This is a genomic window from Bacillus cereus group sp. MYBK220-1 (assembly GCF_051916445.1).
GTDB classification, from domain to species: domain Bacteria; phylum Bacillota; class Bacilli; order Bacillales; family Bacillaceae_G; genus Bacillus_A; species Bacillus_A cereus.
The window spans coordinates 632,969-690,639 of record NZ_JBQAGQ010000003.1 but is presented as its reverse complement, the minus strand read 5'-3'; the positions used below and the strand labels follow the sequence as shown (position 1 = coordinate 690,639).

The following is a 57,671-nucleotide window of genomic DNA, read 5'->3' as shown; positions in this document are numbered from 1 at the left end:
TGTGCTGGTTGCTCCTCTTTCTTTGGTTCTTCTTTCTTTGGTTCCTCTTTTTTTGGTTCCTCTTTTTTTGGCTCTTCCGCTTTCACTTCATCTTTCTTCGTATCTAACGGAGAATCTTTCGCTTTTTGAACTTCAATTTTCTCACTTTGAGCGCTCGGAACTTTTTCATCATCTTTTCCAGTTAACGCTTGAAACACAAACCAGATTACCACTCCAACTGCGATTACTAACAGCGCAACTAAGATTTTCGGCATGTGATCTGCAATTGGCCATGATGAAGATTTTTGCATTGTTTCTTGTGTTTTTTGTCCCGTTGATACTTGTGGAACTTCACGCTTTTCAGATTGTGGTATCGTACTCTGATGTTCTACGAGCAGTTCCTCTCCATTTAATCCAACCGCATCTGCGTATTGTTTAATGAATGCACGCGCATAAAAAGCTCCTGGCAATACATCATAATTGCCTTCTTCAATTGCCACTAAATGGCGTTTTTGAATTTTTGTAATCTCATGCAGCTGATCAATAGACAAGCCTTTCGCTTCTCTTGCTTCTTTCAGCTTTTGTCCCAATTCCGTCACTACTAACACCTCAATATTTCTTTAAAAGTCAAACATAGAGAAATTATTTTGCGTACCTTGCTCAATTTCATCTACTAAATTATATTGAATTTCTTCATCATAATCGTTACGCAACTCGATAATATAATCAAAATCATCCAATGTGTATTCTGACTGACTCACAAATACATCAGGATGTTCCACAACTTTCGTTGCAGGCAATCTCATAATTTCACGAACGAGCTGCCAATGTCTTTCGTTAGCACGCTTCGTTGACACAATTCCATCTAGGATGAAAATATTGTCATCGCTATACTCATCTTCAATTAATTGACTACGAACAGTTTGCTTAATAAGAGTAGATGATACAAATAACCACCTTTTATTTGCACAAACACTTGCAGCAACAATGGATTCTGTTTTTCCGACACGAGGCATTCCGCGTATCCCAATTAGTTTATGGCCTTCTTTTTTCATAATTTCTGCCATAAAGTCTACAAGTAAGCCTAATTCATCACGCACAAATCGAAATGTTTTCTTATCATCTGCATCTCGTTGTATGTACCTACCATGCCTAACCGCTAGCTTATCTCTTAGCTTGGGCGGACGATATTTCGTTACCGTTATGTTATCCATCGTATTTAAAATTGATTCAAGTCTAGAGATTTGCTCTTGATTATCACACATAAGAAGTAACCCACGTCGTGCATTATCTACACCATTAATTGTGACAATATTAATGCCGAGCATACCGATTAACGAAGAAACGTCACCAAGCAAGCCAGGTCGGTTTTTATGTATTTCATATTCAAAATACCATTCAATCATCCAAGATCACTCCCCTTGCTTACTTTACACCTACGTACTATATTATATGATTTCACCTTAATAGGGAAGCTAAATGTATAATCTACCCTGTGTAATTATTATACAAAAAAAGTAGAGAGGAGAATCTCCTCTCTACTTTTACTTATGTTGTACGAACTTAACCATTAAATTTGCAATTGTATGTTGCTCCTGTTCATCAGCAACTTTCCAAAGCTCAGCTAATAATTTCTCTTGGTCATTGCGTCCTTCTACTTCATTAGCAAGATAGTCGCCAACACGAAACGCCATATCTGATACCGCACCGCCATCTAAACCTTTGTCTTGCGCTTGCTCTAAACGTTCTCCTAAAAAGCTCTTCCACTGATCAAAATTATCTAATACTGACATAATTAAGCACCTCACTATTGAGTAATAAAATCATCCTTAATTTGTGCAACTATTCATTTTTTATGTAAGAATTTTTTAGCAGTGCCAACCGCCATTCACTCCGATAATTTGTCCAGTTATGTAAGACGCTCCTGGTGATACGAGGAATGAAACTGTTTTCGCTACTTCTTCTGGTAATCCTATTCTACCTAATGGTATATCTTCAGCAATTCCCATTTTATCTTCTTCAGAAAAAACACTTAACATTTCCGTTTCAATTGCTCCTGGTGCTACTGCATTCACACGTAATCCACTTAAAGAAACTTCTTTCGCTAAAGCTTTCACATATGAATTTTGTGCCCCTTTTACCATTGAATAAAGCACTTCACAAGAAGCCCCTATTTGTCCCCATATAGATGAAACAATTACAATATTACCACTTCTTCTCCCGATCATAGGCGGAAGTGCCATAGAAAGTAATTTATATACGTTCTTCACTTGAAGTTCTACCATATAATCCAATTCATCGTTTGTTACATCTGTTACTAGTCCAAAAATACTCTTCCCAGCTGCGTATACAATAACATCAATAGGATGTTCAATTTGTCCCCACAATTGCTCTGCTCCATCACTAGAAGCTAAATTCGCTTGAACAGGGATAACTTCTCCCCATGCCTTCTGCAATTCCAATACCTTTTCTTCATTGTTATTGTAATGAACATAAACTGTATATCCATCTTGAATTAATTGTTTCGAAATAGTAGAGCCAATTCCTCCGCTCCCTCCAGTTACTAACGCATACTTTTTCATAAAGTCCCTCTCTTATCTCTACAAGTTCAATTTTCACATAACTAAATAATACCCTCATCTTACAATTTTTCAATGATAAGATGAGGGTATCTTTTTAATTTTATTTTTTCGGTAACACCTGACAAATACTCATTTTGTCTTCTGATAACAATAATTTCGCTACTTCTTGTAAGTCTTGAACGGTTAGTCCTTCTAATACAGTCAATGCGTCAAACAGGCTAGATTCATTAAACGCGTATCGTGTAAATTGATTTGCAATATATTCTGGTGAATTCAACGAGCGTAAAAAACCACCAATTTTCTTTTTCTTCACTCGTTCTAATGCCGCCGCATCTAATTGATCATAATCTGTTTTTAATAAAATATCTTTTAAACGATTTGCCAATTCATCAGGTTGTTTCGTATCACCGCCAACCATTGCAAAACCGAAGTTATTTTCTTCTGTATAGTCATACGAGAATGAATCATCAATAAGCCCTTCATTATATAAAGTTTCGTAATGAACAGAACTTTTTCCAAATAAATAATCTAAGAGTAACGTAAGCGCAATTTCTTGTTTTAAAAGCGCTTGCCCCTTTTCCTTTAAATTAGTCGCTTTAATACCAACTAAACATTTCGGTGTTTGCACAGGCATTGAAATAATTTTTTTCTTTTCATTTACCTCATTTGGTTCTTTTTCAAATGAACGCACAATTTCTGGCTGGTTTTTATAATCTTTTTTCGCTTGATTTTCACGTACTAAATCCATTGTTTTCTCTGGATCAATTGCACCCACAACAAATAATAACATATTGCTCGGATGATAAAATGTTTCATAACATTCATACAATAAATCTTTCGTAATTTTACTAATAGATTCGATTGTCCCTGCAATATCAATTTTAATTGGGTGTTTTACAAACAAGCTATCAATTAACCCGAAGTACAAACGCCAATCTGGGTTATCTTGATACATTTGAATTTCTTGCCCAATTATCCCCTTCTCTTTTTCAACCGTTTTTTCAGAGAAATAAGGCTCTTGCACGAAGTTTAGCAATGTATTTAAATTTTGTTCTACGTTTGAAGTACATGAAAAAAGGTAAGCTGTTCGTGTAAAGGATGTAAAAGCATTTGCCGATGCTCCTTGTTTACTAAACAATTGGAAAGCATCGTGATCTTCTTTTTCAAATAATTTATGCTCAAGAAAATGTGCAATTCCATCAGGCACACGAATCATTTCTTCTTTCCCTAATGGTACAAATGTATTATCTACAGAACCATATTTCGTCGTAAACGTCGCAAATGTTTTATTAAATCCTTGTTTCGGTAAAACATATACATCTAATCCATTAGGAAGTTTTTCATAATAGAGTGTTTCTTTTAATTGCTCATAAACAATTTTCTCCATTTACTCTCCCTCCGTTCCTTGTAAAAAGTAAATTGTATCTAGTTCAATATTTTTAGCAACTTTTACAATTTCTTCTTTCGTCACACTTTCTATACCTGTAAGCCATTCTTCAACTGGACGTGTACGATCTGAAATAATACCATGATATAGCATTTCTACAAAGCCACGTGGTGTATCAATTGCCTCTAATATTTGATTTTGGATGACACTTTTTGTTTGATGTATTTCTTCTTCAGAAAACTCTCCGTTTTGCATCGCAAGCATTTGTTCTTTAATAATCTCAACTGCTTTTTCATAATTTTTCGCTTCGATTCCTGACATAACAAATAATAAACCTTTATGACTTTCAAAGCGCGATGCTGCATAGTACGCTAAACTATTTTTTTCACGCACATTTACGAATAACTTCGAATGAGAAAAGCCACCAAACAATCCATTGAACAATTGCAATGCAAAATAATCTTCATCTTTATATGTGACAAATGTACGATAACCGATGTGTAATTTACTTTGTTTTAATTCTTGTTTTTCAACAACTTCTTTTTCTTCATTGTTTCGTCTATGAAGGAGTACATTTCTTTCTCTCACTGGACGAGTTGAAATAGAAAAATACTTACTTACAAGATCAACGGCGTTTTCTGAAATATCACCAATAATATATAGATCCATTTCATCTTCCGCTAACACCTTTTGATAATACTGATACAAACTTTCATTTGTAATAGACATAACACTCTCTTTTTTTCCATTTGCACTTAAACGATACGGTTCTACTTTGCACATTTCTTCAATTAAACGCTCGTTTGCATAACGCATTTTATCATCATAAGTAGCTTCAATTCTCTGTAACAGTGCTCTTTTTTCACTTTCTACGATAGAAGATAGGAAACCGTTCCCCTCCGTTGCTGGATGTAACACAATATCTGACAACATAGAAAGCGCTTTTTCAAATAACGGTGGTGCATCATGTAAATAAACTTCATTTGCAATGTCTACATAAATGGAGATAATATGGTCTTCCCCTTTTTTACTTACATCTACCGCTAAAGAAGATCCGTATAATTCTTCTAAATATTGACGAAGACGAATTACAGAAGGTAATTTTTCTGTCGCACTTTGCAATACGTATGGCAATAGGGCACGCTCTGTCACCGTCTCCTCATTTAAAGGCGCTTTAAAACGAAATACAAAGGTATTCGTTTTATATTTATCAGTCGGAATAATATGTACGCGCAAACCACCTAACTCATGTAGTTGTTGTTCCATTAGTTTCATTTATAGCCCTCCTTTACGTATATAGGAATATTCCTCTTCAATATACAGTTTTTAGAAATAAAAAATCAACTTTTCTCCCTTATTATGCTTACATATGATTCTTTCTAAAAACTTTAATATGTAAGGAACATAGTAAAATTCCGTATTAAATATATTCTATGTAAAAAAGCCCACACTAATGTGCGAGCTTTTTTATACTTATAAAATACTTATCGTTTTCCTTTTTCATAAGGAGTTCCTAATGCTTTAGGAGCTTCAGAACGACCTACAAAACCGACAAGCGCTAATATTGTGAATACATATGGTAATATCGTTAATAAAACACTTGGAATTTGGTCTAATACAGGGATTGTTCCGCCCGTTACACTTAAAGATTGCGCAAAACCAAAGAATAGAGCTGCACCTAGTGCGCCTAGTGGATTCCACTTTCCAAAAATCATAGCAGCTAAAGCTAAGAAACCTTGTCCTGTAATAGTTGCCCCTGAGAAGTTATTAGAAATTGACATTGCAAAAATCGCTCCACCAATTCCAGCAAACACTCCTGAAATACAGACTCCAATATAGCGCATTTTATATACGTTAATCCCCATCGTATCCGCTGCCATTGGGTGTTCACCAACAGCACGTAGACGAAGACCGAACGGTGTTTTATAAATAACATACCAAACAACGAATGCTAAAATAATGGCAATATATGACGTTATTGGTACGTTCGAGAAAAATATTTTCCCTAAAACCGGAATATCCGAAAGGCCTGGAATATCAATCTTTTCAATACGATACTGAATAAAGTCAGTCTGCCCTTTATCAAAAATCTTCTTAATTGCAAATACTGTTAAACCAAGAGATAAGAAGTTAATGGCTACACCACTTACAACTTGATCTGCTCGGAATGTAATAGAAGCTACCGCATGAAGTAATGCAAATAATCCACTACCAATTGCCGCAAATAGTAACGCAATCCACGGAGTCATCGTTCCCCAAGTATCACCCATTAATAAGTTTGTAACGACTCCAATAAATGCACCAAATAGCATTAGTCCTTCTAATCCGATATTTACAACACCCGATCGTTCACTAAATACACCACCTAGTGCCGTGAAAATGATAGGTGCCGATGTATATAACGTACCCGTCACAAGAATGGCTAATATATCTAAAAAGCTCATTTATTTCCCCTCCTTGCTCATGCGTGTAAGCGCCCATCTTAACACATAACTACATGCAACAAAGAAGATGATACATGCAATAATTACATTAATAAGCTCTGACGGTACATCTGCCTCAAAGTTCATTTGAGGGGAAGCACTTTTCAAACCACCAAATAATAAAGCTGAAAGGATTATACCAAACGGATTATTCCCTCCAAGTAATGCTACGGCAATCCCATCAAATCCTACTCCTGTAAACGAAGACATCGCTGTCATACTCTGGAATGTCCCTAATCCTTCCATCGCTCCACCAATCCCCGCAAATGCACCAGCAATTGTCATGGAGAATACTACATTACGAGAAACTTTCATACCTGCATATTGAGAAGCATGCTGATTAAATCCTACTGACTTTAATTCGTAACCTAAAGTTGTTCGATCTAATAAGAACCACATTAAAATAGCGATTAAAATTGCTACAATAATTCCCCAGTGTAGACGTGAACCATCAGTAATAGAAGCAAGCCAGTCTGAAGATAGTGACGCACTCTCTTTAATATCATACGTTTTGTCATTACCCGCATGTAAGAAACGCTTAATGATGTCATACGTTACATACAACGCGATATAGTTCATCATAATAGTTACAATAACTTCATTCACTTGAAACTTCCCTTTTAAATATCCCGGAATGAAACCCCAAATTCCGCCCACCAATGCTGCAAATAAAATAGATAATGGAATATGAAGGAAAGCTGGTAGTGAGACTGCATAACCGAACCAAACCGCTGCAAGCCAACCAACTAACAATTGACCCTCTACCCCGATATTAAATAAACCTGTACGAAATGCAAACGCCACCGATAAGCCAGCAAGAATAAGCGGTATCATTGTACGAAGCGTTTCACCAATCGCACTTGCGCTGCCGAACATTCCTGTCCAAAGTGCACTATAACCAACAATTGGATCATAGCCACTAACTAGCATTACAATCGCTCCTACAAGTAAGCCGAAAATAACGGATAGTACTGGGACTAAAATATTTATCGTTCGTTCTGTTAAAAGCTTTTTAGCCATTTGTACCCACCTGCTCCTTCTTTGTTCCTCCAGCCATTAACAATCCAAGCTGTTGTTCATTCGTTTCTTTCGCATCAACTATTGCTACAATTTCCCCTTCATAAATAACAGCAATTCGATCGCTAACATTTAAGATTTCATCTAACTCTAATGATAAAAGTAATACACCTTTTCCTTTATCCCTTTGCTCTATTAATCTCTTATGAATAAATTCAATTGCTCCTACATCTAAACCACGTGTTGGCTGTGCCGCAATTAATAAATCTGGATTTCGGTCTACTTCACGTGCAATAATTGCTTTTTGTTGATTCCCCCCAGATAGAGCGCGTGCTAACGTTTGCTCACTAGGTGTACGCACATCAAACTGTTCAATAAGAGCCTTTGCTTTTTCTGTAATTTTGCTGAAATTTAAAATCCCTTTCTTTGAAAATGGATTTTTATAATACGTTTGCAGAACTATATTATCTCTAACAGAAAAATCAAGAACGAGTCCGTGTTTATGACGATCTTCTGGAATATGACCAATTCCTTCTTCTGTTATTCTTCTAACAGGCCAATTTGTTATTTCTTTTCCTTTAATTGCAATAGAACCTGACTCAACTTTTCGTAAACCAGTAATTGCTTCTATTAATTCACTTTGTCCGTTTCCATCAATCCCTGCAATCCCAACAATTTCCCCCGCACGAACAGTTAAGTCAAGGCCTTTTACAGCAGGTAGTTGACGTGCATCGTGAACAACAAGGTTTGCAATTGAAAGTACCTCTTCTTTTGGCTTCGCGTCTATTTTTTCTGTTTTAAAATTCACTTGACGTCCGACCATTAATTCTGCAAGTTTATTTTCATCCGTATTTGCAACGTCAACCGTTCCAATCCCTTTTCCTTTACGAATAATCGTACAACGATCGCAAACTTCCATAATTTCTTTCAACTTATGTGTAATAAGAACAATAGATTTTCCTTCTTGCACAAGCTTTTTCATAATTTGAATTAGCTCATGAATTTCTTGCGGTGTTAACACAGCTGTTGGTTCATCAAATATTAAAATTTCTGCACCGCGGTAAAGAGTTTTCAAAATCTCAACACGCTGCTGCATACCAACTGAAATATCCTGTATTTTCGCATATGGATCTACAGATAAACCGTATTGTTCAGACAGTTTTTGAATTTCTTTAGCAGCTTCCTCAACAGCAATTTTCCCTTTTTTCTTCGGTTCATTTCCGAGAATAATATTCTCTGTAACTGTAAAATTATGAACAAGCATAAAGTGTTGATGGACCATTCCAATACCAAGGTCATTTGCTATATTCGGATTTGTGATTTTTACAGGTTTACCTTTAATTTTAATTTCACCCTGCTCTGGTTGGTACAAACCAAATAGTACATTCATTAATGTGGATTTCCCTGCACCATTTTCTCCAAGTAAAGCATGTATCTCACCCTGCTTTACTTGCAGCGTAATATCATCATTCGCTACAATGCCTGGGAATACTTTCGTAATGTTATTCATCTCAATTACGTATTCCATTGTGTTCCTCCTTTTAACAGGGAACATTCCCTATTACACTATTAACTTATTAAGCAATTCGGAAGTTTTATACATACAAAGGTTAGTTCTATGAACTAACCTTTGCTATTTCTCTATTTATTTTTTTAGAGAAGCTTCGTATTCTTTATACTCTTTATCTGTAGCTGGCACTTTAATTTCACCGGCTGTAATTTTCTTTTCAAGCTCTTCTACTTTTGTTAAAATTTCAGGGTTAACTTTTTTCACGTTATCAGTTGTTTTTGAAATACCAATACCGTCATCTTTTAAGCCGAACTCTTCAATTTTTCCACCTTTTAAATTCCCATCTTTTGCTTCTTTAGCTACTTTTTCTACTGCTACATCAACACGTTTAATCATTGAAGTTAATGTTACATTTTCAGGCATACCTTCTTGATGTTGGTCACGGTCAACACCGATTACCCAAACATTTTCACCTTTTTTCTTACGGTTTTTCGCTTCTGTGAACACACCGTTACCTGTACCACCAGCAGCATGATAAATTACGTCTACGCCTTGACCATACATTGCTGAAGCAAGAACTGTACCTTTTTCAGGCTTATCGAATGCTTCTGCATATTCAGATACGATTTCAATGTTTGGATTTACTGCCTTTGCACCAGCTTTAAATCCATTTTCAAATTTACTAATTAAATCACTTTTCATTCCACCAACAAATCCTACTTTATTCGATTTTGTTGACATAGCTGCTACCGCACCTACAAGGAATGATCCTTCATGATCTTTAAACGTAATGCTCGTTACGTTCGGTGCATCTACAACAGTATCTACGATTGCAAATTGTTGTTTTGAAGATTCTTTTGCTACTTCTTTAATTGCACCTTCTAATTTATAACCAATTCCGAATGTTAAATCATATTTATCTTTTGAGAATTTTTTTAAATTCGGAATATAATCAGCTTCTTTTTCAGACTGAAGGTAACGATAATTTGTCTTTTCTTTTAAACCATTATCTTTACCAAACTTTTGTAACCCTTCCCAAGAAGATTGGTTAAATGACTTATCATCAACGCCCCCAACATCCGTTACAAGACCAACCTTGAAATCTTTATTGTCTTTCGTGTCTTTCTTGTCACTGCTCGCCTTATCCGAGTTACCACATGCACCTAAAACTGTACTTGCTGCTAAAGTTAATGATAATAAAAGGCCTGCTTTTTTCTTCATACTAGAAACCCCTCCAAAAATGATATATATTTATTTATTCTTACGCTGCTGTTCCTTACTTCTTGCTGTCACCTCCCTAAAAAGGAATTTACCTACATACGCTTTCTTAATACGTGGAAGCTAAATTTATCAGCTCTAAAGTAATTGATAGAATATAAGATTGGCTCATCATTTTGATCATAGTGCATTTGTTTTAATACAAGCAGTGCTGTTTCAGGCTCACATTCTAAAATTGGTGAGATTTTAGGGTGATAGCCAATTGGCTCAATGTGAGCAACCGCATATGTTATGCGCTTATGCGTGTTATTATGTATCACCGTTAATAATGATTCCTCATTGTAACCCGATAAGTCTGGCAATATTTCTTTTGCAAGTTTATCGATACAATACACAACAGGTTCCCCATCTGCTGTACGCACGCGTTCAATCATCACTGCATTAAAACCATCTTCACTATTAAACTTCTCTTTTTCCTCTTCTGTTAAAGTTGTAGTAGATGATGATAAAAAGATTGTTCCTGGTGTTTTCCCCACACTAGAAATCATATCTGTAATACTAGAAAGTTGTTCTATTCCAGAAGAAAATAATGGCTTTGCATTTACAAATGTCCCTACACCATGTCTACGAATGACAACATTTTCTTCTTCTAAAATACGCAACGCTTCCCTTAAAGTCGCTCTACTTACGCCAAGTTCTTTCGCTAAATCAAACTCTGATGGTAACTTTTGTCGTTCTTTATAAGCGCCATCTTTAATTTTTTCTTTGATGTGATCAATCACCCGTAGATATAGGTGACGACTATCAGATTTTACTGACATAAGACTCCCCCGCATTTCAATTATTCGACCTCTGATGTAAGACTTCTTTTCTCTTTTTTCAACTTACAACATAGTACAAATGACTAAACACCAAAATAAGTGTAATTGTCGAATAAATAATAATAATTTTTTAAAATAAAATTTTCACTCTTTATTGCATAAAAAAACTTTGCACCATAAACATTCCTCATTTCGAGAAAAAGTTCGGCACAAAGATCCTTTACATCCTTTGTTACACACTTTTCCCCTCATAGTCTAGCAATTCATGGTTGCCAGGTAGAAACTTATGGACCTTATCTCCAAGATTATATGAGGCAGTGATTCTTTTCGAAGTAATCTTACCACTTGCTCTCATACGTGTCAACAAAATCTAACATTTTTCTGCATTAAATATCGAACATTTACATAAAACATACTAAAAGTATTCGTATTCTAAAGGGCACCCCTAAATGTAAGCCCTTTCTTTATCGCTGAGTATAGTATATAACAAAAACACTATATAAAAAAGCCTAATTGTAAAAACAATTAGGCTTTTTTTAAGAACTTTTTTCTTGTACATCATTAATGAGTACTTCCCTCGGTTTACTCCCTTCATACGGACCTACTACACCATTCATTTCCATTGCATCAATTAGGCGAGCAGCTCGCGTATAACCTACTCTAAACCTACGTTGTAACATAGAAACAGATGCTGTTTGCATTTCCACTACAAGTTGAACCGCTTCATCATATAATTCATCTTCTACTTCCTGCTTCGTATCAGGAACATCTTGCGGAATCATATCTTCTTGATATTGTGCTTTTTGCTGTCCAATAACATATTCTACAACTCTCTCAACTTCATCATCTGATAGAAATGCGCCTTGTACACGTACAGGTTTCGATGCACCAATTGGTATAAACAGCATGTCTCCACGACCTAGTAGCTTCTCTGCACCACCACCGTCAAGAATTGTACGAGAATCTGTTTGAGAAGATACAGCGAATGCAATACGTGATGGAATATTTGCTTTAATAACACCCGTAATAACGTCAACTGACGGACGTTGCGTTGCAATAATTAAATGAATACCAGCAGCACGAGCCATTTGCGCTAGACGCATAATCGCATCCTCTACATCAGACGAAGCAACCATCATTAAATCTGCTAACTCGTCCACAATTACTACAATATAAGGTAATTCGGGTTGTTTCGCTTCTGATTGACTATTATGCTCTTTTATATAATCGTTGTATCCTTCAATGTTACGTGTACCACTATGAGCAAACAATTCATAACGACGTTCCATTTCACTCACAACTTTTTTCAATGCTTGCGATGCTTTTTTCGGATCAGTTACAACTGGCGTTAACAAATGAGGCACACCGTTATATACATTTAGCTCTACCATTTTCGGGTCAATCATCATTAATTTTACTTCATGTGGTTTTGCACGCATTAAAATACTAACAATAATACCGTTAATACATACACTTTTCCCGCTACCTGTCGCACCAGCTACGAGTAAATGAGGCATTTTATTTAGACGGGCTAATACAGCTTCACCTGTAATATCTCGGCCAAGACCAATTAACAACTTCTCTTCCGGATGATTATTAGCCTTAGAGTCAAGAACTTCCCTCAGCGTTACCATCGAAACCTCTGAGTTTGGAACTTCGATCCCTACAGCTGATTTCCCGGGAATTGGCGCTTCAATACGAATGTCCTTTGCAGCTAAAGCAAGGGCTAAATCATCACTTAAACTGACAATTTTGCTTACCTTTACCCCCATATCAGGATACACTTCATATTTTGTAACTGCAGGACCTCTATGCACTTTTGTTACTTTCGCTTTCACTCCAAAACTTTGGAATGTACGTTCTAATTTACGAGCATTCTCATAAATTTCCGCATTTTCATTTGTAACTTGCTTATTCTTTGGAAATTTTAATATATCAAGTGAAGGAAGCTTGTAATCTTTATTTTCTACATTTGAAAATTGCATAGGAGGTGCTTGCGCTTCACTCTCTAACGATTCAACAATTTTTTCTCCACGCTTTTTCTTTGGTTCTTCAATTGGCGGAGTCTCTTCAATAAACGGTGAAGTGATCAACTCTTCTTGCTCTACTTCGATTCGTTTATCCTCTTCTTCATTTACAGGATAATTCTCAGTGAAATTCGAAATAATCGGAGGATCAATTGAGATTTCTTCCATCGGCTCAATAATTTCTTCTTGTTCTGCAGCACGTTTGCTTCTTGTGCTTCTTGTTGTTTTTTTCTTTTCTGTTTGTTCAGCCGTTCTTTTGGCTCTCCAATCTTTATAATCCCCTTGCATCACTTGAAACTGACTTCTAAGAATTCTACCAACTGGAGCTAACACTTCTCCAATATGCTTATTTGTTATACAAAGTATACCGAGAATAACTAGAATAATACCAATGATATAAGCTCCTACTTCGTCAAATAAGAAGTAACATGTTGCGAACATAAGCGCACCAAACATACCACCACCTAAATGAACGCTATCTGGCCCCTTTTTCATTTCAAGAAAGAAGTTATCTTTCGTACTCACAATAACAGAAGTATTTTGCACTGCTCCATCTTTTGTAAGAAGGTTAAATAATGTAATATGACTAAACATTAATATCGCCAATACAATTAAATAAAATCCAATTAATCGTTTATTTAAAAGGTTCGGCCATCCGCGTTTTATAACAAAGGAAACCGATAAAGCTATTACACCTAACACACCAATTATGTACCACTCACCAAAGAAGAAGCGAAAAAATAACACAAACGATTTCCCTACAACACCTAGCTGTAAAATCGTAATGATTGAAAGTGCAAAAAGAGTTAAACCGACGATTTCATAATACAAAGTTGGCTTTATCGTACGTCTTGCCTTTGCCTTCGTCCCTCTTTGCTTTTGTTTTGCCATTTCTTCACCTCGTGTTCTACATATAAGTAAAGCTCCCTTCAAAATGCTCTATTTATATGTCTGTTTTCTCTATTTTTCAGGTCTTTATATCTTCTATTTTTACACTTCTTGTAAAATGCTAAATAAACAGAAGAAAGCAGCCTACTCATGGCTGCTCAACCGTCTTGTTTTTTATATTATACCATAGCTTCTAAACAAAATCCTTCTTTTTGCTAAAAGGTTATTTTCTGACCGGGCTCAAACTCTAAATAGTGAAGTGGGTCCGTACTTAGCACACGTACAATAGAATAACATCCATGTTCCTCTTCAGAAACCATTAATTCCACACCATTTATATTTACAACTTTTTGACTTTCACATTGTGAATAATCGACCGGATACACAAGTTGCTCTGGCATAATTGTATATAAAATCATTGTAGCATTGTCCCTTCTGTACTATCTTCCGCACGAACATCTATTAATTCGTTTAATTTTCGAATCGCATTTCCAATACCGCCGACATCATCTATAAGACCGTACTTTACTGCATCTCCACCAATTACATTCGTCCCAATATCTCGCGTTAAATTTCCTTTCGCAAACATAAGCTCTTTAAAACGATCTTCTGTTACTTTCGAGTGCTTCGTCACAAAACGAATGACTCTTTCTTGCATCTTATCCAAATACTCAAATGTTTGTGGCACACCTATGACAAGACCTGTTAAACGAATTGGATGAATTGTCATCGTCGCAGTTTCCGCAATAAACGAATAGTCAGTAGAAACAGCAATCGGTACACCGATGGAATGTCCCCCACCTAAAACTAGAGATACTGTTGGTTTTGAAAGTGAAGCTACCATTTCAGAAATTGCTAGCCCAGCTTCAACGTCACCTCCAACTGTATTTAATATTAAAAGCAAACCTTCAATTTTCGGATTTTGTTCAATCGCAACAATTTGCGGAATGATATGCTCATATTTTGTTGTTTTATTTTGCGGTGGTAATTGAACATGACCTTCCACTTGTCCGATAATCGTTAAACAATGAATACGTGATTCATTCATCTGTGGTACATTTGTCTGTCCAAGCTGTTGAATTTTTTCAACTATTGAAGCCTCTTTTCCAGCTTCTTTTGGCTCAGCTTCTTTTGGCTCAGCTTCTTTTTCTTCATTTGTATATCGATCACGTTCTGTCATTTCGCATCCCCTTTCACTCGTATATAACTATTATTTCTTAAGTTATAAATTTCATTCGATAGGGTTAAAAAGAAAAAAGATCACCCATAAGGGTGATCTTTTTATACTTCCATAATAATCGGTAAAATCATAGGTTTTCTCTTTGTCTCTTCGTACAAGAACTGTCCTAATAATTCACGAATATTTTGTTTTAACATTGACCATTCAATTGAATATTCTTTAATTGACTGCTCAACAATCATACGTACAATCTCTGTAGATCGTTCAATTAACGCTTCTGATTCACGAACATATACGAAACCACGTGAAATGATTTCTGGACCAGAGATAATTTTCTTTTCATCTTTACCAAGTGTTACAACAACTACTAGTATTCCATCTTGAGATAACATCTTTCTATCTCGAAGAACGATATTACCAACGTCACCTACACCTAATCCATCAATTAAAACATTACCAGCTTGTACTTTACCGACTAAGTTCGCTTCATCGTCACCAAAAGCAATTACATCGCCTTTTTCTACGATAAAGATATTTTCTCTTGTAATACCTACATCTTCAGCTAAATATGCATGTGCTTTTTGCATACGGAACTCACCATGTACGGGTACAAAGTACTTTGGTTTCATTAAATTTAACATTAATTTTAATTCTTCTTGGCTACCGTGACCTGACACGTGAACTTTTCGTTCGCCGTAATAAACAACTTCAGCTCCAGCTCTAAATAACAAATCAATAATTTTTGATACAGATATTTCATTACCCGGAATTGGTGAAGCAGCAATGATAACAGTATCACCTTTACGAATTGAAATTTGTTTATGTGCTTGTTTTGCCATTCTAGATAGAGCAGCCATCGGTTCACCTTGACTACCTGTCGTTAAAATAGCTACCTTTTTCTCTGGGAAGTTGTCTACTTCTTGTAATGAAATAACCATACCTTCTGGAACATCTAAATAACCAAGACGTCTTGCAATGTCTACTACTTTCACCATACTACGTCCTACTACCGCTACTTTTCGCCCTGTTTCAGCAGCTGCATCAAATACTTGTTGAATACGATGTACATTCGATGCAAATGAAGCAACGATAATACGACCTTCTGCACCGTAGAACACTTTAGAGATTTCTACACCAACTTCTTTTTCTGAACCTGTATAGCCTGGGCGCTCTGCGTTTGTACTATCAGATAATAAGCAAAGTACGCCTTCATTTCCGATTTGCGCCATTTTCCCAAGGTCTGCTCCACTATTTCCAATTGGAGTTTGATCGAATTTAAAGTCTCCCGTATATACGACTGCACCTTTTGATGTATGGAAACAAACGCCAACAGAATCCGGAATACTATGTGTCGTTCCGAAGAATGACACCGTTGTAGTGTTAAATTCTACTGTTGAATTTGAATCGATTGTTTTTAGGTCTACACGGCCTAACATGCCCGCTTCACCAAGTTTTTCTTGTATAAGTCCTACTGTTAATTTCGTTGCATAGACTGGAATAGATAATTTACGAAGTACATACACAATTCCACCAATATGATCTTCATGACCGTGAGTAATAAATAAACCTTTTACTCGCTCTTGATTTTCCACTAAATATGTAATATCAGGAATAACGATATCAATTCCAAACATTTCATCTCCCGGGAACATTAACCCTGCATCTACGATAAAGATTTCAGAATCAATTTCAACACAGTACATATTTTTCCCGATTTCACCTACTCCACCAAGAGCAAATACTTTAACAGACTCATTCTCTTTTCTCTTCATGTTGTTGCCTGGTTTAAAAATCTTGCAAACACTGATTTCACTAAAATTGCAGAGACACCAGGGGAAACTCTACAACCACCATATTTTCACCGTCCAAGACGAATGTCCTTACCGTTATGCGATATCATGTCCTTGTTTATTTTTTAAACCAGGTTTCACCTCTCTTTCATTATATAAATCAAATATCTTATTCGATATGATATGAAAATTTAATTAAATTATAATTTTTCCCAATTTTGCTAAGCATACCCGTACTAAGCTACTTAGCCATATTATACCTGATACAAGAAATAGAACACAAGTTAAATCGTGCGAAAGAAAGAGTAAAGGAACGGAATGACAACAAAAGTATCGAACGTATTTCCTTTATATTTACTCCGATTTTATACTCCATATTATTTTTAAGAACTAGCCATACATACGCTAAATTCATTTCATAATAGGAAGTTTCAAGATTTATTTTTCTAGAATCCAACAAAAACACTTACAAAATGGAGTTTTTTTATGAATTACGTCACATTTGAGGGGATTTCTCTAAAAACAGACACCGTAGTTTATTACGTTTATGCCATAATATCTATCATTTTTTGACTCAGTTAAAGGGGTACGATTATTTTCTTATACACATAATGAAGAAGCGATTAATATTCTTATAAGAACACATATAAGTGAGAAAAAGAGGAAAAGATTTGCATATAATAAAAAATGACCTAGTTCTACACTAGGTCATTTTTTATTAACGAGGGATAGATTGCATTACAGATTGTAACGTTACTCTTTCTTCTTCTGTTAATGGAAGAAGTGGTAAACGTACAGAACCTACATCTAATCCAACCATTTGTAACGCTGTTTTTACTGGAGTTGGACTTGGCGCCATAAATAATGAATCAGTTACTCTTACAAGTAATTGATGTAATTTTTGTGCCTTCTTAAATTCTCCTGCTTGAAATGCTGTAATCATTTCTTGCATTTCGTTTCCGATAACATGAGAGGCTACCGAAACGATACCTTTCGCTCCAACTGCCATAGCTGGTAACGTTAAACCGTCATCACCGCTGTATACCGCAAAGTCGTCCGCTGTTTTTTCAATGATTTCTGTCATTGTTAACACATCGCCGCCGGCATCTTTAATAGCAACAATGTTTTCTATTTCTGATAAACGAACAACTGTATCAACGGAGATTTGTACAATAGATCGTCCTGGAACGTTATATAGCATAACCGGAAGCGGCGTGCTTTCAGCAATTGCTTTAAAATGCTGATACATTCCTTCTTGACTCGGTTTGTTATAATACGGTGCTACTAGCATTACTGCATCCACACCAACTTCTGTTGCCTTTTTAGTTAAGTCAATAGAAGCATGCGTATTATTGCTACCTGTTCCAGCGATTACGGGCACTCTTTTATCGACAACAGATACGACATGGCGATATAACGCTACTTTCTCTTCTGAAGTTAATGTAGGAGATTCTCCTGTCGTTCCTCCTACCACGATTGCTGTTGTACCGTTATCAATTAAATAATTTACCAATTTCGTTGTCTTTGCAAAATCGATATTCCCGTTTATATCAAACGGTGTTACCATCGCGGTTGCAATTGTCCCAAAATCTATCATGGTCTCACTCCTTATTGTTCCAGTTGCTTTTCTTTTGAAAGCTCAAACGCACTATGTAATGCATTTACAGCCTCCACTAAATCAGTTTCTTTTACAAGAACCCAAATTGTTGTATGACTATCTGCCGATTGCAGGATTTGAATACCTTTTTCCGCTAAAGCTGTAACGATTTTCGCAGTAACCCCTGGGTATCCTGCCATTCCAGCCCCAACGATAGATACTTTCGCACAATGTTCTGTCACAATTGGCTCATATCCAAGGTTCTGTAATAATTTAACTGCATGACTTGATACATTATCACTCACCGTATATGCTACGCCAGTAGGTGAAATATTAATTAAATCAACACTTATTCCTTCGTTCGCCATCTCTTTAAACACATGTTGTTGCAAATCATATGCCGTTTCTTTTGCAAGCACTTTAATTTGCGTTACGTTTGATACGTGGGCAATGCCTGTAACAGGACGTTCTTCTACATCACGACCTCTTGTAGCACCGTCATATGCTGAAATAAGCGTACCTTCACTATCAGAATACGTAGAACGTACACGAAGTGGCACTTTTGCATGCATCGCAATTTCAACTGCACGTGGATGAACGACTTTCGCACCTTGATAAGCCATGTTACAAATTTCGTTATACGTTACAGTTTGAAGATGACGTGCATCTTTTACAATACGAGGATCCGCAGTCATAACACCTTCTACATCAGTGAATATATCGATGTATTCAGCATGAAGTGCAACACCTAATGCTGAAGCTGAAGTATCACTACCTCCGCGTCCAAGTGTTGTCGTATCACCTTTTTTCGTTTGTCCCTGGAATCCTGTAACGACGATTACATCTACATTTTCTAACTCTTCATGTATACGATCGCAATTCATTTCAATAATCTTTGCATTCGTAAAGTCATCATTCGTTACAAAACCAGCTTGTGCACCATTTAATGCTGCTGCTTTTATACCGTTCTCATTCAACATATTAGAGAAAACAATTGCAGAGATTAACTCTCCACACGATAATAATAAATCTTGCTCACGCTTAGAAATAGTAGATTCCTCTTGATTTACAAGACTTAATAACGTATCCGTTGCATATGGTTCACCTTTACGGCCCATAGCAGATACGACAGTAACTACTTTATAACCAGCAGCTAATGATTTTTTTATATGATGAAGCGCATGCTTACGTCCATTGTCATCACGTACTGATGTGCCACCAAATTTTTGAACAATTATTTTCATATTTTGCACCTTCTCTTAGCCGTTTACACTAATTGTAATTTTACTAAGCGCTCTGCAATTTGAACAGAATTCCATGCAGCGCCTTTTAATAAGTTATCAGATACGACCCAAAGATGGAATCCTTTATCGTTATTTAAATCTTTACGGATTCTTCCAACGAATACTTCGTTTTTACCTACTGCAGTAGCTGGCATTGGATATAACTGCTCTTCTGGATTATCTTGTAGAACAATACCTTCCGCATTTGCAAGTAAGCTCTTTAATTCTGCTACTGTTACGCCTTCTTTTTCTACTTCGATGTAAACAGACTCAGAGTGTCCTGATACAACTGGTAAACGTACACATGTTGCCGCTACTTCTAATTCAGGCATATGCATAATTTTTTTCGTTTCGTTAATCATTTTCATTTCTTCAAACGTAAATCCATTATCTTGGAATTTATCAATCTGTGGAATCGCATTAAAAGCAATTGGGAAATGCTTCTTATCACCTGATACAGGAAGAACATTTGCCTTAACTTCTTCGCCATTTAAGATTGCTTGTGATTGTTCATGCAGTTCTTCAATAGCTGCCGCACCAGCACCTGATACAGCTTGATATGTGGAAACGATTACTCGTTTTAAACCATATTGCTGACGAACTGGCTCAAGAGCTACTACCATTTGAATTGTAGAACAGTTTGGATTTGCAATAATACCATTATGTTCTTTTAAGTCGTTTTCATTTACTTCAGGTACAACAAGTGGCACGTTTTCTGTCATACGGAATGCACTTGTATTATCAACAACAATCGCACCGCGTTTTGCTGCTTCTGGCGCTAATTGTTTCGATACAGATCCACCAGCACTAAATAGTGCAATATCTACTCCTTCAAAGCTTTCAGGAGTTGCCTCTTGAACTGTAAATTCTTCGCCTTTAAATACAAGTTTCTTACCTGCAGATCGTTTAGATGAAAGTAACGTTAATTTCCCGATTGGAAATTCTCGTTTCTCTAAAGTATTTAACATTTGTTCACCAACTGCGCCGGTTGCTCCAACTACAGCGACATGAAAAGTTTTTTGCTTTTCCATCACTATGCCCCTTTCTAGATACCAATCCTTCTATAACTTAGAATCAGAAGGAGTATACAATACCCCTTCTAATCTTAATAACGTTAATTTTATCATATTCTACAGTAAGAATGATGGTTTCATCAAAAATTGTCCGTTTTTTTTCGTTTTTTAATTCATATATCTGAATTTTTCTACGACCACCGGTTGCAATTGCTTTCCTTGCAGCGCTTCTAATACTGTATCTTCCAGTAACTCCATACGAGCTACCATTGAGTTCGGTTTTTTCTCTGGCGCATCTTGACCGAATGGGACGAAGTAGATGTTTTTTGTTGCCATTAGGCGCATGAGATTTACCCCATTTAACCCTAAAGCATCATTCGTCGAAACCGCCAATACGACAGGCTTGCCATTTCTTAGCGTCGCTTTTGCTGCCATTAGTACTGGAGAATCTGTCATTGCATTTGCAAATTTACTCATAGAATTTCCTGTTAAAGGAGCGATTACCATGCAGTCTAATGGAATTTTAGGTCCAAGTGGCTCTGCTCCAACAATTGAATTAATTGCTTTAAAACCTGTTATTTCTTCAATCTTCTTAATCCACTCTGCTCCTTCTCCAAATCTAGTATTTGTTGATTGAACAGTGTATGAAACAACAGGACGTACTTCTGCTCCTTCAGCAATTAATTTTTCTAAGTGCGGCATAACTTCCTCATACGTACAATGTGAACCTGTAAATCCGAAACCAATTCGTTTCCCCTTCAAACTCATTTCTTTTCCTCCTCCTTTGCGATTGCATCTGCTGCTAATAACTGAGAAAGAACATTTGCTAAAATTTGCCCAGCCGTTTTTGGGGCAACAATACCTGGTAATCCAGGTGCTAGCAATGCTTTGACTCCTCTTTTTTCTGCATATCTAAAGTCGGTACCGCCTGGTTTAGAAGCTAAATCAATCACTAACGTATGAGCTGGCATTTTTGCAATAACATTCGCTGTTACAACGAGGTGCGGAATCGTATTAATTACAATATCGATATTTCCTACTTCTTTCTCTATGTCTTGCATATGAAAAGGAGAAAACATCATTTCTGTAATACGTGCAATATGTTCAGATCGTCTTGCTCCAACTTTGACATGGGCTCCTAATGATTGAAATGCTCTCGCAACACTCATTCCTGTTCTACCAAATCCTAGAACCATTACATTGGACCCATGAATTGTATAGTCGGTATGTTGAATTACCATCATTAATGTACCTTCTACCGTTGGAATAGAATTGTATATTGCTACATCATCACGATCAAATAATTTAACAAGTTTTCGGTTCGTAGTAGATACGAGATTTTCCAAGTAAGGTGTACCAATACCTGAATATATAGTAAAGTGTTCTGGTGTATTTTCAATTTGTTCTTTCGTTATTGAAACTTTTTCATTTGAAAAAATAGTATCTACTTCTCCTTTGGCATTTGTACCGGCAACCGGCAAAATAATTGCGTCTACAGAAGTGAAATCTAAATTTTGTATACTTTCTTTTGCTGCCCCTGTGAAACCATGATCTAACTGATCAAAACCTATCAAAGAAAGTTTCGCATCCAATTCAACTAGCTTACGAATTACTTCTAGCTGCCTTGCATCTCCTCCTATGACAGCAATATGCATCTCAGTCAACATTCCCTAATTCACCTTCTTTTTCTGTCATTTATAAGAAAAGTGCCTACTTTTTCTTTTTCCTCCACATCATATGTAATGTACGAGTTTATGGTGATTGAAAATCCAAATGCACATATGATTTATCAGGTTTCTATGTAGATACAAAAAAAGATGACCAAAATGGCCATCCTTCACTCCGAATTTGAACGATCTATACTATCACAAAGAAGCATATCGTGTCCGACTTTCTTTATTTGACTCCATGCCACCCTTACTTCTTGTGGTTCCTTTTTAAAACCTCCCCACTTCCCTACAGGTATTATAAGTGTTTGTATTTGCCCGTCTTTCTCATTAATCTCTAAATCCATATAACCTAAGACTCCCATTTTTTCCGCTTTTTCTATATCTACAACCTCTTTACCACTTAATTCACTTAATCGCATACACACTCCACTCCCCTAATGAATTTTTCATTTGCATTGTCTATAATTAGTACCTATTCTATATGTATAAAAAAAATAACCTTCTCTCATTTAAAAAGAGAGAAGGTTATTTTTTTTACATCGTAAAAATTGATTATAGTTTTATTCCTTTTGGAAGTTTTCCGTCTGGACTAATAAGTGCTGCAGAGAACTCGTCAGTAAACATATTGCGAATTAATCCGTCCACATTTTCTTTTGTTACAGTGTTTACACTTTCAATAATCTCATCAAGTGAACGATGTTTACGAAGAAGCAATTCATTTTTACCGTTACGGCTCATACGGCTATTTGTACTTTCTAAACTTAACATTAAGTTTCCTTTTAATTGCTCTTTACTATTCATAAGCTCTTTTTCTGTAATACCTGTATTTTTCAATGTCTCTAATGTTTCTTGCATTGTTTCATACAATGTATCTAATTGTTGGCTACCTGTTCCACCGTAAAGTGTTAACATGCCTGTATCTTCATAAGAAGAGTGGTAAGAAAATACTGAGTAAGCTAATCCACGTTGCTCACGTACTTCTTGGAATAAACGGCTACTCATGCTACCGCCTAAAACATTATTTAATACAATTAAGTTATAAATATCTTCGTGTCCCATTTGTAAGCCTTTATATCCTAGACATAAATGAGCTTGTTCCGTTTCTTTTTTACGGGCTACCTTATTGAAATGGAAAATTGGGCTATGTACTTGTTCACGGTTTGTTGTTCCTTCATAACTACCGAAATATTGCTCCACTGTTTGTAAAAATGCTTCATCAATATTTCCTGCGATTGATACAACTACATTTTCAGGTGTATAATGATCTTTTATATATTGACGTAACGTATCACCTGTAAACGTATTAAGCGTTTCTTCTGTTCCTAAAATAGGATATCCAAGTGGATGCGTTTCATATGTTGCTTTCGTTAACATATCATGCACAATATCATCTGGAGCATCTTCGTACATTTTAATTTCTTCACATACGACATTCTTCTCTTTTTTCAGTTCTTCCTCATCAAATGTTGAATTAAAGAACATATCTGCTAAAACATCTAAAGCATATTTAGCATGCTCATCTAATACTTTTGCATAGTAACATGTATATTCTTTTGAAGTAAATGCATTCACTTGACCACCAATGCTATCAAATGATTCTGCAATCTCTCGTGCACTACGTGTTTCTGTCCCTTTAAAGAACATATGCTCTAAAAAGTGAGAAATCCCATTATTTTTTTCATTTTCATTTCTTGATCCCGCATGGATCCAAATACCAATTGCAACCGATCTTACAGTTGGTATATTCTCCATAACTATTCTTACACCATTTTTACAAGTATATTTTTTAATCAAAAACTTTCCTCCTACTGCCAGTTTCTCTAAATAAAACGCTATTATTTAATGATAACAAGTTTAAGGATGAATGTCATGCAAATGTATTTAATCCACACGTTTTTCATCCAGTAATTCAGTTATATTCCCCACTTTATATCCTTGTTCCTTCAATTTTGTAATCATTATATCTAAAGCCTCTGCTGTAGACGAAGTAGGATGCATTAATATGATAGCACCTGGATGTATTTTTCTCATTACTCTCTGCAATAGTACATCCGGCTCAGGTCGCTTCCAATCAATCGTATCTACAGTCCACATAATCGTTCCCATTTGAAAATCATCTGCAATCTTTACGACTTCATCTCGAAAACTTCCACTCGGCGGGGCAAACCATCTTACTTTTTGATTCGTTACTACTTCTATCATTCGATTTGTTTTTTGTAACTGCTCTCGTATTTCATCAGACGATAACGTTTTCATATTTGGATGTGTGTATGAGTGATTTCCAACTTCTTGTTTTGCATCGACAATCATTTTTGCAAATCGCAAATTTTCTTTCACCCAACGTCCTTCTAAAAAGAAAGTGGCCTTCACATCATGCTTTTTCAATATCTCTAATATGCGAGGCAAATACTCATTTCCCCATGCCACATTTATTGTTAATCCTACCATCTTTTTATTTGGATGCCCTCTATAAATTGGAGCTGGTGATAAATCTTCTAAATGAACACTCGGTGAGACTTCTTTGAATTCAAGATATTTTTGATCAAATTCCTTTAGCTTCTTCATATTATTATACGATGCTTCAATATCCACTTGTCTTCCATTATATCCAGGTGTTGCCTTCCATATTTTATCAATCATCGCATTTTGAGGTGCAATCTCATACTGTTTTGCATGCTTTTGAATTTCTTCATGCAAGTTATCTTGCGCAAAAACAGAATAAGAGCCTAAACTGACATATAAAGAAAATATACATATGTATGCCAATATACGAACTTTCATATAAACCCTCCCAAATTAACTATATAAAAACATTTTCTTCTTATCTTTGTTAATTTGAGCGTTATAATGAAAACTATACCTATACCGACATAAAAATATATTGAACATCATGTTTTTTACATAACAAAAAAAGCCAGTTAAACTGGCTTTTACTTATTGCTGCTCTTGTTTGTTTTCTTCTTTAGCAGCTTCTTTTTCTTGCTCTTCTTTTAGCAATACTTTTCTAGATAGATTTACGCGACCTTGCTTGTCAATCTCGATAACTTTAACCGTAATTACGTCACCGATTTTTACAACGTCTTCTACTTTACCTACACGCTCAAGTGCAAGTTCAGAAATGTGAACTAATCCATCTTTACCGCTGAATAATTCAACGAAAGCACCGAATTTCTCAACACGTTTCACTTTTCCTTCGTAGATTTCACCTACTTGTACTTCGCGAACGATATCTTCGATAATTTTCTTAGCTTTGTCGTTCATTTCTTGGTTTATTGAAGAAATGAATACTGTGCCATCTTGCTCGATGTCAATTTTAACGCCAGTTTCTTCAATAATTTTATTGATTTGTTTACCGCTCGGTCCGATAACGTCACGGATTTTATCTGGATTAATTGTCATTGTAATAATCTTTGGAGCGTACGCTGATAATTCAGTGCGTGGCTCTGGAATAACAGATAACATATGATTTAGAATGTGCACACGACCAACTTTCGCTTGTTGTAATGCCTCTTCTAAAATTTCACGAGATAGACCATCGATTTTAATGTCCATTTGTAGTGCAGTTACACCTTGTGCTGTACCTGCTACTTTAAAGTCCATATCACCTAAATGATCTTCCATACCTTGAATATCAGATAAAATTGTGTAATGCTCACCAGTTTTAACTAGACCCATTGCAATACCTGCAACTGGAGCTTTAAGTGGAACACCAGCATCCATCATTGCTAAAGTACTACCACAAATACTTGCTTGTGAAGTAGAACCATTTGATTCTAAAACTTCAGATACAAGACGTACTGTGTATGGGAAATCTTTTTCAGATGGAATTACAGGCTCAAGTGCGCGTTCTCCTAGTGCACCGTGACCGATTTCACGACGACCTGGTCCACGCATTGGTCTTGTTTCACCAACACTAAATGATGGGAAATTGTAATGGTGCATAAAACGTTTTGATTCTTCTACGCCAAGACCATCTAAAATTTGCACATCGCCTAATGCACCTAATGTACAAATACTTAATGCTTGTGTTTGTCCACGAGTGAACAAACCAGAACCGTGTGTACGAGATAAAATACCAACCTCTGATGCTAATGGACGGATTTCGTCACCTTTACGGCCATCTGGACGGATTTTTTCAACTGTAATAAGACGACGTACTTCTTCTTTTACAATTTTATATAAAATCTCATTTACTTGTCCTAATGTATCAGCGTCAGCTTCCTGCGCTTCGTAATGCTCAATAACACGCTTTTTCACTTCGTTAATTGCATCTTCACGTGCATGTTTCTCATGTACTTGAATTGCTGAATGCATATCTTCTTCAGCCATTTCACGTACAGCTTGGTTAAGATCAGCGTCAACTTCATAAAGTTTCACTTCTGATTTCTCTTTACCTACAGCTTGTACAATCTCTTCTTGGAATGCAATTAGACGTTTAATTTCGTCATGACCAAACATAATTGCTTCTAACATTGTTTCTTCAGGTACTTGATCTGCTCCTGCTTCAACCATGTTAATCGCATCTTTCGTACCAGCTACAACTAAGTGGATATCACTTTGTTCTTGCTGTTCTACTGTTGGGTTAATAACGAATTCGCCATTAATACGGCCAACTGTCGCACCAGCGATTGGACCTTCAAATGGAATATCTGAAATCGATAACGCTAATGAAGAACCAAGCATAGCTGCCATTTCAGAAGAACAATCTTGATCAACACTCATTACAATGCTGACAACTTGTACTTCGTTACGGAAGCCATCTGCGAATAGCGGACGAATTGGACGGTCGATTAAACGACTTGCCAAAATTGCTTTTTCACTTGGACGACCTTCACGCTTAATAAAACCGCCAGGAATTTTTCCGACTGCATATAAACGCTCTTCATAGTTTACTGTAAGTGGGAAGAAATCTACATTTTTTGCTTCTTTTGATGCAGTTGCTGTAGATAGAACCGCTGTATCGCCATATCTTACTAATACTGCTCCGTTCGCTTGTTTTGCAAGCTGACCAGTTTCAACTGTTAGCTGGCGACCAGCTAAATCTATCGAGAAGACTTGCTTTTCTTGACTCATTTAAGTACCCCTCTCAATTTAAAGTATTCAATTCTTCTATGTAAATGGATAGTATATCACAATATTCTACCTCTAGTATTGCCTAAAATTAAGTAAGCTATAAAGCGTAGAAGATATATTTTTACCTAACAAAAAAGCGGGAATATTCCCGCTTCTTTGACTATCGACGTAAGCCAAGCTTTGTGATTAATTCACGGTAACGTGTGATATCGCTATTACGAAGGTAAGTTAGTAAGTTACGACGTTTACCAACCATCTTTAATAGACCACGACGTGAATGATGATCTTTCTTGTGAGTACGTAAGTGCTCGTTTAGAGTGTTAATTTGCTCCGTTAGGACAGCAATTTGAACCTCTGGAGAACCAGTATCAGTCTCATGAGTTCTAAATTGTGCAATGATTTCATTTTTACGTTCTTGTGTTAAAGCCATCCTATTTCACCTCCTATTAATTAAACCCCCAATTACCTAGCAAGCGTCGGTGAGTCGCAATGCCAAGCAATGGTTGTCATAAAGTACATAACATAGAATACTACTTTTCATTTGAAAAAGCAAGTATATTCTTTTCGCTCATAAAATATTCTTGTGCTGTTTTCTTATCTTTTGCGATTTGTTCAACTAACTCATCAATACCGTTGAATTTCTTTTCTGCTCTTATACGCATATGCCACTCTACTGTAACATTTTGATCGTATATATCTTTGTTAAATTCAAATAAGTGCACTTCAATTGATAATTGACGCTCATCTTCTTTAAAAGTCGGTTTATATCCAATATTACATACACCATCGTACCATTCATCGTGAACTTTTAATCTCACTGCATAAACACCTACAGGTGGCAATAAATACTCATCACTTAAACCTACATTAGCTGTTGGAAAACCAATTTGACGCCCACGTTTGTCGCCGTGTATAACTGTTCCCGCTACAGTATAGGCTCTACCTAAAATAGATGGAATTTGCTCCATTTCGCCATTTCGAATTAACTTTCGTAATGCTGTAGAACTTACTTTCTCTTCTTGAAATTCAACTTTTTCAATCACAGTCTGTGTAAACTCCCCTCTTGCATGAAATGGTAAAGTCTCCATCTTTCCTTTTCCTAAACGTCCATATGAATAATCAAACCCTGCTACTACATGCTTTACATTTAAACCAATAATATAATCATCTACAAATTGTTGCGGTAATAACCCTGCAAATGATTCATCAAATTTAATCACATATAATATATCGATTCCTAAGCTTTCGACTATTTTTTCTTTATCGCGCATTGGTGTAATATACTCCACATGCGCATCCTTTTTCCCTAAAACAACAGATGGATGAGGATGAAATGTCATAACTGCACTTTTATATCCTCGTTCGTCCGCTATTTTTTTCGCAGTTCGAATTACACATTGATGTCCTAAATGAATGCCATCAAAAAATCCTAATGCCATTACAGTAGGTGGTAATTCTAATTTATTTTGTTCATGTGGATGAGTTAAATGAATAAGTTTCACGCTTGAATTCACCTTTTTCTGTAATAATCCTTCCAATAATTCATTATAGCTTTAGTTCTTGATTATTCACAAGTACTTTCATCGGCTTTAACATGCCAGGATGTTTCGGATGATGTTCATAAATTGCTAAGCAACGATCATTTTTATCAAACACTGTAATAAATGGTGCTGTTATTTCTAATTCATTCTTTAAGAACATACCATTCTTTATTTTCTCTGCTTGCTTTTCATCTACAACCATTTTTGGAAACTTACTTAATGCTTCATCAATTGAAATGAAGATAGACTCTACTGTTCCATTTTGCACGTTTTCTTCAATTTCTTCAAATGATATGCAATCTTCTAATAAAAATTCACCAGATGCCGTTCTTACAAGGTGAGACATATGTGATGGGAAACCAAGTTTCTCCCCGATCATTACAGCTAATGTTCTTACATATGTTCCTTTACTACACGTTACACGGAAACGGAATGAAATATTTTCACCTTCAAAAACTTCACGATCATCAAGTAATACGAATTCATGAATTGTAATTGTACGAACTGGACGTTCCACCTCTTGTCCTGCTCTTGCATATTCATATAATTTTTTCCCGTTTACTTTTACAGCCGAGAACATTGGTGGCATTTGTTCAATCGTGCCTGTTAATTCCGCAAGGGCTTTCTCTACTTCCATACGAGTAATAGTACGATCTACATTTTTCGTTTCAACAACCTCACCAGAAGCGTCTTCAGTTGTCGTCGAAAACCCTAATGTTACTTCACCTTCATATGTTTTCGTTTCACTTGTTAAAAATTGTGCAATTTTCGTTGCTCGTCCCACACAAATAGGTAATACTCCTGTTACATCTGGATCTAATGTTCCCGTATGACCAATTCTCTTTTCTCGCAATATCTTTCTTAATTTAAATACACAATCATGTGATGTCATGCCTTTTGGCTTATGTAATAATACTACACCTTCCATATATGTTCACCTCATCATAATTCTTTCGTATTAAATATCCAAAACTTATTTTGCATTGAAAAAATGGATAGACAAATGTCTATCCATTATTCTTCACGTTTACCGTCTTTATTAATTTCATGTAAAAGTGTATCAATTCGATGACCATATCCGATAGACTCATCAAACTCAAAGGTAATTTCCGGTGTTTTACGAAGACGAATACGTTGGCCAATTTCTGAACGAATAAAGCCTTTTGCCTTCGCTAAACCTTTTAAAGTATTTTCTTTCTGTTCTTCGTCACCTAAAACAGAAATATATACTTTAGCAATTTGTAAATCACCACTCACTTGTACATCTGTTACTGTAACAAATCCAATACGTGGGTCTTTAATTTTACGACTGATAATATCGCCTAATTCTTTTTTCATTTGCTCGCCCACACGGTTCGCACGTAATTTCATAACTCTTCACCTCATTCAATACCATTCCAAATGTGTTATTGTACGTTCAATTTCAGGAAATGAATCGATGTACTCAAGTACACGATTCATTTCTTTTTCACAGATAACACGATTTGAGGATACGGAAACAATTGCAATTTCTGTACGTTGCCATACATCTTGATGCCCAACTTCAGAAACAGCTACATTATAGCGCTGTTTCACACGAGTTAACACACGTTGTAAAATTGCACGTTTCTCTTTTAAAGAATGCACATCGTAAATCATACACTCGAATGAGAGTGAAGCGATAATCATCGCTTCACTTCTTCCATAATGTACGCTTCAATGATGTCCCCTTCTTTAAGATCATTATATCTCTCAATTGTAATACCACACTCATAGTTTTGTGCAACTTCTTTTACGTCGTCTTTGAAACGTTTTAACGTATCAAGTTGTCCTTCGAAAATTACTACGCCGTCACGGATAATACGTACGCCACTATCACGCGTAATTTTACCGTCTGTTACGTAACAACCTGCGATTGTTCCAACTTTTGTTACTTTAAACGTTTGACGAACTTCTGCTTGACCGATTACTTTTTCTTCGAATTCTGGATCAAGCATACCTTGCATCGCTGCTTCAATCTCTTCGATTACTTTATAAATAATACGGTGTAAACGAATATCAACGTTCTCTAATTCAGCTGTACGCTTCGCGTTCACATCTGGACGTACGTTAAATCCAATTACAATTGCATTAGATGCAGAAGCTAAAATGATATCAGATTCTGTAATCGCACCTACACCAGTGTGAATGATTTTAACTTTTACACCTTCAACATCAATTTTACGAAGTGATGCTGCCATCGCTTCAACAGAACCTTGTACGTCTGCTTTTACGATTAAGTTAATTTCTTTTACATCGCCCTCTTGGATTTGTTGGAATAAATCTTCAAGGCTTAATTTAGATTTCTCACCACGTTGTGCAACTAAAGCTTCTTGTGCACGTGATTCACCAATTTGACGAGCTTTCTTCTCATCAGCGAATGCCATGAAACGATCTCCAGCCTGTGGTACTTCGTTTAAACCAGTAATTTCAACAGGAGTTGATGGACCAGCAACTTTTACACGACGACCAATATCACTTACCATTGCACGAACACGTCCGAATGAAGTTCCAACAACGATTGGATCTCCAACTCGAAGCGTACCGTTTTGAACAAGTAATGTCGCGATAGTTCCTTTACCTTTATCAAGCTGTGCTTCGATTACTGTACCAGTTGCATAGCGGTTTGGATTTGCTTTATATTCTTCTACTTCACTTACAAGAAGGATCATTTCTAGTAAGTTGTCAATGCCTTCGCCTTGAATTGCAGAAATTGGTACGAAAATAGTATCTCCGCCCCAAGCTTCTGGAACTAATTCATATTCTGTTAGTTCTTGCATTACGCGATCAGGGTTTGCAGCTGGTTTATCCATTTTATTCACAGCAACAATAATTGGTACTCCTGCTGCCTTCGCATGGTTAATTGCTTCAACCGTTTGTGGCATAACACCGTCATCCGCTGCAACAACAAGGATTGTAATATCCGTTACTTGTGCACCACGAGCACGCATCGTTGTAAATGCTGCGTGACCAGGTGTATCTAAGAATGTAATCTTCTTATCGTTTACTTCAACTTGATATGCACCGATATGCTGAGTAATTCCACCCGCTTCGCCTGCAGTTACTTTTGAGTTACGAATAGAATCCAGTAATGTTGTTTTACCGTGGTCAACGTGTCCCATGATTGTAACTACAGCTGGACGTTCTTTTAAGTTCTCTTCATCATCTTGCTCATCAATGAATGTTTCAAACTCAGTCTCGCTCACAATTACTTCTTCTTCTACTTCAATACCGTAGTCGTTAGCAATTAACTCAATTGTATCTTTATCCAAGTCTTGGTTAATTGTTGCCATAATTCCAAGCATGAAGAGCTTCTTAATAATTTCAGATGGCTCTTTGCTTAATTTTTTAGCAAGATCTCCTACTGTAAGGCTTCCAGAGAAAGTAATTTTATCTGGTGTTTCTACAATTTGAGTTTGTTGTCTACCAGCAAAGTTCTCTTGACGTTTGTCTTCGTTCCCTTTGCCTTTTTTCTTTTTCTTATTGCTGTTCTTTTTACTGCGAACAACTTTTTCTTCTACTTCAAACTCATCTGCAACAGAAGGTTTTTCAGTTTGATATTCATTATCTAATTTATTTACTACTTCATCGTCTAACATTGTCATATGATTCGAAACCTCGATATTCATTTCTTTTAGTTTTGTCATAAGATCTTTACTTGAGATATTATGTTTTTTTGCATATTCATGCACTCGAATTTTACTCATACCTTCACCCCCGGTAATTTGTATCGAGCATGCTACGCAGCTTTTTCGCAAAGCCTTCATCTAACACAGCTACAACGACTCGCTCATCTCTCCCAATCGCATGCCCTAATTGTTGTCGATTTTCGACCTTTCTCATTGGTACGTTGTAGTACGTAGTTTTATCTGTGATGCGTTTTGTAGTATTTACTGACGCATCTTCAGATAGCAATACAAGTTTTGCTTTGCCACTTCGTACTTCTTTTAAAACGAGTTCTTCACCCGAAATAATTTTCCGAGCCCGGTTTGCTAGTCCTAAAAACGATTTCCAATCGGACACTTATTTCGACTCCTTCTCAACAAGCTCAAGAAGCTCTTCATATAAAGAACCGTCGATTTTCGCTTTTAGATGATGTTCCAAAACATTTTTCTTTTGAGCTTGAAGAATGCTCTCCTTGTCCTTCGACAAGTAAGCACCTCGTCCTGATTTTTTCCCAGTTAAATCAATGGACACTTCTCCCTCTTTGGAACGAACAATGCGAACGAGCTCTCGTTTTGATTTCATTTCTTGCGTTGCAACACATTTTCGTAACGGAACTTTTCGATTGCTCATACTCATCACCTCTATTCGATTTCGTCTTCCACTGAATCGAATCCAAATGCGATTACGCTATCTTCTTCTGTTACAATACCAAGTTGTTTCGCATCAGACTCACTCTTAATGTCAATTTTCCAGCCTGTTAATTTAGCTGCAAGACGTGCATTTTGTCCACGCTTACCGATAGCTAATGATAGCTGGTGGTCTGGAACAACTACTGTTGTCGCTTTTTCTTCTTCATCTACAAGTACTTTAACAACTTGTGATGGGCTTAATGCATTTGCAACATATTCAACTGGATCATTTGACCAGCGAACGATGTCAATTTTTTCACCTTTTAATTCGTCTACAATGCGTTGTACACGTTGCCCTTTTGGTCCTACACAAGAACCAACTGGATCAACATCAGTGTTCTCTGCATATACAGAGATCTTAGAGCGATCGCCAGCTTCACGTGCTACAGAACGAATTTCTACAGTTCCATCATAGATTTCAGGAACTTCCATTTCGAATAAACGTTTTAAAAGACCAGGATGTGTACGTGATACGTAAATTTGTGGTCCTTTTGTCGTTTTTTCTACTTTCGTAATGAATACGCGAATACGATCATGTGGTTTGTATTGCTCATTAGGCATTTGCTCACTTACAGGTAATAAAGCTTCTACTTTTCCTAAGCTTACATAGATGAAACGAGCATCTTGACGTTGTACAATACCTACCATAATATCTTCTTCACGGTCACTAAACTCAGAGTAAATAACACCGCGCTCTGCTTCACGCACTCGTTGTGTTACAACTTGTTTTGCAGTTTGTGCTGCAATACGACCAAAGTCTTTTGGTGTTACTTCAATTTCTAGTACGTCACCATCTTGATAGTTTGGATTAATTTGTCTTGCTTCCTCTACAGAAATTTCAAGACGTGGATCAAACACATTGTCTACTACGTCTTTACGTGCTAAAACTTGAATTGTTCCCACTTCTGGGTTAAAGCTCACACGAACGTTTTGTGCTTGATTAAAATTGCGCTTATAAGCAGAGATTAAAGCTGCTTCAATCGCATCAATAATAATGTCTTTGCTAATGCCTTTTTCAGATTCTAATACGAGCAAAGCATCTAATAACTCAGTGCTCATGAAGATCCCCCTTCTAACTAAAACGTAACAGCAAGTCGCGCATTTGCGACTTTATCCATCGAAATTTGGATTTCTTTTTTACGTGTTTTAATTGTTAATAATAATGTTATTGTTGTACCATCGTAAGAAAGCAGCTTTCCTTCAAACATCTTTTCACCATCAATCGGCTCATATGTTTTAATTGCCACTTGTTTTCCTACCGCTTGCTGGAAGTCTTTTTCTTTCTTTAATGGGCGTTCCGCTCCAGGAGATGATACATCCAAAAAGTAAAGATGAGGAATTGGGTCCTCTTTATCTAAAGCTTCGCTTAAACGTTCACTTACCGCACCGCATTCTTCAATGTCGACTCCCTTTTCAGAATCGATGAATACGCGTAAGAACCAGTCTTGTCCTTCTTTCACATACTCTACATCTACAAGTTCAAGATTTAACTCTTCAACGATCGGCTGCGCAAATGCTTCTACAACTTCTGTGACTTTCTTATCCATAAACAGCCTCCTTCCTGCCGTCATGTACCATTTAAAAGAAGAAGACCCCGCCAATTTAAAAACGGTCTATCTTATTCTTTCTCGTTAGCTAACAAAAGCCCCTGCTGTTCAGCAGGGATTATCTGTCTTAGTATTACCAAATTTAAGAAGTAAAACTTGTAACAAAATATGTATATACGACAGAAATCTTTTACCTATCTACGTAGATAAAACATAGACAGTAACACGAAAGAGTGGGTTTCCCCACTCTTTTCTTTACACAATATACATGACATGGTTATCTCGGTTAATAGTATATCATAGGAAATGTTGATTTGCAAAGACTTTTCCTACCTACTAGAACAGTGATAACTGGTTTTGATCCGGTAAGTCTCCTAAACAACCTTGGCTATCTAAATACTCAATAATTGTTTTCGAAACCTTACTTCGCTGTTGCAAGTCTTCTTTTGATAAGAAGTCTCCATTTTTACGTGCTTCTACAATACTTAAAGCTGCGTTTGTGCCAAGACCAGGTACTGCATTAAATGGAGGGATTAATGTATCTCCATCAATAATAAATTCTGTTGCATGTGAGCGGTATAAATCCACCTTTTGGAATGAGTATCCACGCTCACACATTTCAAGTGTCATTTCTAGTACCGTTAATAAACTCTTCTCTTTCGGCGCAGCATCGAGTCCCTTTTGAGCAATTTCATCAATTCTTGCACGTATAGATGCTGAACCTTTCGCCATTGCCTCTACATCAAAATCATCTGCACGAACTGTAAAATATGCGGCATAGAATAACAGTGCAAAATGTACTTTAAAGTATGCGATACGTACAGCCATAAGTACGTAAGCAGCCGCATGGGCTTTAGGGAACATGTATTTAATCTTCTTACATGAATCAATATACCAACCTGGTACATTATTATTTTTCATGTCTTCTTCCCATTCTTCCGGTACACCTTTACCTTTACGAACCGACTCCATGATTTTGAAGGCTAATGATGGATCTAGACCTTGATAGATTAAATATACCATGATGTCATCACGACAACCGATAACTTCGCTCAGCGTACATGTACCGTTATAAATTAACTCGTTTGCATTACCAAGCCATACGTCAGTACCATGTGATAGTCCAGAAATTTGGACTAACTCTGAGAATGTCGTCGGTTTTGTCTCTTCTAACATCTGTCTTACGAATTTTGTACCAAACTCTGGTATACCAAGTGTACCTGTTTTACAGTTAATTTGTTCTTCCGTTACCCCTAACGATTCTGGACCAGAGAAAATTTTCATTACTTCTGGATCATCCGTTGGGATTGTTTTCGGATCAATACCACTTAAATCTTGTAACATACGAATAACGGTCGGATCATCGTGTCCTAGTATATCAAGTTTCAATAAATTATCATGAATCGAGTGGAAATCAAAATGCGTTGTTCTCCATTCAGCACCAATTGAATCAGCTGGATACTGTATTGGTGAGAAATCAAAGATATCCATGTAATCTGGCACAACGATAATACCGCCTGGATGCTGTCCTGTTGTACGTTTTACACCGGTACACCCTGCTACTAAGCGATCAATCTCTGCATTTCGAATCGTTAAGTTATGATCATTTGCATAACCTTTTACATATCCGTAAGCAGTTTTTTCCGCAACTGTACCAATCGTTCCTGCACGATATACATAGTCTTCACCGAACAGTACTTTCGTATAGTTATGGGCACGTGGTTGGTATTCCCCGGAGAAGTTCAAATCGATATCGGGTACCTTATCTCCTTTAAATCCAAGGAACGTTTCGAACGGAATGTCATGTCCATCTTTTACATATGGAATATTACAAGCAGGGCATTCTTTATCTGGTAAGTCAAAACCAGAACCTACAGAACCATCATTAAAGAATTCTGATTGCTTACACTTCGGACATACATAGTGTGGTGGTAATGGGTTTACTTCTGTAATTTCCATCATCGTTGCAACAAATGATGACCCTACCGATCCACGCGAACCTACTAGATATCCGTCTACTAACGATTTTTTCACAAGCTTATGTGAAATTAAATAAATTACGGCGAATCCATGCCCAATAATACTTTTTAATTCTTTTTCTAAACGTGCTTCTACAATTTCCGGTAGCTCTTCACCATAAATGCTACGCGCCATTTTATAACTCATATCACGCGTTTCATCATCAGCACCTTCAATTTTCGGTGTGTATAGATCGTCTTTTACTGGATGCACATCACCAATTAATGACGCAATCTTTTGTGTATTTGTTACAACAACTTCTTTCGCTTTGTCTTCACCTAAGAATGAAAAACATTCTAACATTTCATCAGTTGTACGGAAATGTACTGGCGGTAATGAATGTCGATTTAACGGATTGGCTCCGCCCTGCGAACTGACTAAAATTTTACGATACATTGCATCCTCAGGGTCTAAATAATGCACGTTTCCTGTAGCAACAACTGGTTTATCTAACGTCTCACCTAGTTTTACTAAGTTAGAAATAATTGTTTTTAATTGACCTTCGTCTCGAACAAGTTCACGTTCTACTAAATGACGCAACACCTCTGGAGGCATTACTTCAATGTAATCATAGAACTGGGCAATTTCTTCTACCTCTTCAGGTGCCTTTTGCATCATTGCCTCGAACACTTCACCTTTATCACAAGCCGTTCCTACTAAAATTCCTTCACGGTATTTTTTTAATAGTGACCTCGGCACACGTGGTACACGGTAAAAGTAATTAAGGTGAGAATATGAAACAAGTTTATATAAATTTTTCAATCCAACATCTGATGCGGCAAGTAACGTCATATGACTTGGACGGCCACGCTTATACGCATCCCCTTGTCCCATGCTATCATTTAATTGATCGTGATATTCAAATCCCTTTTCAATTACGTCTTTCAACATTTTCACAAGTAAATATCCCGTCGCTTCTGTATCATAAATCGCACGGTGATGTTGTGTTAATTCAATATCAAGTTTTTTACACATCGTATTTAATCGATGATTTTTCATTTCTGGGAATAAGAATCGTGCAAGTTCTAACGTATCAATAACGGGGTTATTCGTTTTTTCTAGTCCAGCCTTTTTAAAACCTACGTTAATAAAGCCCATATCAAAGCTCGCGTTATGAGCAACAAGTGTATGGTCGCCCATCCATTCCTCAAACTTTTTAAACACTTCGTCCACTTCAGGTGCATCAGTTAACATATCATCTGTAATACCTGTCAATTCAATAATCGTCGCTGATAATGGTTGATGTGGATTTGCGAAAGATTCAAAGCGATCAATAATTTCGCCACCCTTTACTTTTACGGCAGCCAACTCAATGACTGTATCGTATACAGCTGATAAACCTGTCGTCTCAACGTCGAAAACAACATACGTTTCCTCTGCAAGTAAACGATGCGCTTCGTTATACGCTATCGGTACACCATCATTAACTAGATTTGCTTCTACACCATATATAACTTTAACTCCAGCCTTCTTCCCCGCAGAATACGCCTCTGGGAAAGACTGAGCCACGGCATGGTCTGTAACCGCAATAGCCTCATGTCCCCATTTACCAGCTTGAGCAACAAGCTTAGAAACTGGAGTGACAGCGTCCATTTGACTCATCGGAGTATGGAGATGCAGCTCTACTCGTTTTTCGCCTTCTGGTGCTTTATCTTTACGAGACGGTCCTGTTATTTCATTAATATCATTTGCAATCATTACTAAATCTCGAACGAATGTATCGTTTTGAACAGAACCACGCGCTTTCACCCACATTCCTTTTTTCAAGGATTGCAGCATTGGAATATCTTCTTTGTCACGCGAGAACATTTTGATCATAATAGAATCCGTATAATCCGTTATTTTTAAAGTTAATAACGTACGTCCACTACGAAGCTCTTTTGTTTCTACATGGAAGACATATCCTTGAACCGTTTTTCTTCTTTCTTCATCTTGAATTTCTCGCATCGGTGTAATCTCTTCATCTGGCTTAATAAGATACCCGAGTGTAATCGGTCCTTCATACACAACGCTGCTTTCTTCAGCTTGCTTCTTCGCCATTTCTTCCATAGCTTGTATAACACGCTCGCGGTCTTCTTGCTGCGTTTGTTCACGAAACTTTTGCATTTCTTCTGTATTTTGCTGTATATGTGTGTCTAACTGAAAACGCGGGAATCCAAAAACTTCGTATTGATCCCCTACTGGTTTCGCAACGTTTTTCTTTAAAGCAGTAGACTCCAGCTCGTTATTCACATTTATTAGCAACTTCACTCCATTCACCTGCGGAAGCTGCTTCTTTAAGTATGCGAACATAGGTGAAAATGTAATTCGTTCCGTACAAAGCGGCCAATACGCCCTCACTTCTTCTTCTGTAAATTGTTTATTCTCTGTTTCTAATGCAAATGTTGTTCTTGCAATATGAGAAAATGATTGCTTAAGCTTTGTTTCTAGCAATTCATATAATTCTGTAGGCAAAATACGTGGCACCTGTAAATCAAAATGCCAACTTTTATTCGCTTTATCAATAACGAGCCTTTCAATACCACCGCCTTGTAAATATTGATTTATAAGGTCGTCTGGTATTTGCAACTGCTGGAGCAAAATTTGAAATCGCTCTTGTTGTTCATTTGTTAAAGACATAAGCACTCTCCTTCCATTTGCTATTATAAATTGAAACGTACCACAAAGAAAGATTTCTCACCTCTTCTTTTACAAAATACGTTTACAAAGAAAGAGAAGGTACCCCATTACGAGGTACCTCTTCTTATTTTAAAATATTTGCAATATATGTTTGAAGTTCTTCTACGTTTACTTCTTCAGACTCACCTGTAGCACGTACTTTCACTTCTACAATACCTTCGTCTGCTTTTTTACCAACTGTAACACGAACTGGAAGACCGAATAAATCTGCATCTGCAAATTTAACACCTGCACGTTCTGCACGATCGTCTAATAACACTTCATAGCCTTGTTCTTGTAATGAGTTGTAGATATTTTCACCCATTTCACGTTGTGCATCCGATTTCATATTTACTGGAATTACATGCACATGGAACGGTGCTACAGCTTTTGGCCAAACTAAGCCGTTCTCATCGTTAAACTGCTCTGCAATTGCTGCCACTGTACGAGATACACCGATACCGTAACAACCCATAATAAGTGGTTGTGTTTTTCCGTTTTCATCTAGGAATGTTGCGTTCATTGCTTCACTATAACGAGTTCCTAATTTGAATACATGACCAACTTCAATTCCGCGTGCAAAAAGAATTGTTCCGTTTCCATCTGGAGATTGGTCTCCTTCTTGGATGAAGCGTAAATCTGTATATTGACTTACTTTAAAGTCACGTTCTGGATTTACATTTACATAATGGAATCCTTCTTCATTCGCTCCTGAACATCCGTTAACAATTGATGCTACAGCATGATCAGCAATAATTTCGATATCACCTGTTACATTAATCGGTCCTAATGAACCAACTTCACAATTTAATAATGCTTTTACTTCTTCATGAGAAGCAAGCTCAACAACTGAAGCGCCGTATACATTTTTCACTTTCACATCGTTTACTTCGTGATCACCACGAACAAGTACCACTACTAATTTCTCATCTACTTTAAACACCATAGACTTAATGCACTTGTCAGCTGCAATGTTTAAGAATGCAGATACTTCTTCAATTGCTTTTTGGTCTGGTGTTGCTACTTTTTCAAGTGCTTTTTCTGCTTCGTCACTCTTCGTATACGTAGCTACAACAGGAGCCATTTCGATGTTTGCTGCATAATCAGATGTGTCAGAGTATGCAATTGTATCTTCACCAACATCAGATAATACCATAAATTCATGTGTATCTTTTCCGCCCATTGCTCCAGAATCAGCAATAACTGCACGGAAATTCAAGCCACAGCGAGCAAAAATGTTAGAGTATGCTTTATATAAACGATCGTATACTTCATCTAAGCTCTCTTGTGTAGCATGGAAAGAGTATGCATCTTTCATTAGAAACTCTCTTCCACGTAATAAGCCGAAACGAGGTCTTTGCTCATCACGGAATTTTGTTTGAATTTGGTATAATGTTAACGGTAATTTTTTATATGATTTCACTTCATCACGCACAAGATCCGTAATTACTTCCTCATGTGTCGCTCCTAATGCGAATTCACGAGCATTACGATCTTTCATACGCATTAATTCAGATCCGTAAGAATACCAACGACCTGATTCTTGCCACAATTCCGCAGCTTGCATAGCTGGCATTAATAATTCTACAGCTCCTGCGCGCTCCATTTCTTCTCGAACGATACGTTCTACTTTGTGTAATACTTTTAATCCAAATGGTAGAAAGCTATAAATACCAGAAGCATTTTGACGCATAAAACCTGCACGAAGTAATAGCTGATGACTCTTAATTTCAGCATCAGCTGGAACTTCACGTAATGTAGGACTGAATACCATACTTTGTTTCATTTATTTGCACCTCTTCATTTTACTCTTACACGCAGTAAAACCCCTCACCTCGAGTTAGGTGAGGGATTTTATTCTACGAGCTCTATTTCATTATAAGTTTCACTTTATTTTACAAGAAAAACTTACGAATGTCATTCCAAGTTACAACTAACATAAGTAACATTAATAATGCAAAACCAATAAAGTGAACCATTCCTTCTTTTTGGCGATCAATTGGTTTCCCTCGTAACGCTTCAATTAAGAAGAAGAATAAACGGCCACCATCTAAAGCAGGAACTGGTAATAAATTAAATAAACCAAGATTAATGCTTAGAACTGCAGCTAAACTTAGTACACGCGTAAACCCATAATCTACAACTTGATCTGTTAGATTATAAATTCCTACTGGACCTGATAACTCATTAATAGAAAATTGACCAGTTACTAATTTAACAAGAGATTCAAAAATTAGTTTCGTCCATTGGTACGTTTGTTCAAATCCTGATTTAATAGAACCCATTACTGTTTTCTCTACAGGAGAATACACACCGATTCTACCAACTTCGTCTTTTCCTTCTTTATCGAGTGTTGGCGTTACTTTCACATTAAACTGTTCATTATCACGCTTTACTTGTAACGTAATTTCTTTATTTGGGTTTTCACGTACAATAGTAACAACATCTTTCCATGTACTTGTGTTTTTCCCATCAATAGCTTGAATTGTATCATTCTCTTTCAATCCAGCTTGCTGTGCTGCACTGTTATCCATCACTTTTCCGACCATTGGTTTGTCAATAGGAACCCCTTGTACAAATCCAAGAATCACAAAAATAACAAATGCTAAAATGAAGTTCATTGCAGGACCCGCAAAGATTGTTAAAGCGCGTTGCCCTAGTTTTTTCGAGCCAAATTGTCTATTATACGGAGCAATTTGAATTTCTTCCCCCGCAGTAATAATACGAGCCTTTTCATTCACTCGGAATGTTTGAAGCTCTTCCTCGTACTCTTCATAGCCCGAAATTGTTAAATTATGCTCCAAATCAGCTTGTTCGACTTCAATAACACGAACATTTGGATACTTTTCATATCCATCAAAAACTAATTTCACAACTTCGTCTTTTTCATTTAATACAAGGCCAACCTTTTTCCCAGGCTTTAACTCAACTGTGTCCGCATCCTCGCCGGCCATTCTTACATAGCCACCAAGGGGCAGTAATCGAATCGTATACACCGTTTCATTCTTTTCAAATGAGAATATTTTCGGACCAAAACCAATCGCAAACTCGCGGCATAAAATACCTGCTCTTTTTGCGAAATATAGATGCCCTAGCTCATGGAAAAATACGAGTGCACCGAAAATTAATATAAAGGCAATCGCTGTATTCAATTCCATAACCACCTTTGCTAAATTTGTTCCATCACAAACCGTCTTGTGGCCGCATCAATTTCCAAAATTTCCTCTAAGCTCGGTCGTGCAATGACATTGTGATGGTTCATTGCTTTTTCAATGAGGTCTTCCACTGTTAAGAAACCAATTCTCTTTTGTAAAAAGGCTTCAACAGCTACTTCATTCGCTGCGTTCATTACAGCTGGCATACTTCCACCTGCTTTTCCAGCTTCATACGCAAAACGTAAACAACGGAATCGTTCTTGGTCCATTTTCTCAAAATGCAACGTCCCTATTTCCCATAAGTTTAACTGTTTTGTGTCTGAAAGAGGCAATCTATCAGGATATGTAAGTGCGTATTGAATTGGTACTCGCATATCAGGTGAACCAAGCTGCGCCATTACACTACGATCTTCAAATTCAACCATAGAATGGATAATACTTTCTTTATGTAAAACAACATCGATTTGCTCATAAGGGATACCAAAAAGCCAATGTGCTTCAATTACTTCTAGTCCCTTATTCATCATTGTAGCAGAATCAATTGTAATTTTCGAACCCATTGACCAGTTTGGATGTCGAAGCGCATCTTCTACGGTCACATGATGCAATTCATCCCTCGTTTTATCACGGAAACTTCCACCAGAAGCCGTTATAATAAGACGAGAAATTCTTTTTTCATTTTCACCATTCAAGCACTGAAAAATAGCCGAATGTTCACTATCTACTGGAAGTAACGAAACATTATGTTTTCGTGCTGCTTCCATTACAAGATGTCCTGCAGTTACTAACGTTTCTTTATTTGCAATTCCAATTGTTTTTTTCGCCTCAATTGCACGAAGTGTTGGTAACAACCCTACGCTACCTACAACAGCATTTACTACAATCTCCGCATCTGGATGTAATGCTACTTCTAAAAGTCCTTCACTACCATATACAATTTTTGTATTACCAGAAACAGATTGTAATTTTAAAGCATCTTCCTCTCTTTGCACAGAGACGATTTGCGGAGAAAATTCTTGAATTACCTTTACTGCGTAGTCAATATTTTTCCCTACAGAAAAAGCAACGAGACGGAATTGGTCTGGGTGCGAGCGTAATACATCTAAAGTTTGTGTACCAATTGATCCGCTTGCACCTAATAAACTAATGTTTTTCATGACTCCAACCCCTCGTTCATTTATTAATTGTATTGTAATAAGAAGTAGAGAATTGGTAAAACGAATAACCAACTATCTGTTCGGTCTAATATACCGCCATGCCCAGGTAAAATTGTACCTGAATCTTTTACGCCATAATGACGTTTAAAAGCAGATTGTACTAAATCACCAATTTGTCCAAAAATAGAAATGATAATTGTCAGCACAATTAAAATTACTACATTCGATTCGACTGGGAAGAACACGTTGTAAACAAGTGCCACAATAATTCCACAAACGATGCCGCCTAATGAACCTTCAATCGTTTTATTTGGACTAATTTCTGGCCACAATTTTCTCTTGCCCAATGCTTTTCCTACGAAATATGCGCCTGAATCAGTAGCCCATATAACAAATAATGCGCAAAATACATATTTAATTCCTAATATTCTCGTTTCATTTAAATATAAGAATCCCATTGCCACATATGTCGTTGCCATCAGTAAAAATGAAGCATTATCAAAAGTAAATGTATTCTTAGAAAGGACTGTATATGATAAAAGTAATAAAACAATCACAAATGTGATTTCCAATTTACCTAATCCAATCCATGTAAACAGTTTTGATGCACTACTTGGAATTAAAAGAATCCACAATAATACTGCAGCTAAAACTGTCGGTACTGAAATAAGCGTAAGCTTATTCATACGAATTAATTCATATAAACCTATAGAAGCAAGTGCATACACTAAAACCGTAAAAGGCACGCCACCGTATATTACGATGGGAATGAATAGCGCGGCAGCAACCACTCCAGTAATAATTCTCTGTTTCACTACCAAACCCTCTCTTTCTACACGCCTCCGAATCTGCGCCCTCTATGTTGAAAGTCAGTAATCGCATTTAGCAAATGTTCTTCTTTGAAGTCTGGCCAATACACGTCTGTAAACCAAAACTCCGAATATGCAATTTGCCATAACATGAAATTACTAATACGTAGCTCTCCGCTTGTTCGGATTAACAACTCTGGATCAGGTAAAGAACTCGTCATTAAGTAGGAGGAAAGCATTTCTTCACTTACCTCTTCAGAACGAATTTTTCCTTCCTCATTATCTTTCATCATATGTTGCACAGCAGAAACGATTTCATCTCGACTTCCATAGTTTAACGCGAAATTAAGAATTAATCCCGTATTCTCTTTCGTATCTTCCATGGCTTTCTCCATCGCTCTGCGTGTATGCGTAGGAAGACGATCTTTTTGCCCTATTACTCGGACTTGTACGTTTTCTTCAATCAATTCTGGTAAAAATGTACCTAGAAATTCTTCTGGAAGCTTCATTAAATAATCAACTTCCTTTTTCGGTCTTTTCCAGTTCTCAGTTGAAAAAGCATAGAGAGTTAACACTTTCACATTAAGTTTACTTGCAAATTTTGTAATTTTCTTTACAACTTGCATACCTTCATGATGTCCCGCAATACGAGGCATTGCTCTCCTCTTTGCCCATCTTCCATTCCCATCCATAATGATGGCAATATGTTCTGGGATATATCCTTTTTTCACTTCTTCAACGAGATGATCAAACGATGTGTCCTTTTTACCTTTAAAAAAAGGAAAGTTTTTAAACATCATTCATACCCTCCAGCAAGCAGACGTATGCCTAAAAGTGTAAAAAGACCCCCTTAAGAAGAGGGTCATATTTGCGAAGTTATCGCTATTACACTTCCATGATTTCTTTTTCTTTGTTTTTTGCGATTTCGTCAACTTTTGCAATATATTTATCTGTTTCTTTTTGGATATCTTCAGTATATCCTCTTAAATCATCTTCTGTAATCTCGCCAGCTTTTTCAAGCTTCTTAAGATCATCATTTCCGTCACGACGTACGTTACGAACAGCAACTTTTGCTTCTTCAGCATATTTTTTCACAACTTTTACAAGATCACGACGACGCTCTTCTGTTAGTGCAGGAAATGCAATACGAATTACAGTTCCATCATTAGAAGGGTTTAAGCCTAAATCTGCTTTTAAAATTGCTTTTTCAATATCACCGATAGAAGTTTTATCATAAGGTTGAATTACTAGTAAACGTGCTTCTGGAACTGTAATGTTCGCTAATTGCACAACTGGTGTTGGTGCACCGTAGTAATCAACTTGTACCTTATCTAATACAGACGCGTTTGCACGGCCAGCACGAACTGTTGCTAATTCACGAGAATAAGCAGCAACTGCTTTTTCCATTTTTTCATTTGAAGACTTCAATACTTGTTGTCCCATATTTATTTCCCCCTTACCACTGTTCCGATATTTTCGCCTAAAACGGCACGTTTAATATTACCTTTTTCCATAACTGAGAATACAATTAATGGAATATCATTATCCATACATAGAGAAGAAGCTGTAGAATCCATTACACCTAAACCTTCTTTTAATACATCTAAGTAAGTAAGCGTTTCGTATTTTGTAGCTGTTGGATCAATAGATGGATCCGCATTATATACACCATCTACATTGTTTTTCGCCATTAAAATTACATCTGCTTCAATTTCTGCCGCACGTAATGCTGCTGTTGTATCTGTAGAGAAGTATGGGTTACCTGTACCTGCTGCAAAGATAACAACACGTTTTTTCTCTAAGTGACGAACTGCTTTACGACGAATGTAAGGTTCTGCAACTTGACGCATCTCAATTGAAGTTTGTACACGAGTTTGAATTCCGATATTCTCCAAGCTATCTTGAAGAGCTAATGAATTCATAACTGTCGCTAACATGCCCATGTAATCTGCCCCTGCACGATCCATGCCCATTTCACTTCCAATTTTTCCACGCCAAATGTTACCGCCACCAACAACAACAGCAACCTCTACATCAAGTTCTGCAATTTCTTTTACTTGTTCCGCAACTGACTTAATAACAGTTGGGTTAATTCCAAATCCTTGCTCTCCAGCTAAAGCTTCTCCACTTAGCTTTAAAACGACACGATTATATTTCGGTTTACTCATAATGAACCTCCAATTGCTTACATCTTTATTTTAAAAAAGGGAACACAATGTGTTCCCTAATCTGTATTAGTTACTACCTTTTACTTGGTTCATTACTTCTTCAGCAAAGTTGTCTTCGCGTTTTTCGATACCTTCACCAACAGCGTAGCGAACGAATCCTTTTAATGTTCCGCCTTTAGACTCAACGAATTGACGAACTTTCATATCAGGGTTTTTAACGAATGCTTGGTCAAGTAAGCAAATCTCTTCGAAGAATTTGCCTAGACGGCCTTCAACCATTTTCGCAACGATTTTCTCAGGCTTGCCTTCGTTTAATGCTTGTTGTGTTAATACTTGACGCTCATGCTCAACTTCTTCAGCTGTTACAGCATCGCGGTCGATGTATTTAGGGTTAACTGCAGCGATGTGCATTGCAACATCTTTAGCAGCAGCTTCATCAGTAGAACCTTCAAGAACTGTTAATACACCAATGCGTCCACCCATGTGTAGGTAAGCGCCGAATGCATCAGCATCAGTTTTTGATACGATTTCGAAACGACGAAGTGTAAGTTTTTCACCAATTTTAGCGATTGCTTCGTTGATGTGCTCTTCAACTTTTTTACCGTTTTCCATTGTTTGAGCCATAGCTTCTTCAACGTTAGCTGGTTTGTTAGTTAATAAGTGAGCAGCTAATTCTTTAATTAGTGTTTGGAAACCTTCGTTTTTCGCAACGAAATCAGTTTCAGAGTTTAATTCTAAGATTAAAGCGTCGTTACCGTTTGTTTCGATGAAAGTTAAACCTTCAGCAGCAATGCGGTCTGCTTTTTTAGCAGCTTTCGCAATACCTTTTTCACGTAAGAAGTCAATTGCCTTCTCCATGTCGCCGTTAGTTTCTGTTAAAGCTTTTTTGCAGTCCATCATACCTGCGCCAGTTTTTTCACGTAATTCTTTTACCATTTGAGCAGTGATTGCCATACTTTTCATCCTCCTAAAATATGTATTTATACCTTTTATAAAGGTGTTTATACCTTAAAAAAGGTGATAAAAGGCCGAACCCCTTATCACCTTTCCAACTTTGTTACGCAGTAACAGTTTCTTCACCTTGTTTTGCTTCAAGGATCGCGTCTGCCATTTTAGATGTAAGAAGTTTTACAGCACGAATTGCATCATCGTTTGCTGGGATAACGTGATCGATTTCGTCTGGATCACAGTTTGTATCAACGATACCGATGATTGGAATGTGTAATTTGCGTGCTTCAGCAACTGCAATACGCTCTTTACGAGGGTCTACTACGAATAATGCACTTGGAAGACCTTTCATATCTTTAATACCGCCTAAGAATTTCTCAAGACGCTCTAACTCTTTTTTAAGTTGAACAACTTCTTTCTTAGGAAGTACTTCGAAAGTACCATCTTCTTGCATTCTTTCGATGTCTTTAAGACGCTTGATACGCTTTTGGATTGTTTGGAAGTTTGTTAAAGTTCCACCTAACCAACGTTGGTTAACGAAGTACATACCAGCACGAGTTGCTTCTTCTTTAATAGCTTCTTGTGCTTGTTTTTTAGTACCTACGAATAAGATGTCTCCGCCTTCAGCAGCGATGTCGCGCATCGTTCTGTAAGCTTCCTCAACTTTTTTCACAGTTTTTTGTAAGTCGATGATGTAGATACCGTTACGCTCTGTGAAAATGTAACGCTTCATTTTTGGGTTCCAACGACGAGTTTGATGTCCGAAATGAACACCAGCTTCAAGCAATTGCTTCATAGAAATTACTGACATAATATAGTTCCTCCTAAATGGTTTTTGATATCCTCCGTTTACTTCATCTCTAAGCGAAACTACAAACGTAGCACCAACACTTAAATCAGTAAACGTGTGTACTTTGTACTGACACCACTGCTTACTATATCATACTGAAATATTACAATCAAGTCGAAAATGCGAACAATGTAAAACTTTCTTTGTTCATACTCGAATTCTAGTATTACCAACCTTCTTTTCTTTTAAGCAAAAAAGTAAATACAATTAATAGTTTTCCCAGAAAAAACGCTTATGACACTTTTCACAAGCATCTTCTATCCATTGCACAAAAAAACTCTCCTCAATTGAGGAGAGTTTTTTATAAATTAGTTTGTTTTTAATTTAGCAAGTTCTTGTAGAAACTTGTCGTTTAGCACTTTAATGTATGTTCCTTTCATACCTAAAGAGCGAGACTCAATAACACCAGCACTTTCTAATTTACGTAGTGCATTTACGATTACAGAGCGAGTAATTCCTACGCGATCAGCAATTTTACTTGCAACAAGTAAACCTTCTGTTCCATTTAATTCTTCGAAGATATGCTCAATTGCTTCTAACTCACTGTAAGATAATGAGCTGATTGCCATTTGAACAACAGCTTTACTACGCGCTTCCTCTTCGATTTCTTCTGCTTTTTCACGTAAGATTTCCATACCTACAACAGTTGAGCTGTACTCAGCAAGGATTAAATCATCATCTAAGAACTCTTGACCAAGACGAGCTAATACTAATGTACCTAGACGCTCACCGCCACCAACGATTGGTACGATTGTAGTTAAACCTTGACCGAATAATTCTCTGTTTTCTACTGGGAATGCTGTGTAAGCACTGTTCACATCTAAGTTTGAAGATGTTTCTGTAATGTTGAATAAGCTTTGTGTATATTCTTCTGGGAATTGACGTTCTGCAAGCATTTGCTTCATGCGTTCGTTTTCGATTTGTTGGTGAATTGCATAACCTAATAATTTACCACGACGGCTAACTACGAATACGTTTGCTTCGATTACTTCACACATTGTGTCAGACATTTCTCTAAAGTTTACAGGCTTCCCTGCTGCGCTCTGTAATAACGCATTTAATTTTCTCGTTTTTGCTAATAATTCCATTTCAAAAGTTCCTCCTACATGTTACTCACATATTTTTTCATCACTTGGAAACTAGGGCGAGTCACCTGATGACACTATTACAAAATAAACTGGCTCACATCTTTATTTTTAGCAATTGTTGCTAATTTCTCCTCAACGTATTGAGGTGTTATCGTTATTTTCTCTAACGTAATTTCAGATGCTTCAAACGATAAATCTTCAAGGAGCTTCTCCATAATCGTATGAAGTCTTCTTGCTCCAATATTATCTGTATCCTGATTAACTTGATAAGCAATCTCAGCAATCTTACGAATAGCTTCGTCTGAAAATTCAATTTCTATACCTTCAGTCGCTAATAATGCCATATATTGTTTAATTAACGCATTGTCAGGCTCGATTAATATTTTAACAAAATCGTCTGTCGATAATTTTGTTAATTCTACTCGAATCGGAAATCTCCCTTGCAATTCCGGAATTAAATCCGACGGTTTAGACATATGGAACGCTCCAGCTGCAACGAATAAAATATAATCCGTTTTTACTGATCCGTATTTTGTCGCAACATTCGACCCTTCTACAATTGGCAGAATGTCACGTTGCACACCTTCACGTGATACATCTACGCTATTCGACTGCTTACCAGCAATTTTGTCAATTTCATCGATAAAAATAATCCCGAGCTGTTCAGCACGATAAACAGCCTCTTGTGTAACTTCATCCATATCAATTAAGCGCTGTGCCTCTTCATTTGTCAAGAGTTTTCTTGCTTCTTTTACAGAAAGTTTACGTTTTTTCGTTTTTTTCGGCATAAAACTTCCTAGCGCATCTTGGAAATTCATTCCCATTTGTTCCATGCCAGTTCCTTGTAACATATCAAACATGGAAGACTGTTGTTCAGTCACTTCAATCGATACAATTTCTTCTTCAAGAAGCCCTGCAGCAAGCTTTCTCTCTACATCTTGACGTTTCTTTTCGATTTCAACATCTTCTTGTGTATCAGACGTTTGATTCGAATTTTGAGCGCCTCCAAAAAGCATCTCTAATGGATTTTTGAATCCAGATTGCTTCTCCGGACTCGGCACTAAAATTTCAACAAGACGTTGATTCGCTTGCTCTTCTGCTTTATCTTGAACTTTCACTACCATTTCTTCTTTTACGATACGAACCGATGTTTCCACCAAGTCACGTACCATCGACTCTACATCTCTACCCACATATCCAACTTCTGTGAATTTTGTAGCCTCAACCTTAATAAAAGGTGCTCCAACGAGTTTCGCCATTCGTCGTGCTACCTCTGTTTTCCCAACACCTGTCGGTCCAATCATTAAAATATTTTTAGGTGCAATTTCGTCACGTAAATTTTCAGCTAATTTACTGCGGCGATATCGATTTCTCAACGCTACAGCAACCGCTTTCTTTGCGTCTTTTTGACCGATGATGTATTGATCTAATTTTTCCACAATTTGGCGCGGAGTAAAATGTAAATGCATATAAAATGCCTCCCTTACGATTCTACAATTCTTCAACAATTATGTTGTGATTCGTATAAACACAAATATCGCCAGCAATCTCTAAACTCGCTTTCGCAATTTGCTTCGCTGTTAAGTGTTCACTTGCATATTGCTTTAAAGCACGACCTGCAGAAAGTGCATAATTCCCACCAGATCCAATTGCTAAAATACCATCATCCGGTTCAATCACTTCTCCTGTACCTGAAACAAGGAGCATAGTTGTTTTATCCATGACAATGAGCATCGCTTCTAGCTGACGTAACATTTTATCGCCACGCCATTGTTTTGCCATTTCAACAGCAGCACGCTGCAAGTTGCCATTATACTCTTCTAATTTCCCTTCAAACATTTCAAAAAGAGTAAATGCGTCAGCAACTGATCCTGCGAAACCAGCTAAAACTTTACCTTGGAAAAGTTTACGAACTTTACGAGCTGTATGTTTCATTACAACAGCATTTCCCATTGTCACTTGGCCATCTCCAGCCATTGCACATTCTCCATTATGATGAACTGCAAATATCGTTGTAGCGTGGAAATTTCCCATAGAAAAAACTCCTTTATTTGTTTTTATAGCTTTTAAAGCAATTTATGCCCGCGGGTGATGCTTCATGTAAACAGAACGCAATCTTTCTTTAGAGACATGCGTATAAATTTGTGTCGTCGACAAATTTTCATGGCCTAATAGCTCCTGTACAGTACGTAAATCCGCCCCTTCATCTAGCATATGTGTAGCAAATGTATGCCTTAACATATGGGGACTTATCCGCATTGTCAGCGAAGCCTTTTTAATGAGTTCATTTAAAACATAACGAACCCCACGACTTGTTAGCGGTGTACCTTTCGCATTTAAAAATACCATATGAGAATCTTCGTCAGTCTTATTAACTAACTGTTTTCTCCCATTCTCTATATAAGTAATTAAAGAATCTTGCGCATAGCTTCCGAACGGAATATACCTTTGTTTTTTTCCTTTTCCCATTACTAAAATTGTTCCCACCGCAAAGTCAATATCGGTAAGTTGTAAATTGACACATTCACTCACACGGATCCCAGTCGCATACATCAACTCTAATAAAGCTTGATTCCTTTGGCCTAATGGCGTTTCCGTGTCAGAAACTTCAAATAATTCCTCTAACTCTTCAGCATATAAAAACTTTGGGATTGACAATTCTTTTTTGGGGAGTGACGCAAGTGCAAACGGATTATCCTTTCGATAACCTTCACGCATCAAAAAACGATATAAACTTCGTAAGCTTGATACTTTTCTTGCGACAGATTTACGGGCTAACTTTTCATCGTGCAACGTCGTTAAGTACAAACGAACATCCGCGTATGTAACGTCTAAAAAAGAGGATATGCCTTCTCGTTCCATAAATTGCACAAAATGTTCTAAATCATTTTGATAACTTGCAATTGTATATTTTGAATAATTTCTTTCAATTTGTAAATATCCAACGAATAATTGTAACAATTTCTTCACATTCACACAACTCACCTCAATAAAGGCTACTAAATCGTATCACAACTTAGTAGCCTTTGCAAGAAATTTAACTAAATATTTACAAAATTTCGAATCGTTTCTAAAGCGCGTGCTGCGTACGCTTCATTTCGTTCTGCTTTCTTTTTAATCTTCTTCTCTAACGGTGCAAATAGACCGAAGTTCGCATTCATCGGCTGGAAGTTTTTAGCGTTCGTTGCCGTAATGTAATTTGCCATGCTACCCATCGCAGTTACTGGCGGTAATACAACTGGCTCTTCACCTTGCACAAGACGCGCAGCATTAATTCCTGCTAATAATCCTGATGCTGCTGATTCAACATATCCCTCTACTCCAGTCATTTGACCAGCGAAGAATAAATCATCACGTTGTTTATATTGATATGTTGGACGAAGCAAATTAGGTGAATTAATAAACGTATTACGATGCATTACACCATAACGTACAATCTCTGCATTTTCCAATCCCGGAATTAACTGTAGCACTTCTTTTTGCGGTCCCCACTTTAAATGAGTTTGGAAACCTACGATATTGTATAAAGTTCCCGCTGCATCATCTTGACGTAACTGAACAACAGCATATGGCGTTTTCCCTGTTTTTGGATCTTCCAATCCAACAGGTTTCATAGGTCCAAATACTAACGTCTGTCTCCCTCTATTTGCCATAACTTCTACTGGCATACAACCTTCAAAGAAAATTTCTTTTTCAAACTCTTTTAAAGGCACTGTCTCAGCAGCAATTAGAGCCTCATAAAAACGATCAAACTCTTCTTCTGTCATTGGGCAATTTAAATATGCAGCTTCACCTTTGTCATAACGCGATTTTAAATATACTTTATTCATGTCAATACTGTCTTTTTCTACGATTGGGGCTGCAGCATCATAGAAGTAGAAATAATCTTCTCCTGTTAATTCTTTCAATTTTGCAGAAAGATCAGGAGATGTTAATGGACCTGTAGCAATAATTGTCGGTCCCTCTGGAATATCTGTAATTTCTTCATTCATTACAGTTACATTTGGATGGTTCTTTACGTATTCTGTTACTTTAGCTGCGAACTCATGACGATCTACAGCTAAAGCACCTCCAGCTGGTACAGAGCACTCATCCGCCGCACGAATAATTACAGAATCCATTAAGCGCATTTCCTCTTTAATAACTCCAACTGCATTTGTTAAAGTGTTTGCACGAAGTGAGTTACTACATACTAATTCAGCGAATTTATCTGTGTGATGAGCTGGCGTTTGCCTTACCGGTCTCATTTCATATAATCTAACTTGGACACCACGTTTTGCAATTTGGTAAGCCGCTTCACTTCCTGCAAGACCTGCGCCAATGACGTTTACTACTTGTGTTGTCATTTATATCACCTTTCCTTTTCTTCCCGAAAAAAATGTGAGCAGTTACGCTCACATTTGTTGTTCTTCTTCATAATCGCACGAAATACATTGTACTTGCACGCCTTTTTTCAACTTTTTCTCTACAAGCATGCCTTCGCACTTCGGACACTTACGACCAATTGGCTTATCCCAAGATACAAAGTCGCATTCCGGATACGTACCGCACCCATAGAAAAGACGTTTCTTTTTATTACTACGGCGTTCAATAATTTGACCCTTATCACACTTTGGACAAGTAACACCGATTTCTTTCACAATCGGCTTTGTATTACGACAATCTGGGAAATTCGAGCAAGCCATAAATTTCCCGTATTTACCCATTTTAAAGACCATTGGGTGATTACATAATTCACAATCTTCCCCAGCTGGTTCATCTTTAATTTCCACTTCACGCATTTCTTTTTCCGCTTTTTCTAAACGCGGTTCAAAACCTACGTAGAAATCATCAACAATTTTTACCCAATTCGCATTTCCTTCTTCTACTTCATCAAGGCTTTGCTCCATATTGGCAGTAAATTCAATGTTAATAATTTCTGGGAAAAACTCTAAAATAAGTTCAATTACTATTTCACCAAGTTCAGTCGGAACGAAGCGTTTATTATCCAAACCTACATACCCACGCTTTTGAATTGTTTCAAGTGTAGGTACATATGTTGACGGTCTTCCAATTCCAAGTTCTTCAAGTGTTCTTACTAGGCGAGCCTCTGTATAGCGCGGAGGAGGTTGTGTAAAATGTTGCTTTGGTTCTAAATCCTTTGAAAATACAGTTTCCCCTACTTCTAAAGGTGGCAACATCTTATCCTTTTCTTCAGCACCATCATCTTTTGACTCTACATACACTTTCATAAATCCTGGGAACTTTACAACCGATCCACTTGCACGGAACTGAACATTGTTATTAATGAGTCTCGCTGTCACAGTATCCATTATAGCAGACGCCATTTGACTTGCAACAAATCGCTCCCAAATCAATTTATATAATCGAAGTTGATCACGACCTAAGAAACTTTTTAGTTCCTCTGGCTTTCTCATTACTGAAGTAGGACGAATTGCCTCATGCGCATCTTGTGCATTTGACTTTTTCGTTTCTTTCTTCTTTTCTGTTCCTATGTATTCCGTACCATACGCTTCAGTGATGTAAGTACGAGCCTCTGTTTGAGCTGTTTCTGAGATACGTGTTGAATCAGTTCTCATATACGTAATAAGACCTACAGTTCCTTGTTTTCCAAGATCTATCCCTTCATACAATTGCTGTGCAAGCATCATTGTTTTCTTTGCTCGCATGTTTAACTTACGTGCTGCTTCTTGTTGCAAGGAAGATGTTGTAAACGGTAATGCAGGATTACGTTTTCGCTCTTTGCGCGTTACATTTTCAACTGAAAACGCATTGTCTTTCATCTGTTCAATTATTTCATTCACTTGCGTTTCATTTGTTAATTGAACTTTTTCACCATCTACACCGTAAAAGCTTGCTTCAAATGTGTCTTTTCCTTTTACAAATTCTGTTTTAATTGTCCAGAATTCTTCAGGTTCAAAGTTTTGAATTTCCCTTTCACGCTCGATGATTAAACGAACTGCTACAGATTGTACACGTCCTGCACTTAATCCTTTTTTTACTTTCTTCCATAATAAAGGACTAATATTGTAACCAACAAGACGATCAAGTATACGTCTTGCTTGTTGTGCATCCACTAAATCCATATTAATTGCACGAGGATGTTTAAATGATTCTTTGATTGCATCTTTCGTAATCTCATTAAACACAACCCGACAATCTGATTCAACGTCCACATTTAACGTATTCGCTAAATGCCAAGCAATCGCTTCCCCTTCACGGTCTGGATCGGCCGCGAGATAGACTTTCTTTGCTTTTTTCGCCGCTGATTTTAAATCTTTTAAGACGGGACCTTTACCACGAATGGTAATATACTTCGGGGTGAAGTTGTTCTTTACTTCTATCCCCATTTGACTTTTTGGCAAATCGCGAACATGTCCCATAGACGCGACAACTTTGTATTTTTTCCCTAAATATTTCTCAATGGTCTTCGCCTTAGAAGGCGACTCCACGATTACGAGGTAATCTGACATGCTAGTGCCTCCTTAAGAGGTGGATTCAAGTCTTCATTAATCTTATTGATTTCTCTTGTTTTTGTCAATCAAGAATGAATATACCATACAGTGCCAATCTACCATTTGTCAATAATTGTTTAATAAAAACATAAAAATATAAGATTAATTTAAAATCTCTTCCAAGATATCTTCTGCATTTCTTACTAGTTTTGCTCCTTGCTGAATAAGATGATTCGTTCCCGATGCCCCCTCTATAAATATAGGTCCAGGAAGCGCAAACACCTCTCTATTTTGCTCTAACGCAAGGTCTGCAGTAATAAGTGTTCCACTTCTCGATTTCGCTTCTACAACTAAAACACCTTTACTTATACCACTAATAATCCGGTTCCTTTTTGGAAAATACCATTTTTTCGGTGCATAGTGCGGCGGATACTCTGTCAATAACAATATATATTCCTTCCACATTTCATATAAATGTCTATTTTCTTTCGGATACATAAAAGACAATCCATGCCCTAATATCGCAATAGTCGGGCGATGATGCCTTACTGTAATCTCATGAGACATTGTATCTATCCCTTTTGCAAACCCACTGACAATAAGCCACTCTCTTTCTAATAAGGGGTGTAAAATAAACTTCAAACTCTCATGACCATATAATGATGGTTCTCTCGTTCCAACAACTGCTAATTTATTTACTTTATTCAGGAAATCTTTCTCTCCTTTTCCATATAAAACGAAGGGAGGGTCTTGTATTTCACGTAATAATTGCGGATAATCTTCATCCCATATCGTTATATAAAAAATACGATTTCTCTCTAAATAAGATATATATTGCGGAAGATTTGAACTTTGAAGAAATTTTACTAGTTCTGAAGATTTTTTCGAGGATATTCCAGTGTAGTGTTCCATTTGTTTTTCGTTAAATTTATATATGTTCTTTAATTCTGGATCGACATATAGTAGCCTCTCCATCGCTTTCCAATAATCTGCTAGCAAGTAATGAAGATGTAATAATCTCTCTCTTTTCATCTTGATTCTCCTTACCCATAATTTTTATTATGTAAACAGAAAAAAGTGTAAAAAGACACCCTCAAGTAAGAAGGTGTCTTTCAACAGATTAATAGTTTTTACAAGTCTCAAATAAACCTTTTTCTTTTAAAACAGAGATTAGCGTTTCTCCCATAACTGCTGGAGTTTCAGCTACTTTAATGCCACAAGCTTCCATTGTTTTAATCTTTTCAGCAGCAGTTCCTTTACCGCCAGAAATGATTGCACCAGCATGGCCCATACGTTTGCCAGCAGGCGCTGTTTGACCACCAATGAAGCCTACAACAGGTTTTGTCATATTAGCTTTTACCCATTCAGCTGCCTCTTCTTCTGCT

General features: G+C 36.9%; 52 protein-coding genes and 1 riboswitch (2 of these 53 running past the window's edge). All 52 genes read right to left on the bottom strand.

Annotation, left to right across the window (positions count from 1 at the left end):
• Positions 1–578, bottom strand: partial view of a helix-turn-helix domain-containing protein gene (locus ACTFRU_RS17320; protein WP_006928386.1) — the 5' portion only. 349 nt of this gene lie to the left of the window's left edge; only the first 578 of its 927 coding nucleotides appear in the window; the start codon lies at positions 576–578; its stop codon lies beyond the left edge, outside the window.
• Positions 579–599: 21 nt separating this feature from the next.
• Positions 600–1,385, bottom strand: coding sequence for a DUF3388 domain-containing protein (locus ACTFRU_RS17315; RefSeq protein ID WP_000574107.1), 786 nt, complete (start codon positions 1,383–1,385; stop codon positions 600–602).
• Between the two features lie 138 nt (positions 1,386–1,523).
• Positions 1,524–1,772 (bottom strand): DUF3243 domain-containing protein, encoded by a 249-nt coding sequence (locus ACTFRU_RS17310; protein ID WP_000114450.1) that lies wholly within the window; start codon positions 1,770–1,772, stop codon positions 1,524–1,526.
• Positions 1,773–1,847: 75 nt separating this feature from the next.
• A complete protein-coding gene (gene ymfI / locus ACTFRU_RS17305) occupies positions 1,848–2,561 on the bottom strand; it encodes an elongation factor P 5-aminopentanone reductase (RefSeq protein ID WP_006928385.1) in 714 nt (237 codons plus the stop codon).
• Positions 2,562–2,661: 100 nt separating this feature from the next.
• Positions 2,662–3,948 (bottom strand): EF-P 5-aminopentanol modification-associated protein YfmH, encoded by a 1,287-nt coding sequence (gene yfmH / locus ACTFRU_RS17300; protein WP_016123272.1) that lies wholly within the window; start codon positions 3,946–3,948, stop codon positions 2,662–2,664.
• Positions 3,949–5,223, bottom strand: a complete 1,275-nt coding sequence (gene yfmF / locus ACTFRU_RS17295; protein ID WP_000772418.1) for an EF-P 5-aminopentanol modification-associated protein YfmF — start codon at positions 5,221–5,223, stop codon at positions 3,949–3,951.
• A 209-nt stretch (positions 5,224–5,432) separates the two neighbouring features.
• A complete protein-coding gene (locus ACTFRU_RS17290; RefSeq protein WP_000008857.1) occupies positions 5,433–6,392 on the bottom strand; it encodes an ABC transporter permease in 960 nt (319 codons plus the stop codon).
• Positions 6,393–7,451: an ABC transporter permease gene (locus ACTFRU_RS17285; protein ID WP_001085254.1), complete on the bottom strand. Its 1,059-nt coding sequence runs from the start codon at positions 7,449–7,451 to the stop codon at positions 6,393–6,395. It abuts the gene before it with no gap.
• On the bottom strand, positions 7,444–8,976 hold the full coding sequence (locus ACTFRU_RS17280) for an ABC transporter ATP-binding protein (RefSeq protein ID WP_000456914.1): 1,533 nt from the start codon (positions 8,974–8,976) through the stop codon (positions 7,444–7,446). The genes ACTFRU_RS17285 and ACTFRU_RS17280 overlap by 8 nt, the downstream gene beginning before the upstream one ends.
• 117 nt (positions 8,977–9,093) lie before the next feature.
• A complete protein-coding gene (locus ACTFRU_RS17275; RefSeq protein ID WP_000725771.1) occupies positions 9,094–10,179 on the bottom strand; it encodes a BMP family lipoprotein in 1,086 nt (361 codons plus the stop codon).
• Between the two features lie 92 nt (positions 10,180–10,271).
• Entirely contained in the window at positions 10,272–10,997 is a 726-nt protein-coding gene (locus ACTFRU_RS17270; RefSeq protein WP_000114182.1) for a GntR family transcriptional regulator, read from the bottom strand.
• A 231-nt stretch (positions 10,998–11,228) separates the two neighbouring features.
• Positions 11,229–11,330: riboswitch (purine riboswitch) on the bottom strand.
• A gap of 203 nt (positions 11,331–11,533) precedes the next feature.
• Positions 11,534–13,915 carry a DNA translocase FtsK gene (locus ACTFRU_RS17265; RefSeq protein ID WP_001118782.1) on the bottom strand — a complete coding sequence of 794 codons (2,382 nt, stop codon included), beginning with the start codon at positions 13,913–13,915 and terminating at the stop codon, positions 11,534–11,536.
• 212 nt (positions 13,916–14,127) lie between these two features.
• On the bottom strand, positions 14,128–14,331 hold the full coding sequence (locus tag ACTFRU_RS17260) for a YlzJ-like family protein (RefSeq protein ID WP_000605036.1): 204 nt from the start codon (positions 14,329–14,331) through the stop codon (positions 14,128–14,130).
• Positions 14,328–15,092 (bottom strand): translocation-enhancing protein TepA, encoded by a 765-nt coding sequence (gene tepA, locus ACTFRU_RS17255; protein WP_318788039.1) that lies wholly within the window; start codon positions 15,090–15,092, stop codon positions 14,328–14,330. Before tepA ends, ACTFRU_RS17260 begins: the two co-directional genes overlap by 4 nt.
• 101 nt (positions 15,093–15,193) lie before the next feature.
• Positions 15,194–16,864 carry a ribonuclease J gene (locus ACTFRU_RS17250; RefSeq protein ID WP_000823096.1) on the bottom strand — a complete coding sequence of 557 codons (1,671 nt, stop codon included), beginning with the start codon at positions 16,862–16,864 and terminating at the stop codon, positions 15,194–15,196.
• Positions 16,865–17,600: 736 nt separating this feature from the next.
• A complete protein-coding gene (gene dapA / locus ACTFRU_RS17245; protein ID WP_000564763.1) occupies positions 17,601–18,479 on the bottom strand; it encodes a 4-hydroxy-tetrahydrodipicolinate synthase in 879 nt (292 codons plus the stop codon).
• A gap of 11 nt (positions 18,480–18,490) precedes the next feature.
• A complete protein-coding gene (gene dapG / locus ACTFRU_RS17240; RefSeq protein WP_000692451.1) occupies positions 18,491–19,723 on the bottom strand; it encodes an aspartate kinase in 1,233 nt (410 codons plus the stop codon).
• A 23-nt stretch (positions 19,724–19,746) separates the two neighbouring features.
• On the bottom strand, positions 19,747–20,793 hold the full coding sequence (asd, locus tag ACTFRU_RS17235) for an aspartate-semialdehyde dehydrogenase (RefSeq protein ID WP_000414846.1): 1,047 nt from the start codon (positions 20,791–20,793) through the stop codon (positions 19,747–19,749).
• A gap of 150 nt (positions 20,794–20,943) precedes the next feature.
• Entirely contained in the window at positions 20,944–21,543 is a 600-nt protein-coding gene (gene dpaB, locus ACTFRU_RS17230; protein WP_000053596.1) for a dipicolinate synthase subunit B, read from the bottom strand.
• Entirely contained in the window at positions 21,540–22,442 is a 903-nt protein-coding gene (gene dpaA / locus ACTFRU_RS17225) for a dipicolinic acid synthetase subunit A (RefSeq protein WP_000954735.1), read from the bottom strand. The genes dpaB and dpaA overlap by 4 nt, the downstream gene beginning before the upstream one ends.
• Before the next feature lie 170 nt (positions 22,443–22,612).
• On the bottom strand, positions 22,613–22,864 hold the full coding sequence (locus tag ACTFRU_RS17220; RefSeq protein ID WP_001239759.1) for a YlmC/YmxH family sporulation protein: 252 nt from the start codon (positions 22,862–22,864) through the stop codon (positions 22,613–22,615).
• Between the two features lie 133 nt (positions 22,865–22,997).
• A complete protein-coding gene (locus tag ACTFRU_RS17215) occupies positions 22,998–24,239 on the bottom strand; it encodes a M16 family metallopeptidase (protein ID WP_000592996.1) in 1,242 nt (413 codons plus the stop codon).
• 87 nt (positions 24,240–24,326) lie between these two features.
• Positions 24,327–25,226 carry a polysaccharide deacetylase family protein gene (locus ACTFRU_RS17210; RefSeq protein WP_000868224.1) on the bottom strand — a complete coding sequence of 300 codons (900 nt, stop codon included), beginning with the start codon at positions 25,224–25,226 and terminating at the stop codon, positions 24,327–24,329.
• 153 nt (positions 25,227–25,379) lie between these two features.
• Positions 25,380–27,518 (bottom strand): polyribonucleotide nucleotidyltransferase, encoded by a 2,139-nt coding sequence (gene pnp, locus ACTFRU_RS17205; protein ID WP_000076737.1) that lies wholly within the window; start codon positions 27,516–27,518, stop codon positions 25,380–25,382.
• 160 nt (positions 27,519–27,678) lie between these two features.
• Entirely contained in the window at positions 27,679–27,948 is a 270-nt protein-coding gene (gene rpsO, locus ACTFRU_RS17200) for a 30S ribosomal protein S15 (RefSeq protein WP_001229392.1), read from the bottom strand.
• Positions 27,949–28,048: 100 nt separating this feature from the next.
• Positions 28,049–29,020, bottom strand: coding sequence for a bifunctional riboflavin kinase/FAD synthetase (gene ribF / locus ACTFRU_RS17195; RefSeq protein WP_000766706.1), 972 nt, complete (start codon positions 29,018–29,020; stop codon positions 28,049–28,051).
• A gap of 43 nt (positions 29,021–29,063) precedes the next feature.
• Positions 29,064–29,987 (bottom strand): tRNA pseudouridine(55) synthase TruB, encoded by a 924-nt coding sequence (gene truB / locus ACTFRU_RS17190; RefSeq protein WP_000399350.1) that lies wholly within the window; start codon positions 29,985–29,987, stop codon positions 29,064–29,066.
• Between the two features lie 86 nt (positions 29,988–30,073).
• Positions 30,074–30,430 (bottom strand): 30S ribosome-binding factor RbfA, encoded by a 357-nt coding sequence (gene rbfA / locus ACTFRU_RS17185; RefSeq protein ID WP_000776437.1) that lies wholly within the window; start codon positions 30,428–30,430, stop codon positions 30,074–30,076.
• Positions 30,431–30,445: 15 nt separating this feature from the next.
• On the bottom strand, positions 30,446–30,727 hold the full coding sequence (locus ACTFRU_RS17180) for a DUF503 domain-containing protein (protein ID WP_000582363.1): 282 nt from the start codon (positions 30,725–30,727) through the stop codon (positions 30,446–30,448).
• Entirely contained in the window at positions 30,724–32,784 is a 2,061-nt protein-coding gene (gene infB / locus ACTFRU_RS17175) for a translation initiation factor IF-2 (RefSeq protein WP_000036343.1), read from the bottom strand. The genes ACTFRU_RS17180 and infB overlap by 4 nt, the downstream gene beginning before the upstream one ends.
• A 4-nt stretch (positions 32,785–32,788) precedes the next feature.
• Complete coding sequence (locus ACTFRU_RS17170; RefSeq protein ID WP_001286523.1) at positions 32,789–33,100, bottom strand: YlxQ family RNA-binding protein; 312 nt, start codon at positions 33,098–33,100, stop codon at positions 32,789–32,791.
• On the bottom strand, positions 33,101–33,373 hold the full coding sequence (rnpM, locus tag ACTFRU_RS17165; protein ID WP_000071127.1) for an RNase P modulator RnpM: 273 nt from the start codon (positions 33,371–33,373) through the stop codon (positions 33,101–33,103).
• An 11-nt stretch (positions 33,374–33,384) separates the two neighbouring features.
• Positions 33,385–34,491 (bottom strand): transcription termination factor NusA, encoded by a 1,107-nt coding sequence (nusA, locus tag ACTFRU_RS17160; RefSeq protein ID WP_000102604.1) that lies wholly within the window; start codon positions 34,489–34,491, stop codon positions 33,385–33,387.
• A 17-nt stretch (positions 34,492–34,508) separates the two neighbouring features.
• Positions 34,509–34,979: a ribosome maturation factor RimP gene (gene rimP / locus ACTFRU_RS17155; protein ID WP_000359096.1), complete on the bottom strand. Its 471-nt coding sequence runs from the start codon at positions 34,977–34,979 to the stop codon at positions 34,509–34,511.
• A 336-nt stretch (positions 34,980–35,315) separates the two neighbouring features.
• Positions 35,316–39,617 (bottom strand): PolC-type DNA polymerase III, encoded by a 4,302-nt coding sequence (locus tag ACTFRU_RS17150; RefSeq protein WP_440037721.1) that lies wholly within the window; start codon positions 39,615–39,617, stop codon positions 35,316–35,318.
• Positions 39,618–39,741: 124 nt separating this feature from the next.
• Positions 39,742–41,442: a proline--tRNA ligase gene (locus ACTFRU_RS17145; protein ID WP_000814300.1), complete on the bottom strand. Its 1,701-nt coding sequence runs from the start codon at positions 41,440–41,442 to the stop codon at positions 39,742–39,744.
• A 109-nt stretch (positions 41,443–41,551) separates the two neighbouring features.
• Positions 41,552–42,808 carry an RIP metalloprotease RseP gene (rseP, locus tag ACTFRU_RS17140; protein WP_001090243.1) on the bottom strand — a complete coding sequence of 419 codons (1,257 nt, stop codon included), beginning with the start codon at positions 42,806–42,808 and terminating at the stop codon, positions 41,552–41,554.
• Between the two features lie 17 nt (positions 42,809–42,825).
• On the bottom strand, positions 42,826–43,968 hold the full coding sequence (gene dxr / locus ACTFRU_RS17135; RefSeq protein ID WP_440037720.1) for a 1-deoxy-D-xylulose-5-phosphate reductoisomerase: 1,143 nt from the start codon (positions 43,966–43,968) through the stop codon (positions 42,826–42,828).
• 23 nt (positions 43,969–43,991) lie between these two features.
• Complete coding sequence (gene cdsA / locus ACTFRU_RS17130; RefSeq protein ID WP_000813594.1) at positions 43,992–44,783, bottom strand: phosphatidate cytidylyltransferase; 792 nt, start codon at positions 44,781–44,783, stop codon at positions 43,992–43,994.
• Positions 44,784–44,800: 17 nt separating this feature from the next.
• Positions 44,801–45,577 carry an isoprenyl transferase gene (gene uppS, locus ACTFRU_RS17125; RefSeq protein WP_000971296.1) on the bottom strand — a complete coding sequence of 259 codons (777 nt, stop codon included), beginning with the start codon at positions 45,575–45,577 and terminating at the stop codon, positions 44,801–44,803.
• A gap of 85 nt (positions 45,578–45,662) precedes the next feature.
• Positions 45,663–46,220 (bottom strand): ribosome recycling factor, encoded by a 558-nt coding sequence (frr, locus tag ACTFRU_RS17120; RefSeq protein ID WP_000531501.1) that lies wholly within the window; start codon positions 46,218–46,220, stop codon positions 45,663–45,665.
• A gap of 2 nt (positions 46,221–46,222) precedes the next feature.
• Complete coding sequence (gene pyrH / locus ACTFRU_RS17115; RefSeq protein ID WP_000042668.1) at positions 46,223–46,945, bottom strand: UMP kinase; 723 nt, start codon at positions 46,943–46,945, stop codon at positions 46,223–46,225.
• 66 nt (positions 46,946–47,011) lie between these two features.
• Entirely contained in the window at positions 47,012–47,899 is an 888-nt protein-coding gene (gene tsf / locus ACTFRU_RS17110; protein ID WP_001018578.1) for a translation elongation factor Ts, read from the bottom strand.
• A 103-nt stretch (positions 47,900–48,002) separates the two neighbouring features.
• Entirely contained in the window at positions 48,003–48,704 is a 702-nt protein-coding gene (rpsB, locus tag ACTFRU_RS17105) for a 30S ribosomal protein S2 (protein WP_000111485.1), read from the bottom strand.
• A gap of 347 nt (positions 48,705–49,051) precedes the next feature.
• The gene (gene codY / locus ACTFRU_RS17100) at positions 49,052–49,831 is read right to left on the bottom strand and encodes a GTP-sensing pleiotropic transcriptional regulator CodY (RefSeq protein WP_000421290.1); all 780 of its coding nucleotides are present in this window, start codon (positions 49,829–49,831) and stop codon (positions 49,052–49,054) included.
• Between the two features lie 77 nt (positions 49,832–49,908).
• Complete coding sequence (hslU, locus tag ACTFRU_RS17095; protein WP_000550078.1) at positions 49,909–51,300, bottom strand: ATP-dependent protease ATPase subunit HslU; 1,392 nt, start codon at positions 51,298–51,300, stop codon at positions 49,909–49,911.
• Between the two features lie 22 nt (positions 51,301–51,322).
• Positions 51,323–51,865, bottom strand: a complete 543-nt coding sequence (hslV, locus tag ACTFRU_RS17090; RefSeq protein WP_000526272.1) for an ATP-dependent protease proteolytic subunit HslV — start codon at positions 51,863–51,865, stop codon at positions 51,323–51,325.
• Positions 51,866–51,907: 42 nt separating this feature from the next.
• Positions 51,908–52,807, bottom strand: a complete 900-nt coding sequence (gene xerC / locus ACTFRU_RS17085; RefSeq protein WP_001101243.1) for a tyrosine recombinase XerC — start codon at positions 52,805–52,807, stop codon at positions 51,908–51,910.
• A gap of 65 nt (positions 52,808–52,872) precedes the next feature.
• A complete protein-coding gene (gene trmFO, locus ACTFRU_RS17080; protein ID WP_088361889.1) occupies positions 52,873–54,177 on the bottom strand; it encodes an FADH(2)-oxidizing methylenetetrahydrofolate--tRNA-(uracil(54)-C(5))-methyltransferase TrmFO in 1,305 nt (434 codons plus the stop codon).
• 48 nt (positions 54,178–54,225) lie between these two features.
• Complete coding sequence (gene topA / locus ACTFRU_RS17075) at positions 54,226–56,304, bottom strand: type I DNA topoisomerase (RefSeq protein WP_001286963.1); 2,079 nt, start codon at positions 56,302–56,304, stop codon at positions 54,226–54,228.
• 144 nt (positions 56,305–56,448) lie between these two features.
• Positions 56,449–57,318: a DNA-processing protein DprA gene (dprA, locus tag ACTFRU_RS17070; protein ID WP_000818043.1), complete on the bottom strand. Its 870-nt coding sequence runs from the start codon at positions 57,316–57,318 to the stop codon at positions 56,449–56,451.
• Positions 57,319–57,406: 88 nt separating this feature from the next.
• Positions 57,407–57,671, bottom strand: the end of a protein-coding gene (sucD, locus tag ACTFRU_RS17065) for a succinate--CoA ligase subunit alpha (RefSeq protein WP_000115178.1). It continues 638 nt past the right edge of the window; 265 of the gene's 903 nt are visible here — the last part of the coding sequence; the start codon falls outside the window, past its right edge — the gene reads right to left on this strand; its stop codon occupies positions 57,407–57,409.

Excerpts from the sequence above, each read along its gene's own strand:
- ACTFRU_RS17315 (WP_000574107.1), bottom strand. The coding sequence starts at position 1,385 with ATGATTGAATGGTATTTTGAATATGAAATACATAAAAACCGACCTGGC.
- ACTFRU_RS17310 (WP_000114450.1), bottom strand. The coding sequence starts at position 1,772 with ATGTCAGTATTAGATAATTTTGATCAGTGGAAGAGCTTTTTAGGAGAA.
- ymfI (WP_006928385.1), bottom strand. The coding sequence starts at position 2,561 with ATGAAAAAGTATGCGTTAGTAACTGGAGGGAGCGGAGGAATTGGCTCT.
- yfmH (WP_016123272.1), bottom strand. The coding sequence starts at position 3,948 with ATGGAGAAAATTGTTTATGAGCAATTAAAAGAAACACTCTATTATGAA.
- yfmF (WP_000772418.1), bottom strand. The coding sequence starts at position 5,223 with ATGAAACTAATGGAACAACAACTACATGAGTTAGGTGGTTTGCGCGTA.
- ACTFRU_RS17290 (WP_000008857.1), bottom strand. The coding sequence starts at position 6,392 with ATGAGCTTTTTAGATATATTAGCCATTCTTGTGACGGGTACGTTATAT.
- ACTFRU_RS17285 (WP_001085254.1), bottom strand. The coding sequence starts at position 7,451 with ATGGCTAAAAAGCTTTTAACAGAACGAACGATAAATATTTTAGTCCCA.
- ACTFRU_RS17280 (WP_000456914.1), bottom strand. The coding sequence starts at position 8,976 with ATGGAATACGTAATTGAGATGAATAACATTACGAAAGTATTCCCAGGC.
- ACTFRU_RS17275 (WP_000725771.1), bottom strand. The coding sequence starts at position 10,179 with ATGAAGAAAAAAGCAGGCCTTTTATTATCATTAACTTTAGCAGCAAGT.
- ACTFRU_RS17270 (WP_000114182.1), bottom strand. The coding sequence starts at position 10,997 with ATGTCAGTAAAATCTGATAGTCGTCACCTATATCTACGGGTGATTGAT.
- ACTFRU_RS17265 (WP_001118782.1), bottom strand. The coding sequence starts at position 13,915 with ATGGCAAAACAAAAGCAAAGAGGGACGAAGGCAAAGGCAAGACGTACG.
- ACTFRU_RS17260 (WP_000605036.1), bottom strand. The coding sequence starts at position 14,331 with ATGATTTTATATACAATTATGCCAGAGCAACTTGTGTATCCGGTCGAT.
- tepA (WP_318788039.1), bottom strand. The coding sequence starts at position 15,092 with ATGACAGAACGTGATCGATATACAAATGAAGAAAAAGAAGCTGAGCCA.
- ACTFRU_RS17250 (WP_000823096.1), bottom strand. The coding sequence starts at position 16,864 with ATGAAGAGAAAAGAGAATGAGTCTGTTAAAGTATTTGCTCTTGGTGGA.
- dapA (WP_000564763.1), bottom strand. The coding sequence starts at position 18,479 with ATGATAGATTTTGGGACAATTGCAACCGCGATGGTAACACCGTTTGAT.
- dapG (WP_000692451.1), bottom strand. The coding sequence starts at position 19,723 with ATGAAAATAATTGTTCAAAAATTTGGTGGCACATCAGTACGTGATGAC.
- asd (WP_000414846.1), bottom strand. The coding sequence starts at position 20,793 with ATGGAAAAGCAAAAAACTTTTCATGTCGCTGTAGTTGGAGCAACCGGC.
- dpaB (WP_000053596.1), bottom strand. The coding sequence starts at position 21,543 with ATGAGTTTGAAGGGGAAACGAATTGGTTTCGGATTTACAGGTTCACAT.
- dpaA (WP_000954735.1), bottom strand. The coding sequence starts at position 22,442 with ATGTTGACTGAGATGCATATTGCTGTCATAGGAGGAGATGCAAGGCAG.
- ACTFRU_RS17220 (WP_001239759.1), bottom strand. The coding sequence starts at position 22,864 with ATGCGATTAAGTGAATTAAGTGGTAAAGAGGTTGTAGATATAGAAAAA.
- ACTFRU_RS17210 (WP_000868224.1), bottom strand. The coding sequence starts at position 25,226 with ATGAAAGTTCGTATATTGGCATACATATGTATATTTTCTTTATATGTC.
- pnp (WP_000076737.1), bottom strand. The coding sequence starts at position 27,518 with ATGAGTCAAGAAAAGCAAGTCTTCTCGATAGATTTAGCTGGTCGCCAG.
- rpsO (WP_001229392.1), bottom strand. The coding sequence starts at position 27,948 with ATGGCTTTAACACAAGAACGTAAAAATGAAATCATTGCACAATTTAGA.
- truB (WP_000399350.1), bottom strand. The coding sequence starts at position 29,987 with ATGGAAGGTGTAGTATTATTACATAAGCCAAAAGGCATGACATCACAT.
- rbfA (WP_000776437.1), bottom strand. The coding sequence starts at position 30,430 with ATGAAATTACGTGCGAACCGTGTGGGCGAGCAAATGAAAAAAGAATTA.
- ACTFRU_RS17180 (WP_000582363.1), bottom strand. The coding sequence starts at position 30,727 with ATGATTATCGCTTCACTCTCATTCGAGTGTATGATTTACGATGTGCAT.
- infB (WP_000036343.1), bottom strand. The coding sequence starts at position 32,784 with ATGAGTAAAATTCGAGTGCATGAATATGCAAAAAAACATAATATCTCA.
- rnpM (WP_000071127.1), bottom strand. The coding sequence starts at position 33,373 with ATGAGCAATCGAAAAGTTCCGTTACGAAAATGTGTTGCAACGCAAGAA.
- nusA (WP_000102604.1), bottom strand. The coding sequence starts at position 34,491 with ATGAGCACTGAGTTATTAGATGCTTTGCTCGTATTAGAATCTGAAAAA.
- rimP (WP_000359096.1), bottom strand. The coding sequence starts at position 34,979 with ATGGATAAGAAAGTCACAGAAGTTGTAGAAGCATTTGCGCAGCCGATC.
- ACTFRU_RS17150 (WP_440037721.1), bottom strand. The coding sequence starts at position 39,617 with ATGTCTTTAACAAATGAACAACAAGAGCGATTTCAAATTTTGCTCCAG.
- ACTFRU_RS17145 (WP_000814300.1), bottom strand. The coding sequence starts at position 41,442 with ATGAAACAAAGTATGGTATTCAGTCCTACATTACGTGAAGTTCCAGCT.
- dxr (WP_440037720.1), bottom strand. The coding sequence starts at position 43,968 with ATGAAAAACATTAGTTTATTAGGTGCAAGCGGATCAATTGGTACACAA.
- uppS (WP_000971296.1), bottom strand. The coding sequence starts at position 45,577 with ATGATGTTTAAAAACTTTCCTTTTTTTAAAGGTAAAAAGGACACATCG.
- frr (WP_000531501.1), bottom strand. The coding sequence starts at position 46,220 with ATGGGACAACAAGTATTGAAGTCTTCAAATGAAAAAATGGAAAAAGCA.
- pyrH (WP_000042668.1), bottom strand. The coding sequence starts at position 46,945 with ATGAGTAAACCGAAATATAATCGTGTCGTTTTAAAGCTAAGTGGAGAA.
- tsf (WP_001018578.1), bottom strand. The coding sequence starts at position 47,899 with ATGGCAATCACTGCTCAAATGGTAAAAGAATTACGTGAAAAAACTGGC.
- rpsB (WP_000111485.1), bottom strand. The coding sequence starts at position 48,704 with ATGTCAGTAATTTCTATGAAGCAATTGCTTGAAGCTGGTGTTCATTTC.
- codY (WP_000421290.1), bottom strand. The coding sequence starts at position 49,831 with ATGGAATTATTAGCAAAAACGAGAAAATTAAATGCGTTATTACAGAGC.
- hslU (WP_000550078.1), bottom strand. The coding sequence starts at position 51,300 with ATGCATTTACATTTTACTCCGCGCCAAATTGTGGAAAAATTAGATCAA.
- hslV (WP_000526272.1), bottom strand. The coding sequence starts at position 51,865 with ATGGGAAATTTCCACGCTACAACGATATTTGCAGTTCATCATAATGGA.
- trmFO (WP_088361889.1), bottom strand. The coding sequence starts at position 54,177 with ATGACAACACAAGTAGTAAACGTCATTGGCGCAGGTCTTGCAGGAAGT.
- topA (WP_001286963.1), bottom strand. The coding sequence starts at position 56,304 with ATGTCAGATTACCTCGTAATCGTGGAGTCGCCTTCTAAGGCGAAGACC.
- dprA (WP_000818043.1), bottom strand. The coding sequence starts at position 57,318 with ATGAAAAGAGAGAGATTATTACATCTTCATTACTTGCTAGCAGATTAT.